General features: G+C 44.7%; 50 protein-coding genes and 1 tRNA gene. 27 read left to right on the forward strand and 24 right to left on the reverse strand.

All coding sequences use genetic code 11. The features are described 5' to 3' along the window. From BGK61_RS18370 to BGK61_RS18380, 3 genes are all read left to right on the forward strand, one after another. The coding region (locus tag BGK61_RS18370) for an IS3 family transposase (protein ID WP_157888785.1) at positions 1-216 on the forward strand (216 nt) is incomplete at its 5' end. Positions 217-432: 216 nt separating this feature from the next. Next, complete coding sequence (locus tag BGK61_RS18375) at positions 433-1,731, forward strand: amidohydrolase (protein ID WP_014997166.1); 1,299 nt, start codon at positions 433-435, stop codon at positions 1,729-1,731. 22 nt (positions 1,732-1,753) lie between these two features. Next, positions 1,754-4,570, forward strand: coding sequence for an ATP-binding protein (locus BGK61_RS18380; protein ID WP_076012873.1), 2,817 nt, complete (start codon positions 1,754-1,756; stop codon positions 4,568-4,570). Here BGK61_RS18380 and nhaA read toward each other — a convergent pair. Continuing rightward, the gene (gene nhaA / locus BGK61_RS18385; RefSeq protein WP_076012874.1) at positions 4,532-5,806 is read right to left on the reverse strand and encodes a Na+/H+ antiporter NhaA; all 1,275 of its coding nucleotides are present in this window, start codon (positions 5,804-5,806) and stop codon (positions 4,532-4,534) included. The genes BGK61_RS18380 and nhaA overlap by 39 nt on opposite strands. A gap of 278 nt (positions 5,807-6,084) precedes the next feature. Between nhaA and purE the strand changes: the two genes are divergently transcribed. From purE to BGK61_RS18415, 6 genes are all read left to right on the forward strand, one after another. Further along, on the forward strand, positions 6,085-6,579 hold the full coding sequence (gene purE / locus BGK61_RS18390; RefSeq protein WP_014997169.1) for a 5-(carboxyamino)imidazole ribonucleotide mutase: 495 nt from the start codon (positions 6,085-6,087) through the stop codon (positions 6,577-6,579). Next, complete coding sequence (locus BGK61_RS18395) at positions 6,576-7,712, forward strand: 5-(carboxyamino)imidazole ribonucleotide synthase (RefSeq protein WP_076011590.1); 1,137 nt, start codon at positions 6,576-6,578, stop codon at positions 7,710-7,712. The genes purE and BGK61_RS18395 overlap by 4 nt, the downstream gene beginning before the upstream one ends. 60 nt (positions 7,713-7,772) lie before the next feature. Then, positions 7,773-7,848, forward strand: a tRNA-Thr gene (locus BGK61_RS18400). Positions 7,849-7,913: 65 nt separating this feature from the next. Then, the gene (locus BGK61_RS18405; protein WP_076011591.1) at positions 7,914-8,447 is read left to right on the forward strand and encodes a copper chaperone PCu(A)C; all 534 of its coding nucleotides are present in this window, start codon (positions 7,914-7,916) and stop codon (positions 8,445-8,447) included. A 188-nt stretch (positions 8,448-8,635) separates the two neighbouring features. Beyond that, a complete protein-coding gene (locus tag BGK61_RS18410) occupies positions 8,636-9,109 on the forward strand; it encodes a Dps family protein (RefSeq protein ID WP_014997172.1) in 474 nt (157 codons plus the stop codon). A 194-nt stretch (positions 9,110-9,303) separates the two neighbouring features. Continuing rightward, on the forward strand, positions 9,304-10,485 hold the full coding sequence (locus BGK61_RS18415; protein ID WP_076011592.1) for a PQQ-dependent sugar dehydrogenase: 1,182 nt from the start codon (positions 9,304-9,306) through the stop codon (positions 10,483-10,485). A gap of 89 nt (positions 10,486-10,574) precedes the next feature. Here the strand turns inward: BGK61_RS18415 and BGK61_RS18420 are convergent, their stop codons facing one another. After that, complete coding sequence (locus BGK61_RS18420; RefSeq protein ID WP_076011593.1) at positions 10,575-12,683, reverse strand: S9 family peptidase; 2,109 nt, start codon at positions 12,681-12,683, stop codon at positions 10,575-10,577. Between the two features lie 257 nt (positions 12,684-12,940). Further along, positions 12,941-13,273, reverse strand: coding sequence for an Mpo1-like protein (locus tag BGK61_RS18425; RefSeq protein WP_014997175.1), 333 nt, complete (start codon positions 13,271-13,273; stop codon positions 12,941-12,943). A 290-nt stretch (positions 13,274-13,563) separates the two neighbouring features. Between BGK61_RS18425 and trxA the strand changes: the two genes are divergently transcribed. Continuing rightward, positions 13,564-14,433, forward strand: coding sequence for a thioredoxin (gene trxA / locus BGK61_RS18430; protein WP_076011594.1), 870 nt, complete (start codon positions 13,564-13,566; stop codon positions 14,431-14,433). A gap of 109 nt (positions 14,434-14,542) precedes the next feature. Here trxA and BGK61_RS18435 read toward each other — a convergent pair whose 3' ends face one another. Then, complete coding sequence (locus BGK61_RS18435) at positions 14,543-14,968, reverse strand: hypothetical protein (RefSeq protein WP_014997177.1); 426 nt, start codon at positions 14,966-14,968, stop codon at positions 14,543-14,545. A 264-nt stretch (positions 14,969-15,232) separates the two neighbouring features. On the opposite strand from BGK61_RS18435, the gene BGK61_RS18440 reads away from it, so the two are divergent. The 5 genes from BGK61_RS18440 (at position 15,233) to BGK61_RS18460 (ending at position 20,546) form a co-directional block, all read left to right on the forward strand. Then, a complete protein-coding gene (locus BGK61_RS18440) occupies positions 15,233-16,411 on the forward strand; it encodes an aminotransferase class V-fold PLP-dependent enzyme (RefSeq protein WP_076011595.1) in 1,179 nt (392 codons plus the stop codon). A 69-nt stretch (positions 16,412-16,480) separates the two neighbouring features. Beyond that, positions 16,481-16,663, forward strand: coding sequence for a DUF2065 domain-containing protein (locus tag BGK61_RS18445; protein ID WP_014948108.1), 183 nt, complete (start codon positions 16,481-16,483; stop codon positions 16,661-16,663). Positions 16,664-17,099: 436 nt separating this feature from the next. Then, positions 17,100-18,398 (forward strand): adenylosuccinate synthase, encoded by a 1,299-nt coding sequence (locus BGK61_RS18450; protein WP_014997180.1) that lies wholly within the window; start codon positions 17,100-17,102, stop codon positions 18,396-18,398. 310 nt (positions 18,399-18,708) lie between these two features. After that, complete coding sequence (locus BGK61_RS18455; RefSeq protein WP_076011596.1) at positions 18,709-20,115, forward strand: aldehyde dehydrogenase family protein; 1,407 nt, start codon at positions 18,709-18,711, stop codon at positions 20,113-20,115. An 11-nt stretch (positions 20,116-20,126) separates the two neighbouring features. Next, entirely contained in the window at positions 20,127-20,546 is a 420-nt protein-coding gene (locus BGK61_RS18460) for a VOC family protein (protein ID WP_076011597.1), read from the forward strand. A 90-nt stretch (positions 20,547-20,636) separates the two neighbouring features. Here BGK61_RS18460 and BGK61_RS18465 read toward each other — a convergent pair whose 3' ends face one another. Continuing rightward, positions 20,637-21,359, reverse strand: coding sequence for a PepSY domain-containing protein (locus BGK61_RS18465; RefSeq protein WP_076011598.1), 723 nt, complete (start codon positions 21,357-21,359; stop codon positions 20,637-20,639). 77 nt (positions 21,360-21,436) lie between these two features. Between BGK61_RS18465 and BGK61_RS18470 the strand changes: the two genes are divergently transcribed. Next, positions 21,437-21,907, forward strand: a complete 471-nt coding sequence (locus BGK61_RS18470) for a LabA-like NYN domain-containing protein (RefSeq protein WP_014997184.1) — start codon at positions 21,437-21,439, stop codon at positions 21,905-21,907. 35 nt (positions 21,908-21,942) lie between these two features. Here the strand turns inward: BGK61_RS18470 and BGK61_RS19845 are convergent, their stop codons facing one another. The 3 genes from BGK61_RS19845 to BGK61_RS18480 form a co-directional block, all read right to left on the reverse strand. Beyond that, positions 21,943-22,074, reverse strand: coding sequence for a hypothetical protein (locus tag BGK61_RS19845; protein ID WP_267889365.1), 132 nt, complete (start codon positions 22,072-22,074; stop codon positions 21,943-21,945). Positions 22,075-22,141: 67 nt separating this feature from the next. Then, complete coding sequence (gene ggt, locus BGK61_RS18475) at positions 22,142-23,860, reverse strand: gamma-glutamyltransferase (RefSeq protein WP_076011599.1); 1,719 nt, start codon at positions 23,858-23,860, stop codon at positions 22,142-22,144. A 77-nt stretch (positions 23,861-23,937) separates the two neighbouring features. Then, the gene (locus tag BGK61_RS18480; protein ID WP_014997186.1) at positions 23,938-25,314 is read right to left on the reverse strand and encodes a Na+/H+ antiporter NhaC family protein; all 1,377 of its coding nucleotides are present in this window, start codon (positions 25,312-25,314) and stop codon (positions 23,938-23,940) included. A 265-nt stretch (positions 25,315-25,579) separates the two neighbouring features. Here BGK61_RS18480 and BGK61_RS18485 point away from each other — a divergent pair, with 265 nt between their 5' ends. Together BGK61_RS18485 and BGK61_RS18490 are read left to right on the forward strand one after the other, a co-directional pair. Then, the gene (locus BGK61_RS18485; RefSeq protein ID WP_234349467.1) at positions 25,580-27,553 is read left to right on the forward strand and encodes a glycoside hydrolase family 3 N-terminal domain-containing protein; all 1,974 of its coding nucleotides are present in this window, start codon (positions 25,580-25,582) and stop codon (positions 27,551-27,553) included. A 22-nt stretch (positions 27,554-27,575) separates the two neighbouring features. Beyond that, on the forward strand, positions 27,576-28,646 hold the full coding sequence (locus BGK61_RS18490) for a mechanosensitive ion channel family protein (RefSeq protein ID WP_076011601.1): 1,071 nt from the start codon (positions 27,576-27,578) through the stop codon (positions 28,644-28,646). A gap of 169 nt (positions 28,647-28,815) precedes the next feature. Here the strand turns inward: BGK61_RS18490 and BGK61_RS18495 are convergent, their stop codons facing one another. Next, positions 28,816-30,153: an exo-beta-N-acetylmuramidase NamZ family protein gene (locus BGK61_RS18495; protein ID WP_459166495.1), complete on the reverse strand. Its 1,338-nt coding sequence runs from the start codon at positions 30,151-30,153 to the stop codon at positions 28,816-28,818. A 276-nt stretch (positions 30,154-30,429) separates the two neighbouring features. Beyond that, positions 30,430-31,425, reverse strand: coding sequence for an N-acetylmuramic acid 6-phosphate etherase (murQ, locus tag BGK61_RS18500; RefSeq protein WP_076011603.1), 996 nt, complete (start codon positions 31,423-31,425; stop codon positions 30,430-30,432). Positions 31,426-31,614: 189 nt separating this feature from the next. Here murQ and alr point away from each other — a divergent pair, with 189 nt between their 5' ends. Next, on the forward strand, positions 31,615-32,691 hold the full coding sequence (gene alr / locus BGK61_RS18505) for an alanine racemase (RefSeq protein ID WP_076011604.1): 1,077 nt from the start codon (positions 31,615-31,617) through the stop codon (positions 32,689-32,691). Between the two features lie 359 nt (positions 32,692-33,050). Here alr and BGK61_RS18510 read toward each other — a convergent pair whose 3' ends face one another. From BGK61_RS18510 to BGK61_RS18520, 3 genes are all read right to left on the reverse strand, one after another. Continuing rightward, a complete protein-coding gene (locus tag BGK61_RS18510) occupies positions 33,051-33,767 on the reverse strand; it encodes a YitT family protein (RefSeq protein ID WP_076011605.1) in 717 nt (238 codons plus the stop codon). 219 nt (positions 33,768-33,986) lie between these two features. Beyond that, a complete protein-coding gene (locus BGK61_RS18515; protein WP_014997193.1) occupies positions 33,987-34,298 on the reverse strand; it encodes a hypothetical protein in 312 nt (103 codons plus the stop codon). A 91-nt stretch (positions 34,299-34,389) separates the two neighbouring features. Further along, positions 34,390-34,776 (reverse strand): VOC family protein, encoded by a 387-nt coding sequence (locus BGK61_RS18520; protein ID WP_014997194.1) that lies wholly within the window; start codon positions 34,774-34,776, stop codon positions 34,390-34,392. Positions 34,777-35,122: 346 nt separating this feature from the next. Between BGK61_RS18520 and BGK61_RS18525 the strand changes: the two genes are divergently transcribed. The 4 genes from BGK61_RS18525 (at position 35,123) to BGK61_RS18540 (ending at position 39,162) form a co-directional block, all read left to right on the forward strand. After that, on the forward strand, positions 35,123-36,241 hold the full coding sequence (locus tag BGK61_RS18525; protein ID WP_014997195.1) for a TonB-dependent receptor: 1,119 nt from the start codon (positions 35,123-35,125) through the stop codon (positions 36,239-36,241). A gap of 19 nt (positions 36,242-36,260) precedes the next feature. Beyond that, complete coding sequence (locus BGK61_RS18530; RefSeq protein WP_014997196.1) at positions 36,261-37,058, forward strand: substrate-binding periplasmic protein; 798 nt, start codon at positions 36,261-36,263, stop codon at positions 37,056-37,058. A gap of 220 nt (positions 37,059-37,278) precedes the next feature. Next, positions 37,279-38,550 carry an NRAMP family divalent metal transporter gene (locus BGK61_RS18535; protein WP_076011606.1) on the forward strand — a complete coding sequence of 424 codons (1,272 nt, stop codon included), beginning with the start codon at positions 37,279-37,281 and terminating at the stop codon, positions 38,548-38,550. A 210-nt stretch (positions 38,551-38,760) separates the two neighbouring features. Then, positions 38,761-39,162, forward strand: coding sequence for a hypothetical protein (locus BGK61_RS18540; RefSeq protein WP_411454485.1), 402 nt, complete (start codon positions 38,761-38,763; stop codon positions 39,160-39,162). 8 nt (positions 39,163-39,170) lie between these two features. Here the strand turns inward: BGK61_RS18540 and glyA are convergent, their stop codons facing one another. Then, positions 39,171-40,427, reverse strand: a complete 1,257-nt coding sequence (gene glyA / locus BGK61_RS18545) for a serine hydroxymethyltransferase (protein WP_076011608.1) — start codon at positions 40,425-40,427, stop codon at positions 39,171-39,173. A 217-nt stretch (positions 40,428-40,644) separates the two neighbouring features. Between glyA and BGK61_RS18550 the strand changes: the two genes are divergently transcribed. After that, positions 40,645-41,565, forward strand: coding sequence for a LysR family transcriptional regulator (locus BGK61_RS18550; protein WP_014997200.1), 921 nt, complete (start codon positions 40,645-40,647; stop codon positions 41,563-41,565). Between the two features lie 90 nt (positions 41,566-41,655). Here BGK61_RS18550 and BGK61_RS18555 read toward each other — a convergent pair whose 3' ends face one another. From BGK61_RS18555 to BGK61_RS18595, 7 genes are all read right to left on the reverse strand, one after another. Next, positions 41,656-41,985 (reverse strand): zinc ribbon domain-containing protein YjdM, encoded by a 330-nt coding sequence (locus tag BGK61_RS18555; RefSeq protein WP_014948132.1) that lies wholly within the window; start codon positions 41,983-41,985, stop codon positions 41,656-41,658. Between the two features lie 24 nt (positions 41,986-42,009). After that, positions 42,010-42,465, reverse strand: a complete 456-nt coding sequence (locus tag BGK61_RS18560) for a GNAT family N-acetyltransferase (protein WP_076011609.1) — start codon at positions 42,463-42,465, stop codon at positions 42,010-42,012. Positions 42,466-42,518: 53 nt separating this feature from the next. Next, the gene (locus BGK61_RS18565; RefSeq protein ID WP_076011610.1) at positions 42,519-42,947 is read right to left on the reverse strand and encodes a GNAT family N-acetyltransferase; all 429 of its coding nucleotides are present in this window, start codon (positions 42,945-42,947) and stop codon (positions 42,519-42,521) included. Then, on the reverse strand, positions 42,940-43,374 hold the full coding sequence (locus tag BGK61_RS18570) for an energy transducer TonB (RefSeq protein WP_076011611.1): 435 nt from the start codon (positions 43,372-43,374) through the stop codon (positions 42,940-42,942). The genes BGK61_RS18565 and BGK61_RS18570 overlap by 8 nt, the downstream gene beginning before the upstream one ends. 152 nt (positions 43,375-43,526) lie before the next feature. Beyond that, positions 43,527-43,739 (reverse strand): hypothetical protein, encoded by a 213-nt coding sequence (locus BGK61_RS18575; RefSeq protein WP_076011612.1) that lies wholly within the window; start codon positions 43,737-43,739, stop codon positions 43,527-43,529. Between the two features lie 55 nt (positions 43,740-43,794). Beyond that, positions 43,795-44,034 carry a hypothetical protein gene (locus tag BGK61_RS18580; RefSeq protein ID WP_076011613.1) on the reverse strand — a complete coding sequence of 80 codons (240 nt, stop codon included), beginning with the start codon at positions 44,032-44,034 and terminating at the stop codon, positions 43,795-43,797. Between the two features lie 576 nt (positions 44,035-44,610). Continuing rightward, on the reverse strand, positions 44,611-45,030 hold the full coding sequence (locus BGK61_RS18595; protein ID WP_076011616.1) for a GFA family protein: 420 nt from the start codon (positions 45,028-45,030) through the stop codon (positions 44,611-44,613). A gap of 153 nt (positions 45,031-45,183) precedes the next feature. On the opposite strand from BGK61_RS18595, the gene BGK61_RS18600 reads away from it, so the two are divergent. From BGK61_RS18600 to BGK61_RS18610, 3 genes are all read left to right on the forward strand, one after another. Next, positions 45,184-46,338 carry an IS110 family RNA-guided transposase gene (locus BGK61_RS18600; RefSeq protein ID WP_076011617.1) on the forward strand — a complete coding sequence of 385 codons (1,155 nt, stop codon included), beginning with the start codon at positions 45,184-45,186 and terminating at the stop codon, positions 46,336-46,338. 479 nt (positions 46,339-46,817) lie between these two features. Then, positions 46,818-47,066: a type II toxin-antitoxin system Phd/YefM family antitoxin gene (locus BGK61_RS18605; protein WP_039219417.1), complete on the forward strand. Its 249-nt coding sequence runs from the start codon at positions 46,818-46,820 to the stop codon at positions 47,064-47,066. Next, entirely contained in the window at positions 47,056-47,349 is a 294-nt protein-coding gene (locus tag BGK61_RS18610) for a type II toxin-antitoxin system RelE family toxin (protein WP_076011618.1), read from the forward strand. The genes BGK61_RS18605 and BGK61_RS18610 overlap by 11 nt, the downstream gene beginning before the upstream one ends. Positions 47,350-47,471: 122 nt before the next feature. Here BGK61_RS18610 and BGK61_RS18615 read toward each other — a convergent pair whose 3' ends face one another. The 3 genes from BGK61_RS18615 to BGK61_RS19650 all read right to left on the reverse strand — a co-directional run bounded on the left by BGK61_RS18615 (position 47,472) and on the right by BGK61_RS19650 (position 49,016). Next, positions 47,472-47,813: a hypothetical protein gene (locus tag BGK61_RS18615; RefSeq protein WP_076011619.1), complete on the reverse strand. Its 342-nt coding sequence runs from the start codon at positions 47,811-47,813 to the stop codon at positions 47,472-47,474. A gap of 111 nt (positions 47,814-47,924) precedes the next feature. After that, positions 47,925-48,518 (reverse strand): hypothetical protein, encoded by a 594-nt coding sequence (locus tag BGK61_RS18620; RefSeq protein WP_039219410.1) that lies wholly within the window; start codon positions 48,516-48,518, stop codon positions 47,925-47,927. A gap of 162 nt (positions 48,519-48,680) precedes the next feature. Next, positions 48,681-49,016 (reverse strand): hypothetical protein, encoded by a 336-nt coding sequence (locus BGK61_RS19650; RefSeq protein ID WP_076011620.1) that lies wholly within the window; start codon positions 49,014-49,016, stop codon positions 48,681-48,683. Positions 49,017-49,286: the final 270 nt, after the last annotated feature.

Raw genomic sequence — 49,286 nt, forward strand, 5'->3', positions numbered from 1 at the left:
TCTAGGAAAGGAAACTGTTTAGACAATGCCGTTGCAGAGAACTTCTTCGGCATATTAAAAACTGAGATGTATCACAATGAAACGTTCAAAGATGCGAATGAGCTCATTGAAAACATCAAAGAATATATTGATTACTACAACAACGAACGCATTAAGCTAAAACTAAAAGGCCTGAGTCCGATACAATATCGAAATCAGGCCTTGGTTGCCGCTTAGAAATGAGTCCAACTTAATGGGGTCACTTCAAATGGCGCCTTTTTTGTTGTCAGCGCTAATAATCCTCCTTTCTTATACTTCCGTCTAATATCCACTAGCTTGTGAATGGGGTATTTTCGTTTGCTTATTGATTTTTATCAGCAATCGTTAGTTCAGTGGTGTGTTCTCCCTTGAGATGATTTACTCTGTCTAAAAACACCAAAGGAAATAATTGTTATGTACCAGAAATTGCTGTCACTTGCATTTGCAGGGCTGGCCTCTGTGTCTGCTGCTAATGCTGCTCAAATCAATGTTGATGAATTAGCCAACAAAGTAGAACCTGATGTAATTAAATGGCGTCATCATTTTCATGAATTTCCTGAACTATCAAATCGCGAGTTCAAAACCGCTGAATATGTTGCTGACTACCTTAGAAATCTAGGGCTAGAGGTGCAAACCGGTGTTGCAAAAACCGGTGTGGTTGCAATTTTAGACTCAGGTAAGCCGGGTCCTGTGGTTGCGCTGCGTGCAGACATGGACGGCCTTCCTGTCAAAGAGCAAAATGACTTGGCATACCGCTCAACGCAAATAGGCGAATACAACGGAAAAGAAGTGCCGGTTATGCATGCTTGTGGTCATGATACTCACATGGCAATGCTTATGGGCGCTGCAAAAATTCTTACCGAAATAAAAGGTGAGTTGAAAGGTAAAGTGAAGTTTATCTTCCAGCCTGCAGAAGAGGGCGCGCCAGCGGGAGAGAAAGGCGGTGCAGAAGTCATGGTAGCTGAAGGCGTTCTAAAGAACCCTGATGTTGATGCCATTTTTGGCTTACATATCAATGCCAATACAGATGTAGGTAAAGTACGTTATAACGCTGGTGGCACCATGGCCGCAGTAGATCCGTTTAAAATTGTTATTCATGGCAAACAAGCGCACGGTGCTTACCCATGGAAAAGTGTCGACCCGGTTGTGACCGCAGCACAAATGATCATGTCGATTCAGACCATCGTTAGTCGCGAATTAAAGTTGATTGATGACGCGGCAGTGGTGTCTATTGGCTCTATTCACGGCGGCAACCGTTCTAACATCATTCCAAATGAAGTGGAAATGGTTGGTACAATTCGCACGCTAAATAAAGCCGCTCGTGATCACATTTACGAGTCACTGCCGCGTAAAGTGAAGGCCATTGCAGAAAGCATGGGCGCCGAGGCAGAGCTTACTTTACCGCTAGATTACTATTACCCCATTACGTACAACGATCCAGAGTTAACGAAAGCCATGCTGCCCACTATGCAGCGTACAGCAGGCGTTGAAAATACACTGCTTTCTAAACCTGTGACAGGCGCGGAAGACTTTTCATTTTTCCAAGAGCAAATTCCAGGTTTGTATGTTTGGGTAGGCGGCAAGCCATTGGACGTGTCTGAAGAAGATAGCCCAGCGCATCATACGCCTGAATTTTATGTTGATGATGAAGGCATGAAGTTAGGTGTGAAGCTTCTTACAAACTTTACCCTAGATTACATGGCTCAACACTAAAAGTGATGGCCGGAGACATGCGTTGAAAATAGGCAGTATTTCATTTTCTTTTTCATGGTCTCTGGCCCTTCAAGCACTGCTTGTATGTGTGTTAGGTGCGGGTCTTAATGCTCTCAACCCACCCTTTGATAGCACAGGGATAGCTACATTTGGTATAGGTGCGGCAGTCTACGCTTCACTTCGGTTTTCTCCTTTTATTTCCATTCCTATTGCGCTAATTGTTAGCCTTCCCTTGTGGCTAAACGACGGAAGTATTGTTGGAAAGGAAAGCCTTACTCTGCTGCCTGTCGTACTTAGCTTTTTTGGCTATAACAAGTCGCTTAAACAGGTGATAAAAGTAGGCGCAGGTTTTTGGTCTATTGTCTTTCTGCCCATTCTCGTTTTAGAGCATTCTCTTTATGATGGCGATAACGTCAACATGCTTTTTTCCGGCGTGTTGGTGACGTGGGTTAGCGGCGTATTCGGGCTGATAATAGGGCATTTTGCCTATTTGGCAATACACGGGCTAAAACGCCAAACGTCTCATAAGTCTGAGCGAGTTACGCTACACTTCCTATTTGGTTACTTTTTCTCTGGCTGTTTCTTTGTTGCCTCCATGGCGGTGATTTACTTATCGGTGAGCCTGTTTCAACAACAGCAAGAAAGACAAATTTACAGTTACATGGCGCAACGCGTGAATGTGCTGGAGTTCCAGCTTTCAAATTTTATTCAGCAACATCAAAGTGCCATTATCAGTGCAGCGCAAGTGTTATCTAGCGAGGTATCAAACAGCGATTTCGATAATGCAGCGATGACAAATTTGCGGGTGTTGGCATCACATAATCCAGAATTTCTGACCTTCCTTATTGCCGATGATAACGGCGATATAACCCATGCTTATCCACCTAGTTTGCTAGACAAAGCAAGACAAAACGGTCTACCGAATGTGGCTTATAGACCTTATTTCTTTGAAGTAATGCAGTCAGGCAAACCTTTTCTCTCAAACGTATTTCAAGGCCGCGGTTTTGGTAACGATCCCATTGTAGCCTTGTCTGCTCCTATTACAGATGGCGACGGCACGCCAAAAGGTATCGTTGAAGGTTCTCTATCATTAAAGAGTTTTTCCGCTATTGATAAGCTTAGCTTGGGCGGCTTTTTGATGCTTATTGAGGATCAAAAAGGAGAAGTTATATACGCCTCGAAAGCCTTAGAAATGAAGCCACTAACGAAAGCACCGTTTTATATTTGTGAACCTGATTGTGCTGTTGAGGTGGAGAACGGGCCAGAGGGGAAAACATGGTTGAGGTTAGCGAAAGATATGCCTTTTGCTAGCTGGAAAGTCAGCTATTACTTCGACAAACGACTGTTAATGGCATCAATGAGTAATTACTTGCTAAAAGACTTACTGCTGCTATTGGCATTATCTGCTTTTGGAACATTCACCGGGTACGTAGTTGCAAAAATGGTCGGCGCGCCTATTCGTCGCCTTGTTCACTATATTTCCGAATTCGACCCCACACAAAAAGAAGGTGTTAAAGCTCCACAAAGGGCACTGCACATTCAAGAGCTCTCGTCGCTAAGCGATGAGTTCGTGAGTTTAGAAGCCCGATTGCTCGATGCATTTGAAGAGCTAAAGGTAGCAAGAGAAGTAGAGCAAAGCCTGAATGTCGAACTAGGGGAATTGAATCAGTCTTTGGAAAAGCGCATAGAAGAGAAAACCGAGCACCTTGCGTTAGCGCTTAAAGAAGCGGAAGCCGCGAATGTGGCGAAAACGCAGTTTCTCGCTAACATGAGTCACGAGATTAGAACGCCAATGAACGGCATTATTGGCTCATGTGAATTGATGCTCGAGAATGAGTTGCCGGAAAATGTTTCGGCTAGAGCCAAAACAATTTCACGCTCTGCTAGCAATTTACTTATCATCCTGGACAGTATCTTAGATTGGTCGAAGATTGAATCGGGTAAAATGCTTACCGATATTCAAAGCTGTGCCATTCGTGAGTTGCTAGATGCCTCTTGTGAACTCTATCGGCACGCAGCTCAAATAAAAGGGTTCGACATTACGCTTCATGTTGAACAAGGTGTACCTAAAGCCCTCAATGTCGATGCAGGCAAAATTAGTCAGGTGATCAATAACCTTCTTAGCAATGCGATAAAATTCACAAGCGAAGGAAGTGTGTCGGTTAACGTCAGTTATGCCCATCAGGCACTAAAAGTGTCGGTTACCGATACAGGAATTGGCATAGCGCCTGACAAAGTACACCTTATTTTTGAAAAGTTTGAGCAAGCGGATTCTTCCACCACGCGCAATTTCGGAGGCACTGGGCTAGGATTGGCTATCTCTAAAGGCTTAGTTGAGCTATTAGGTGGCGAGCTATATGTAGAAAGTGAACTGGGCAAAGGGACAAGCTTCACCTTTCACATCCCAGCCACAGTCAGTGAAAGTACAGAACGTGCAACAGATGAAATTATTCCTGCGTTACCTAAAGGGTTGCGGGTGTTGCTTGCCGAAGATAATGACATTAATGCAGAAATTGTCATGGATATGCTTAAATCAGCAAACGTCAAATGCATTCGAACGAAAAACGGTCAGGACGCCGTTAATGCTGAGAAGAAACACGATTTCGATGTGATTTTAATGGATTGTCAAATGCCCGTGATGGACGGACATACCGCTTCTTCTATTATTCGTAAGGAAGGCAGGAACAAGAGCACTATTCGAATAATTGCCTTAACCGCCAATGCTTTCATTGAAGACAAAAATGCCTGCTTAGCTGCAGGCATGAATGCTCACTTGAGTAAGCCTATTCGCAAACAAGTGCTATTTGACTGTATTGCCCGTGAACTTGCTAGCGTTTGAGGCTACATCGGTATTGTCGCTGGGCGTAACACTGACTAGTCGCAGTACTGCATAGCCCAAACACGCTGATACAAGGGAGCCGGCTAAAATACCTACGCGTTCGTCAAAAATTTGGTTGATCCCTGTTTGTTCAAATGCCAATCCTCCAATGAATAAGCTCATTGTAAAACCAACCCCGCACAGTAGTGCACAACCGTAAATATGCTTGAAGTTTAAATCGTCAGGCAGTTTAGCCAGTTTCAGCTTCACCATTAGATAGCAGAAACCAAACACGCCAATTTGTTTACCTACAACAAGGCCAAGAAAAATACCAAAAGTAACCGGGTGGAAAATACCCTCAGGGCTAATATTGCCAAAACTAATCCCTGCATTCGCGAAGGCAAATAGGGGCAGAATGGCGAAACTCACAGAACCGTTAAGGCCGTGTTCTAGTCGAGTGACGGGCGAGTAAGATTCATCTTTTTCATCCCGCATAGGGATAAAACCAGCAAGTACAACACCCGCTAACGTTGCATGTACACCAGATTTCAACATGGCCACCCATAAAATGATGCCTACAAAAATATAGGGGGGAATGTCTACCACATTGCGTTTATTCATCTGCCACAACAATAGCAAGCAACCCGCTGCGATGTATAACGCGCCTGCCGTGATGTGCTCAGTGTAAAACAGAGCAATAATGACGATAGCACCAATGTCGTCAATAATAGCGAGTGTGACTAAGAAAACTTTGAGGCTGGTAGGAACGCGGCTGCCGAGTAGAGCAAGGATTCCCAAAGCAAAAGCAATGTCAGTAGCAGCGGGGATCGCCCAGCCTGCGATCGCCACAGGGTTGTCCCAGTTAATGCCTACATAAATTAAAGCAGGTAATGCCATACCACCTACGGCACCCGCGGCCGGTAACACAATGTCTTTCGGGTTAGCTAGCTCACCTTCACAGATTTCCCGTTTCAGCTCTAGGCCTACGTGGAAGAAGAACACCGCCATTAACCCATCGTTAATCCACAATAACAACGGTTTATCAATAGCCCACGACCCCGCAGAAATTTGCACGGGCATACTTATTAGGTGGTCATACAGCGTATCTAAGGGAGAGTTAGCGATGATGAGCGCAAGTACGGTTGCGCACATTAATAGAATGCCAGGAGCAGCTTCGCGATTTAAGAAGTCAGATACCACGTCTTGTACTTCTTCTATCACCTCATCGAGTACGTCGGGTTCATGCTTATCTGTCATCAATAACCTCTTGAGCCCACTGACTGTCGACGTAGCGAAATATAGGCATTTTCGCCGGCGTCAAACTGGGTTAACGGGCAAGTTTTCTGCGTAAATTAATTATCGTTAATACGGCTAATCTCAAAGAGATAGATCACCCTAAGGCAAGAGGCCAAGAATAAAGCCCTTAGCCATTGGCGCCATATTAGAGGCCATTTACGGTGGGATTTTGAACGGTTTTACGCTACAATCGCGGCCTTTCCAAGGTTGTCCACTTTACCTACCCCGAGGATCTCTAGATGGCAAAAGTCGCGATTGTAATGGGTTCAACTTCAGACTGGCCTACCATGCAGCAGGCCGCAAAAATGCTGAAGTCGTTTGGTGTTGAATTTGAAGCGAAGGTGGTGTCGGCGCACCGTACACCTAACTTGCTAGTAGAGTTTGCAGAAAGCGCTGCCGATGAAGGTTTTAGCGCGATAATTGCTGGCGCAGGTGGCGCAGCACACTTACCTGGAATGATTGCCGCACACACACACCTTCCCGTGTTTGGCTGCCCGGTAAAATCAAAAGCCCTTAACGGATTAGATTCACTGCTTTCTATCGTTCAAATGCCTAAAGGCGTTGCGGTAGGCACACTTGCCATTGGCGAGGCTGGTGCAGCAAATGCGGGTCTTCTCGCGGCACAGGTTGTTGCTTTGCAAGAGGAAAGCGTACGTGATGCCGTTATCGCTTTCAGAAAATCTCAAACCGATACAGTGCTTGCTTCAAGCAACTCCTTGGAGCTAGATGAATGAGAGTAGTTGTTTACGGCGCAGGCCAACTTGCTCAAATGATGTACTTAGCGGGAAGTCCGTTAGGTATTGACGTTCAGGCTGTGGACGTAAACAACGATACCGTTGTACATCCAGTTAGCAAAACCCCCCTAGAAATTTCACTTGCTCAAGCACTGGAAGGCGCTGACGCCCTTACCGTTGAATTTGAGCACGTGCCTGAGAGACTTCTTGAAGAAGCGGCAAAAACAAATAAGCTAATGCCGAATATCGACAGTATTTTGGTAGGCGCCGATCGGGTACGCGAAAAGAAATTGCTTGAAAGCATGAAGGTTGCAAATTGCGAGCATATGATAGTTACCGACCTTGCCCAGTTAGACGATTGCCTAAAACAGCTCGGTAGCAAGTTAATTTTGAAAGCGAGTCGTGATGGCTATGACGGTTATGGGCAATGGCGTTTAAGCGATGAAGCTGAACTACCAGAGCTTAAAAACGCGCTTCATGGCTTAGATTTAGAAAACGTGCCTCTTGTTGTTGAGAAGATGGTCGCTTTCGACAGAGAGCTTTCTTTAATTGGTGTACGTAACGCAAAAGGTGACGTAAGAACTTACCCGCTTGCCGAAAACCTCCATCACCAAGGTCAGCTTCACGTATCGGTTGCACCAGCGACTAATGTTGACGACGCACTTCAAGCTCAGGCTCACGATATCTTCGTGAAACTGGCTGAAGGCATGAACTACGTAGGAGTGCTGGCTGTTGAGCTGTTCCAAGTAGGCGACAAGCTGCTTGTTAATGAACTGGCTCCTCGCGTGCACAACTCTGGTCACTGGAGTCAATCAGGCGCTGTAACCAGTCAGTTTGAAAATCACTTACGCGCAGTATGTGGATTGCCCCTTGGCGATACCTCCGCTATTGGCCCAAGTGCAATGGTCAACATCATTGGTTGCAGTAGCTTCTCAAGAGATTTGCTAAGCATTGATGGTAGCCATCTTCACTGGTACGGAAAATCTGTGCGTGAAAAGCGCAAGATGGGACACATTAACGTCACCACTAATTCTTATGAAAACTTAGGTGAAAAGCTCATGGCTTTGAGCAAATATTTACCACTTGAGTACTTCCCGAAATTAGTTGGTGAAGCAACGCGATTAAAAGGTTGACACCCTCGCGTTTATCGCTAGAATACGCATCCGCTGTCTAGGCAGCGGTTTTTAAAGTGTGCCGACTTAGCTCAGTTGGTAGAGCAACTGACTTGTAATCAGTAGGTCGCCAGTTCGATTCCGGCAGTCGGCACCATTTCTCTTTTTTCCTATGCCAATCTTACGTACACTAGTTCCGATTACTCACTCGGAGCAGGCTGTATGTCATTTTTTTCCAAATCGCTAAAACCATTAGTTATTGCTACTGGCTTATTTTCTTTAGGTTTATCTGCGTCTATCAGTGCTCACGAACACGAGCATAAACACGAAAATCACCAATCGCACGCCAATGAAACCAACGATGTTATGGTTATGAATGGTTATGCTAGAGCAACGTTTGCTTTGGCGAAAACTGGCGCAGTGTACTTTACTTTGCATAATCAAGGTGACAGCGATAAAACACTGACGTCTGTTTCAGTATCAGGCGATGTAGCAAATGAAGCGCAAATCCACACGACGGTGATGGAGGAAGACGTGATGAAAATGCGTGAGCTAACCGACGGAGTTAAAATAAAGGCGGGTGAAATGGTGTCGTTCGAGTCAGGAGGCCGCCACGTTATGTTGATGGGGCTTACCAAAGGTTTAGAAGAGGGCACTGAAATCGCGCTTACCCTAACATTTGCTGATAAAAGTGAACTTCAGGTCACGGTACCTGTGAAAAAAGAGGCAGACAAAGGTCACCATCATCACAACTAATTAAGCGCTAAAAGCAGCACCAATCGAGCCATCGATTAATGCGATGAATGCAATCAACTAAACCGTTAATCTAAATCAAAATTTCTGTAGTACTATTAACTTATATTATTCAAACCAAGATTTTTTAAACGCCGATGAATTGGCCGTATGGAAATCTAACAAGGGTTTTTAACGTTAAGGAGTGTGACATGAGCAAGATTGATATTGGTATTTCTGAGAGCGACCGTAACGCAGTAGCAGAAGGCCTTAAGAAGCTATTGGCCGACTCTTATACTTTGTACCTTCAAACGCACAATTTTCATTGGAACGTAGAAGGGCCACAGTTCCGTGAACTGCACTTGATGTTTGAAGAGCATTACACCGAGCTTGCTGAAGCAGTTGATGAAATTGCAGAACGTATTCGTACACTTGGCGTGGCTGCGCCAGGCACGTACAAGTCTTTTGCACAACTAAGCTCAATTGAAGAAGTGGAAGGTGTACCTGAAGCGACTGAAATGGTTCGACTGTTAACTCACGGTCATGAGCAAGTAGTGAAAACATGCCGTGAATCGTTAAAGTTAGCGCAAGACGCTGATGACGAGTCATCTGCAGCGTTAATTGGTGACCGCATGCGCGTTCACGAGAAAACGGCGTGGATGCTTCGTGCGACCTTACCAAAGTAAAGTAGTTACGTTGAAGCACGCAAAAGCGTAAGGCTAAGTAATTTAGCCGTGTTTATCGCAGAAGTGCGTGAAACTATCACAAAGGGTACAGCAGCGCTGTGCCCTTTTTTGTATACTGCCCTCAAGTATAAATAAAATAAGATTAGAAGCCTTTGTCATAGAACATAGGCCTTCTTCAAATGAGGCTCTTAGCGATGAAACCATCAACTATCTTAGCTACACCATTTAAACCCGTAAGTGTGCTTGCGCAATCATTGGCATGTGCATTAGCGCTTACGGTGAGCCAATCTGCTCTTGCTCACGGTGATCACAAGCATGGCGAAGCGCACGAACTGACCGACAGCGATATTACCGTAACAACACTTGCCGAAGGGTTGGTGCATCCGTGGGGTATGGCATTTTTACCCAATGGCGACCTACTGGTTACTGAACGCGCCGGTGGCATTCAGCGTTTGTCAAAAGACGGAAAGCTATCAGGGCGCTTAAACAATGTGCCTGAAGTGGTTGCACAAAACCAAGGCGGTATGTTGGACATCGCGATAGACCCAGATTTTGCCAGCAACAGCACCATTTACTTCTGTTACAGCAAAGCAAGTGAGGAAGAGGGTAAGCCGGGCAGCAGTAGTAGTGTCGCCAAAGCCACGCTTACCGACTCGGGCCTTGAAAATGTTAACGTTGTCTTTAGTGCCGATTCTATTGTAGACAATGGCTTTCACTTTGGCTGTCGCTTAGCTTTCGATGCTGAAAAGCATTTGTATATCACTATGGGCGACCGTTATAAGTACATGAAAGAAGCGCAGAATACCGACAACCACTTCGGTAAAATTGTGCGTATAAACCGTGACGGCAGCGCAGTTAAAGACAACCCGTTCATAGACGGCAATGCGCCTGAAGTATTCAGCTATGGTCACCGCAACGTGCAGGGCGTGACCGTTCACCCACAAACCGGTGCAGTTTGGGCAATGGAGCATGGCCCCAAAGGTGGTGATGAAATCAATATCCTTGAGCGTGGTGCTAACTACGGCTGGCCAGTGATTACCTATGGCGTTGACTATAGTGGCGACATCATCAGTGATAAGACACATATGGATGGTATGAAGCAGCCTTGGTTGTATTGGGATCCGTCTATTGCACCAAGTGGCCTTACCTTCTATCAAGGTGACATGTTCAAAGAATGGAACGGTGATGTACTGGTGGGTTCATTGAAGTTCACGCATCTTCGCCGAATTAAGGTAGAAGATGGAAAGCCCGGTGAGCAGTTCGAATATATTCGTGACAATCACGACCGTATTCGCGATGTTGAAGTTGGCCCAGAAGGTGCCATTTACTTACTGACTGATGCACCGAACGGTAAAGTGTTAAAGCTGACCAAATAGTGTAATAAGTAAAATGAGAAAAGGCGCCACTTCGTTTACCGCTGGGCGCCTTTTTAGTTTCTGTGATATTTGGCTCTAGCTAGATATAGCTATTCGCCATCCTTTTCCTTCTTGTAGCGCTCAAACCACGCCACAATATTTCCTACTTTTTGTATTAAGCGAGAAGGGCGACTTGCAATGCCGTGCGAGGCCCCTGGAATTCGAACCATCGCTGCATCGACACCTTGTAGTTTCAACGCTTGATAATACTGTTCTGTTTCACTTATTGGCGTACGGTGATCGGCTTCACCGGTTAGCAGCATAGTAGGCGTTACCACATTGCCCACTAAGCTCAGAGGGCTGCGTTGCCAGAGCTTATCGGCAATATTCCACGGCATGTCAGCCATCCAGTAATTGCTAAAGTAGGGGTATGCGTCGGCAGTCAACGAAAAGCTCATCCAGTTAATCACTGGCTTTGCCACCACTGCCGCGCTAAAGCGGTCGGTTTTACCAATCGACCACGCGGTGAGTGTACCGCCACCTGAACCCCCAGTAATGAACAGGTTTTCTGAATCTACATAACCCTGTTCTACTACAGCGTCTACCACGTCCATCAAATCGTTGAAGTCTTGTGACGGGTAGTTATGATGGATCAAGTTTCCAAAGTCTTCACCGTAAGAGCTGCTGCCCCTTGGATTAGACCACACCACCACATAACCTTGCGCTGCCATCAGTTGAATTTCCATAGCAAAATGAGGGCCATAAGCAGCATGCGGGCCGCCGTGAATTTCTAAAATCAGTGGATACTTTTTGCTTCTATCAAATCCAGGTGGCAATGCAACCCATGCGTCGATAGGTAGCTCGTCAACGCTCGATACTACAGAAAGATCTTGAACCTCTGCCAACGTCTTATGGCCTAGTGCGTCGCTGTTTAAATCGGTAAGCTGTGTATCGTCTTTGCCTTTTCGGTAAAGCGCTAGATCGCCCGGTACAGTGCGACTTGCAATGGTGTAAACAATGTCACCTTTATCACTAATGGCAAAGTCACCAGACGTGTAAGGGCGCCCGAAAGCTTGACCGCCTATGCTCACGTCGATAGGTTTTACATCACCTTTCAAGTTTACCGTAGCAAGCTTCGTTTCACCGTGGTCAAGATACGAGAAAACTAACCCTCGGCTATCTTTGCGCCACTCAAACTTGCCTAAGCTTCTATCTAGTGACGTTGTTAAACGGGTGATGTCACCACTTTCAAGCTCAAGTACAACAAGGTCGCCATTCTGATAAGAGAGTTTTCTGTCGTTAAGTTGAGTAAACGCCAAGTATTTACCGTCAGGGCTTAACGTTGGAGAGCTTTCAGGCCCGTCGATATCAGTGACTTGTTCAACGGCCGCTGTTTTCACATTTACTTTATAAATATCGCTAAACAACGGGTGCAATGCGTAGTCTTCTCGCTGTGGCGTAGCGAAATAAATCCAATCATTGTCTTTAGAAAATGAAAGGGTGCCGCCACTAGGGTATTTTCCTGTGGTTAGCTGACGAGGAGTGCCGCCCTCAACAGGCAAAACAAAGATTTGATCAAAGCCTTCGCGTAAATAGCCTCTTCCGTCACCTCGATACTGCACCGCATCAATATATGTGCCCTGGTCAGCCCACTCTGCTCCTTTAGGCTTGCTTGGCATACCGGTAAATAATGGCTTCTGCTTTTCTTCAGTAAACTGCGTAAATGCTAAGGTTTTGCTGTCGTGAGACCACGTTAACTGGCGAGGGGCTTCGCTAGTGTTGGTTAAGCGCACAGACTGCATGGTATCTAAATAATAGAGATGGATTTGTGCGCGACCATTGACCGATTTTGTGTATGCCACCATTTTGCCGTTGGGCGAAAGGGTCGCTTGAGACAAGTTTTCATCTAAGCCAATAAAGGGGCGGTGTTCACCAGACTTTATGTTTACCTGCCACAGTCGACTTTGCCTACCGTCAGTCATGATATCCATGCTTTGACGCGCGTAGATGACGGTATCTTTGTCGATAAACTGTGGGTTGGCCACAAACTCTAAATTAAAGGTGTCATCGTACGTGAGCGCATTGGTGCTAACCGAAGCTGAATCAGATTCTTGCAATGCATTGGCTTGAGTTATACCTAAAACCAAAAGCGATAATGCAGTCGAAGTAACATATAAGCCTTTGCGTATAGGGCTTGAGGCGAAACGAGACGCAAACATGGCGGTTCCTTTTTTATTGTTCTTGCGCAGTGCGCGTTTTATTGTTGGTGCGCTAGGCGCGATAGGTTAAGTATTCGCTGCCGTGAGCGAGCGTCAACTCAGCAGGCCGCTAACTTTGAATATAACCATATCGCTTTCGTTTATTTTATGTAAACCGTGTGCGATAAAGGGGCAGGATTGTTCGTTAAACGCACATGTTGAAGGTGCGTGTTAAGAAAAGGCTAAAGCCGGTTTATTGGAAAAGTATTCGCTTATCCTTATTCACCTTTCAGGCTGATTTTGCCCACTAGAATATCTTTGAACATGACCCAATCGCCCATTAAGCTGTAAAGCGGGTGCTTGAACGTAGCAGGGCGGTTTTTCTCAAAAAAGAAATGACCAACCCAAGCGAAGCCGTACCCCACAAGAGGAATAAGCCACAATAATGACCAACTAGCGGTATATATTGCTAGCGCTATTACGCCAAGTACCAGCCAAGAGCCAATAAAATGAAGCGTGCGGCATGTGCTATCCCTGTGTTCATTTAAATAGAAAGGGTAGAACTCTTTAAATGAAGCAAAATGAGTGTCAGCGCTTGTCTGTGTAGTCATAAAACCCTCTCGGCCAAAATCTTGTATCTTGTAGAAATAGCGTAGTTCAATAGCGTTAGTTTACACCAAATTAACATTTGACGTGGGAATTAATTGTCGTTAACGCGACAAATGACAATATTTGCTATCGATTTCTACACGCTTACCGAATTGGAATGTAAAAGTGGGTCTTGATGAAGAAAGGCTTTAGCTACAAGTGCAGGGAAGCCAAAGATAACCGCCTTTGACCTTGTATTTTTATATCGACTGCCCCATATTCCTCACAATATAAGCAATTAAAGGCCTGCGTTATGGAAAATCTCGTTGCGAATAGCCAAGCAACCATCGTTGATATTACGGTAGAAAACTTTCAGCAAATCATTATTGAAGCATCGCAAGAAAAGCTGGTGCTTATTGATTTCTGGGCTGATTGGTGCGAACCATGTAAAGACCTGATGCCTATCTTAGAAAAGCTGGCGGGTGAATATAGCCAGCATTTGATCCTGGCAAAAGTAGATTGCGAGGCACAGCAAGAAGTAGCTGCACAGTTTGGTATTAGAAGTCTGCCAACCGTAATGGTGGTGCAAAATGGTCAGCCTGTTGATGGCTTTGCTGGTGTACAACCAGAGCAGCAAATTCGCGAAATGCTGGCTAAATACTTACCTAACCCAGAAGATGATTTACTTGCCACTGCTGGTAAAGCGATTCAGCAAGGTGAGTATGCAGAGGCACTGCCGGCGGCAAAAGAAGCATTAGCGCTCAACCCAGATAATGTAAACGCTAAATATATGCTTATTGATTGCTACGTTGAGACTGGTTCTATCGATATGGCAAAAGCGTTGTTGGAAGAAATTAAGCTGGTGGATCAAGACTCGCGTTACAAGAGTTTGGTTGGCAAAGTTGAACTGGCAGAACAAGCAGCCGATACCCCTGAAATTCGCCAGCTCCAGGCGGCGGTTGAAGCGAATCCAGATGACTTGCAGCTTAAAGTGGACCTAGCCGTACAGTTACAGCAAGCGAATAAAGCGCAAGACGCACTAGAACTACTTTATAGTGTGTTAAAGAAAGAGCTTGGGTTTGGTGATGCTAGAAAGATCATGCAGGATATGATGAACGCGCTTCCCGACGGTGACCCGCTTAAGTCAGAATATCGCCGTAAAGTTTATAGTCTATTGTACTAAATACCTCAGCGCTTTGGGGCTGCAGAAGCCCTAAACCTGCGATATCAGGCTTAGGCAAATTGGCTGCGCGAGGTTCTTGTTGGTATCGTCAGGTGAAATCGAGTGTGCACTATGGCGTTACAATAGGTGAAAACCCTTCCTTATGTAGCCAGTTAAGGGCTTCAAAGTACTTATGAAAATAGTCTCGCTCGTAGTTAGATGACTCAAAGTCGCGGTGCTTGGAAGGATGGGTTCGCTCTAGCTGAGCCCGTCTTACCATTCCACTGTCTAGCACATAAGCTGAACGCGTCAGCCCCCGCGAAATATTTACCTTAATGGCTTCGGCCAACCGCGTTTGGCATTCAGGTGTGGACAGCACCCAGCGGCGTCCGTCCATTAGAGCAGCCCACGGTTTGTTGTCGAACTTAGCGATAAGTTCATGCATTTCTTCTATGAAAAACTCGGTAGTTTTTAGGTTCCACGCCCCAGTAGCAAACACTTCAAGTACATTACCTGAGACATCCAATGAATAATTTCCGTATTTTGGAAAACGCATAAAATACCTTTAATGTTTGTCTGCGTGGAACAGACGGAACTCGCTGACTCGGCAAATATAAATAACCCACCTCTATAGTGTATAGCAGAGTTCTTAAATTTTGCCGTTGGTGTAACGCTAATAGAAATATCACTAAGCACGGTGTTTTGGGCAAAACTATTTACACTTAATTTGTAAATAAATGTTTTATGAAAGGTGCTGGATCATGCGAAAAATGCAGAATTTTGATAGGGTTTAGGCGGTTTTTATATTAGGCATCAAAGCATGGCATATCAGCACTTTTATACAGGTTTTCTCAATGCGAATAAGGGCAAACAGCACTACGCATGTCACAGTCATTATTTTTGGCCAGACTGCACGCGCGACGCAATGCTTAACTACTGGGATGACAGTGCTAAGTATGTAGACGAAAAATGGGGTTACTTTTTTCAAACATTGGTGCCAGAGCTACAGCAACGTATAAGCAATATATTGAATACCGGAGCACCACAGCAAATTGTATTTGCGCCAAATACCCACGAATTGCTTTATCGCATTATGAGCTGTATCGATAGCGAAGCACCCTACAAAGTGGTGTCGACTGACAGCGAGTTCCACAGCTTCCAGCGCCAAGCTAGTAGGTTACAAGAGCAAGGCTCAATAGAGCTTATTACCGTACCTACTAAACCTTATGATACGTTTGCGTCTCGTTTTAAATCAGCCATAGCTGAACACAACCCAGAGCTGGTTTTCTTTAGCCAAGTATTCTTTAATTCCGGATACGTAGTGAACGATGTTGCAGATATCGTAAACAGCGTGACTAACGACAACACGCTAATCGTGGTTGATGGTTATCATGGATTTATGGCAAAGCCTACTGATTTGGCGGATATTGCCCACCGCGCTTTTTATCTTGCCGGTAGTTATAAATATGCCCAAGCAGGCGAGGGCGCGTGTTTTGCCCACGTTCCACTAGGCTGTGAGCTAAGACCTGCTTATACAGGCTGGTTTGCAGAGTTTGGCGAACTAGACAAACCCCGTAAGGTTGGCGGAAAAGACAGCGTTCAATATAGTTTAGACGGCATGCGCTTCGCTGGTGCGACAATGGACTTCACCGCACTTTACAGGCTAAGAGCCGTTCTTCGCATGTTTGGAGAAAATGGCATTGATGTAGCTACAGTTAATGAATACGTCATGAGCATGCAGCGCACATTTCTAGAAAAGCTTGCAGCCTGCAATCACCCATTGCTAAACGAGAAACACTTAGCAGTGAGCAATGAAGAGAACAGAGGGCATTTCCTTACCTTTGAACTAGACAATGCGGACGTGACAAAAGCCCTTGCCTCAGAGCTGAAAGAACACCATATTCTTACTGATTTTAGAGGTAACCGTTTAAGGTTTGGTTTTGGCTTGTATCATACGCCTGAATATATTGATTTAAGTGCATTAACACAAAACGCGTAAGTCAGAGCCCGAATCACGGCACAAGTTGCTGCGTATATATTAACGTCACACTTATTTAAGGATAGTTTTATGGAGTGGCTATTACCCGCTTTAGCTCTGGTACTTATTATAGAGGGAATTGGGCCGCTTCTTTTTCCGAATAAATGGCGCAATTATTTACTTCAGATAAGCCAGCAGCCCAGCAATCAATTGCGCCAAATTGGTGGAACGCTTGTGATAATAGGCGCACTACTGCTGTTTTATTTCAGTTGAGTTAGAGAGCGTTGGCTTTTAGTGTTCAGCAAAGTGCGAGTTTACCGCTGAATAAAAAGTGTGCTTGTTATGGTACAAGAAAGAATTAGCGGTGCGTTCTTTCTTGCTTGAATTGCTTCTTGGATGCAAAGTGTTCAAACAAGGGCAAGCAATACCAAAAAAATATATATCCGCACGCGGCAATAAACGGCGGTAGACCGACTGTTCAGCTTTTGCGCGAAGTAATGTTTAGAAAGCTTTAAAAATTAGCGCCTTAGAAAGTGAGCGGTGAAAAGCAAGACACAAAGCCTTATTTCAAATAGGCTTGAGCGGTCGCGGGGCATCTTTGTGATTTCAAAAATAAAAATGAAATAGTCGCATTTTTGTTCGAAAAAGAGATGATCCTTGCCCTAGAATTTTGTAGAATCCCCGCCTAATTTTCTTACACATATGATTCATGGCAAAGAACGTTGTGGTACTCGGCACTCAATGGGGTGACGAGGGTAAAGGCAAGGTCGTAGACCTACTCACTGATCGCGCAAAATATGTTGTTCGCTACCAAGGCGGGCACAATGCAGGTCACACTCTAGTAATCGACGGTGAAAAAACCGTACTTCACTTAATCCCATCAGGCATCCTACGCGAAAATGTTACCTGTATTATTGGTAACGGTGTTGTGCTTAGCCCAGACGCACTAATGAAAGAAATGACTATGCTTGAAGAGCGTGGCGTTCCTGTGCGCGAGCGATTAAAGATTAGTGAAGCTTGTCCGCTTATTCTTCCTTATCACATTGCATTGGACGTAGCGCGCGAAAAAGCCCGTGGCGCTAAGGCAATTGGTACAACTGGTCGTGGTATCGGTCCAGCGTATGAAGATAAGGTAGCCCGTCGCGGATTGCGTGTAGGCGACTTATTTAACGCTGAAGACTTCGCCGCTAAGCTTAAAGAAGTGCTAGATGTGCATAACTTTACGCTTACGCAATACTATGGCGCAGAAGCAGTAGACTTCGATGAAACCTTAAAAGGTGCAATGGAAGTTGCTGATATTCTTAAAGCAATGGTTGTTGATGTAACCGACGAGCTAGATAAAGCAGATAAAGCTGGCTTACCTATCATGTTTGAAGGTGCTCAAGGCACACTTCTAGACATCGACCACGGTACTTATCCTTATGTTACGTCGTCTAACACTACCGTTGGTGGTGTAGCAACAGGTGCTGGCTTCGGCCCGCTTAAGCTAGATTACGTACTGGGTATCGTAAAAGCGTACACCACGCGTGTGGGCTCTGGCCCTTTCCCTACAGAACTAGAATGTGAAGTAGGTCAACACTTAGGTGTTAAAGGTCACGAGTTTGGCGCAACCACTGGACGTAAGCGCCGTACTGGTTGGTTCGACGCAGTTGCGATGAAACGTGCAGTTCAAATCAACTCTATTACAGGGTTCTGCTTAACTAAGCTTGACGTACTAGACGGTCTTGAAAGCCTACAAATTTGCGTTGGCTACAAAGATGCAGACGGCAACGTGAAAGACGTACCACCAATGGCGGCTGACGGTTACGAGAAAGTAACGCCAGTATATGAAGAAATGCCAGGTTGGACAGACAACACCTTTGGTGTAACTGAGTTTGAAGCGCTTCCTCAAGCAGCGAAAAACTACATTAAGCGTCTTGAAGAGCTAACAGGTGTGCCAGTTGATATCGTTTCAACAGGCCCAGACAGAAACGAAACTATCGTTTTGCGCAGCCCTTACGACGCCTAATAGCGCCATATTACTTGTATTTGAAAGCCCAGTGTTAACTGGGCTTTTTTGTTTTTCTCTCTTTCCCTTTCTTTTCTATCTTGTCTTATCTCTTGTAAGTTTAGCGTCTTTGCTTAGCACAAAAAATTTTTTGAAAGCATGTATCGAACAACCGTATTAAACATTAATTAACAATTTAGTTGCGTTGTCTTCGAACATCCCTATTAATATAAGATAGTATCTGTAAATTATTACGCTGCTTTGCCCACCAACAATATTGTCGTGATCCTGAGAATTGTTGTGGTGGGCGTTATGCTATCGGAGCCTTCTTATGCCAAATAGACCTTCTCTTCACGCAGTGGAAACGGGCGTGTGTTTCGTTGATGTTGTTCACAAACTCAATGACAGTTTCGATACAGGGAAGACTCAGTCCCTGGAGTGGCGTAAAAGTCAGTTAAAGGCGTTAGAAACCTTACTGAAAGACAATCAGCACGACATCTTGCAGGCGCTTAAAAATGACTTGGGTAAATGTAAGACAGAGGCCATGGTGGCCGAACAAGGCTTTCTGCTTTCCGATATAAAGCACACGCTTAAGCATTTGGATAAGTGGGCAAAACCACGCAAAGTATCTACACCTATGGTGGCGTGGCCAGGAAAGAGTTTTCAGCAGCCTGAACCTCTCGGCACTGTACTTATCATTGGCGCGTGGAACTATCCGCTTCAATTACTGCTTGCGCCATATATTGCCGCCATCGCAGCGGGTAACTGCGCGGTATTAAAACCGTCAGAATTGGCAGAAGAAACCTCCTCACTGATGGCTAAACTTATCCCTCAATATATGGATAACTCATGTGTGGCTGTTGTAGAAGGCGGTAAAGACGAAGCGACGGCGCTACTTGCCTGCAAATGGGATCATATTTTCTACACCGGTGGTGACGTGGTGGGGAAAATTGTCATGAGTGCAGCAGCCAAACACTTAACGCCAGTAACCCTTGAGCTTGGCGGGAAGAGTCCGTGCTTTGTTGATAAACACACAAATCTTTCTGTAACCGCACGCCGATTGGTGTGGGGAAAATGGATGAACGCAGGGCAAACCTGTATTGCACCTGACTACGTGATTGTAGAAAAGGGATTTGAGCAAAAGTTTATAGATGCAGTTAAAAAAGAACTGAAAAAACAATACAGTAAAGACCCATTGTCATCACGAGATTACGGCAATATCGTTAATCAGCGTCACCTGTCACGTCTTCAAAGCTATCTTGAGAACGTAAATGTAGTGTATGGCGGTGAGGTAGACGAATCTCGCCCCGCTATGGCACCTACTCTTGTGCTAGAGCCGTCATTAGATAGCCCGTTAATGAAAGAAGAAATATTTGGCCCCATACTGCCCATCATTACGGTTGATAATATGGAGGCGGGTATTAAGTTTGTTAACAGCAGACCTAAGCCTTTAGCACTCTATGCGTTTAGCGATAAGAACGAAGTTCTGGACAATATTATCAAAAAGACCAGTTCAGGAAGTGTGTGTACCAACGACACTATGTTGTTTATGACTAATCCTGAACTGCCGTTTGGCGGCGTAGGAAATAGCGGTATGGGAAGCTACCATGGTCAAGCTGGCTTTGATACATTTAGCCATATTAAAACAGTGATGAAGCGTTCGTTTGCACTAGACGTATTCTTTCGCTATGCACCGTTTTCTAAGTTTAAGCTATCGTTACTTAAGAAGTTTTTATAACAGGAGTTTTCATGGTTCAGCCCTTTCATCTTGCTATTCCGGTCACAAATTTAACTGACGCAGAGGCGTTTTACGGCGAGTTGTTAGGGTGTGAAAAAGGCCGCAGTGATGTTCAGTGGATAGACTGGAACTTCTTCGGGCACCAGTTAGTGACGCACTGCGTAGAAGCTATGCCGTCGCCGCCTGCCTATAACGGGGTAGACGATCATGCTGTGCCGGTGCCGCACTTTGGCGTTGTGCTAACCATGGACGATTGGCAAGCACTGGCAAGTAAATTAGAGGCTGCCGATACCGAGTTTGTTATCGCACCTTACATTCGTTTTAAAGGAAAGCCAGGCGAACAAGCCACCATGTTCTTCAAAGACCCTTTCGGCAACGCCTTAGAGTTCAAAGCGTTTGCTGATATCTCTCAACTTTTTGCTACGCAATAATTAGGGCCTTTTATTCTTTGTCCCAGTCCTTAAGCTTAGCTCGCTAGGCTTAAGGAGTTTGTCGCACATCAAAAACTAACACGCCCTAGGTTAGCGCTTTTTCCTTTTTTTAGGCTTAAAGCGCTTATATAGCAGTACAACGCCAGTTAAAGTAAATAAAAAGGCACTGCCGGATAATGCTATTAACCAGGGCGTATTAAAGTTGCTTCTATCCTTGTAGTCCATGATGTGAAGCATCCACATGAAATCAAATAGTCGCCAAGTATCCGTTCGAACCCGCAGAACACTGCCGGTGTCTGGGTCGATATAAAATCGTGTATTGAGCTCATCATTAAAGCTTACCTGCCACAAAGGTGCTGGCAGATTTTTCACTTCCTGAGGTGATACATCCAATAATTTTGCATTAGCGATACCACCACTACCTGCATATTGCTGTGTTGCCGCATCACGAATAGTGCTCTCTTGTAGTGCTAATAAAGGCTCACCTGTTAGTGCGCTATAGCGATAGGTAGCGTTGTCATCCACCACGCGATAAACAGGAATTGTATTGAGCGAGCCCGGCGCTGCAAGGCCTACTTCATTTATGCGATGGGAGAGTGATAGCACCGCAGTGCTGCTGTGGCGGCGCAAAATGTCGGAAGGGGTAACTGTAACTTTGTGCCACGACGTATTGATGGCGTGTTTTAAGTGGTTCCCTCTTACTTCATCTATGGGTAACCAAGCCATAACCAAGCCGCTTAAAAACCATAGGCCAATTTGAATAAATAGAATTAAGCCCAAATAGTTGTGCGCCTTGCGCATAAATTTAATCATCACACATTTTGTTCTTATTATTAAAAGGCTATAACATCAGAAAACAACAATTGAGTAAACTGAAGAAGAGTGTGGTTTTGAAGAAAGCATTAGTGCTTGTAGATGTACAAAACGTTTATTACACCTGCCGTCAGGCTTATAAGCGCAACTTTAATTACAATCAGTTTTGGCGTGAACTTAGCTACAACTTAGACATAACACATGCCTTCGCGTACGCCATTGACAGAGGTGACAGCAAGCAGCGCGAGTTTCAAAACATACTTCGTGCTATTGGGTTTGAAGTGAAATTAAAGCCTTTTATTCAACGTGCAGATGGTTCAGCGAAAGGCGACTGGGATGTGGGCATTACGGTAGATGCGCTAGAGCATGCCGATGGTGTTGACGAAGTCATTCTGGTATCGGGCGACGGCGATTTCGATATTCTTGTAAACGCGCTTAAGGGGAAAGGAAAAACGGTAACCGTATACGGTGTACCGGCGTTGACTGCTGAAAGCGTTCAAAAAGTGGCGTCTAAGTATGTTCCAATCGACGCTGCATTGTTGCTGTAAACACACTAGCAGTTTCGCCAGAGTTGATGCGATATTTAAATAGGCCAGCTGTGGAATACTCCACAGCTATCCCCTCTGAAAAAGGGCTGTATGAATACTGAAACCACTTGAAGTTCCACGTTTTCCATCAGCCCTTTAGCTAGTAGCCATAAGTTCTCAGTCATCATTGCTTCGCCTTAAAAGGGCTGAGCAAATACGGCTTACCCTAATATGGCTTACATTAATACTGCTGTGCTAATAAGGCTGGACAAGACTCTTACCTCGTCCGCTTTTTTCAGATGCGGCTTCTACACCCTCTTTAGTGCGCTTGATTAAATGCACATCACCAAAGCGACGGTTATCAATGGTGTAGCCCATTGCTTTAAGCTCATTCACTGTTGCTTCTGCGAAGCCGTCGTGCATACGAATGGTGTCTTTTGGCAATAGCTGGTGATGAAAGCGTGGTGAGTTTACCGCTTCTTCAGCGCTCATGTCGTAAAGCAGCGCGTTCAGTAGCGACTGGGTTACCGAAGAAATAATGGTGGTGCCGCCCGGAGAACCGGTTACCAGAACAACCTGGTCGTTTTTGGTAACAAGCGTTGGGGTCATAGAAGACAGCATACGCTTGTAAGGCTCAATAGCATTCGCCTCGCCACCCACTGCGCCAAAGAAGTTTGGTACACCAGGCTTGGCACTAAAGTCGTCCATTTCATCATTCAACAAAAAGCCAGCGCCAGTTACCACAACGCCACTACCAAAAGTGAGGTTGATAGTGGTTGTATTGGCAACGGCGTTACCCCACCTGTCCATAATAGAGAAGTGGGTTGTATCTTCGCTTTCTTTTAAGCCAGGCTTAACACTTGGTGTATCAGAAATGCTGGTGGGTTGAATATCTGCCGCGCGTTTAGTGATGTAACCAGCATCAGTGAGCGCTTTTACCGGAACGCTGACAAAGTCAGGATCGCCCATGTATTCAGCGCGATCGGCAAACACACGCTTACCAATTTCCGACATCACGTGAATATATTCAGTGCTGTTTTGTGCCGGCAAATCGTGCGTTGAATCATAGGCTTCTAGCATGCCAATCCACTGGGCAACGGCAACACCACCTGAACTTGGTGGAGGCGCGGTCACCAGTTCAAAGCCTTGCCAGTTTAAGTGCAGTGGTTTGCGCCACACGGCTTTGTAAGCCAGCAAATCTTCATAGGTAATAAGACCACCATTTTGCTGCATAAAATCAACAATATGTTTCGCTACCTCGCCTTTATAGAAGCCGTCTTTGCCCTGTTGCTGAATAGCTCTAAGGGTCTTTGCCAGTTCTGGCTGTTTGAACGTAGTGCCTGCTTTCGCGTGTGCAAAATACTCGCTAAAGTTGTTGTTAATACCCGCTTCTTTTGCGCGTTCAATGTAATGAGCAATGTTGTTTGCCAGTTTTTCGTGAACCACAAAACCCTGTTCAGCTAAATCTACCGCAGGCGCGAGCAAACGATCCCACTCTAAAGTGCCGTATTTCTTATGCGCGGCCCACATGCCTGCTACTGTGCCGGGAATGCCTGACGCCTTTGCGCCAAACAAAGACTCATGAGGCTTCACGTTGCCTTGCTCATCAAGGTACATGTCGCGGTGGGCATTTTCTGGTGCCATTTCGCGGTAATCAAGAAAGTCGGTACTGTCTTCAAACTTTATTGTCATAAAGCCACCACCACCGACATTGCCTGCTTCAGGTAGCGTTACAGCCAGAACAAACTGTGCCGTAATAGCAGCATCAATCGCGTTGCCTCCCTCTTGAAGAACCTGCATAGCAGCATCGGCACTGTAGCTATCAGGCATAGCAACCGCCTGCTGACTAAGCCCAACTGTGTGGTTGCTCGCACTATCAACAGTATTATTAGGGGCATGGGTACACGCCGCCACAACCCATGTAAATGCTACTATCACCGAGATGAACCCGGCGTTCGCTATCCGTCTTTTCATTACAAAACTCCTTGCTATAGATGCTGCTAATACCTTGTTATGAATAACTGGCTTCTATCACGCTTAATTCAGCAGAGTTACCCAATCATAACCAAACTTGCTACAAAATAGGCAATAAGCGTAAGTGCGCCTGCAAATAAGGCATAAGGAAACTGTGTCTTAACGTGGGTTAGTACGTCAGTACCCGCGGCCAATGAAGACACGGCAGTGGTGTCGGATATAGGCGAGCAGTGATCGCCAAATATACCACCACCTAATATTGCGCCAATCACTAGTGCTGGGGGTAACCCCAAGCTTTGAATAAGCGGTACACCAATAGGGATAAGTATGGCGAAGGTGCCCCATGAGGTGCCAGTGGTAAACGACATGATCGCGCCGGCGATAAATAACATAGGCACAATTAGCACTAATGGAAGATATTCACCTACTATACCCGCAACAAATACACCTGTTCCAAGTACCTTAAGGCTATTGCCTAAGGTTAACGACAGTAACACTATGGTAACCAGTGGAAGTAGTTCACCCATCCCTTTAAAACCAATTTCTACCGCTTCTTTGTGGGTAAAACGTTTGTGGATTAAAAGCAAACCGTAAGCAATAGCGGTGGCAAGGGCGGTGGCATAAAGAACAGATTTACTTCCGCTACCCTCAGATAATACGCCGTTGCCTGTCCAGAACATAAAACCAACCATGCTTAATACCATCACTATAAGTGGTACCAACATGAACCGGGCTTTAGTAGCTGGCTGTGTGGTTTGGTCTACCTCTACGTGAGTTAGGGCTTTTTCTTCTTCAGCCATTGGGCCGTGCACTTTGTCAGCTGAAATAGTGTAGGCCACAATAAGTAAGGTGAAGATAGCATAGAAGTTAAAGAACACACTGCCCCAGAGAATTGAAGCCGATGAAGCGGGAAGCTCATACGCGTCTAGAAGACTGAGTATAAAAGCACCCCAGCCGTTTAAAAGAATTAGTATACAAACCGGCGCGCTAGTGGAGTCGATAATATAGGCTAAGCGCGCGCGGCTCATGCCAAAACGATCAAATAGCCCTCGAGCAAAAATACCAGCAGTGAGTACGCTTAAGTTCGACTCAATAAATACCGCTATACCAGTGAACATGGTTAAACCGCCCACTTGTTTGCGGCTTTTAGCCACGCCCTTGTTCACAAGAAAGTTAACCGTTGCCGTTACGCCGCCGGAATCACGGATAAATGCGAGTAGCGCGCCTACCAGCACAGAGAAAATAAGCACCCTTGTGTTACCTGGACTCGCTGCAGTGTCGACCACACGCTCGATAGCATTAATCGGCGCCATATAGCTGGTTGCGATATCGGCATTCACCAGAATCAATGTTTCTGCGCATAGTACGGCCAAGGCCAGCGCTAATATGACTTCTTTCTTCCAAAAAACGACGGCAATAGCCACAAGAGGGGGGATGACTGACATCCAATCCATACTTCTATCCAAACTTAAATTTATATGTGTCTAGGACGCGTGTTCTTCGCCATGAAGCGAAGGTGGGCATGCCCTAAAGATGTGTCGTTGCGTAAGAAAACGCGCAAGAGAATGTGTAATTGCAGTTCAAAGTTGGCGAACATAATTCTCTCATTTATGCTAGCGTACCGTATTGTGCTTCGTGTTACCAAGGATTAGATAAACATTGTTATTCCAGCAAGTTATTTATAAAAAGCGTGCCTCCAAATTAGGTCTGGGTTCTATCTTGTCAGGCCTATTCATATTGTTCAGTGCTTGTTTGTTTACTGGTAATGCTTTCGCAACTGCACAGTCTTCGAAGACGAGCACGACAAAAGCGGCTGAGACAAAGGTTGATGCCGAAACTGTTAGCGCATTAAAAAGCATGCTGGGCCAAAAAATCATTTTGGATTTTCGCTATTTCTGTGAAGACAACACGCCGTCATCCCGCTGCCGCACGCCCATGACTGTTATTCCGCCGTCACTTTTAAATGTGCTAAGTACGAACAATATTGGTGGCGTTATTTTGTTTTCCGAGAATATTTTAAACACAGAGCAATTAATTACACTAAATTACACCATGCAGCAGCATATGGTAAAAGCGGGTCGGCAACCGCTGTTTATCGCTGTCGACCAAGAAGGGGGGCGAGTTGCAAGGTTACCTTCGGATATGCTCTCGCCGTTTGCGGGAAACATGGCAATTGGCGCCACCTTTTATCAGCGGGGCAGTGCATTTGCCCAAAGCGTTGCGTCACACATCGGTCAAACACTGCTACCGTTAGGAATTAACACTAATTTCGCGCCCTCAGTTGATGTAAATAGCGAGCCAAAGAACCCAGTTATAAACGTTCGCAGCTTTTCAGAAACTCCTGAGCAGGTGGCCGCACTTGGACAAGCATTTGTGGGGGCCATGCAAAGTGAGGGCGTTATAGGGGCGATTAAACACTTCCCAGGCCATGGTGACACACATGTAGACAGCCATAGTGGCTTGCCGCAGGTAACACATACTAAAACGCAGGCTATGGCCGGTGACATTCTTCCTTTTGCTAATATTATTAATAGCGAAACGCCGCCAGCAATGGTAATGAGTGCACACATTCAATACCCGTCACTAGATGACACTACGATAATAGACAAACACGGAAAGCCGCAAATTGTTCCTGCTACGTTGTCGAAGAAAATATTAACTAATTTGCTTCGCAACCAATTGGGCTATCAAGGCCTCATCGTTACTGACGCATTAGACATGGCGGGTATTTCGCAATTTTTCTCAAACGAAGAAGCTTTGGTTCGAGCTTTCAGCGCGGGAGCAGATGTTGCGCTTATGCCTTTTACCATAAGAAATTACGCCGATATAAAAGCGTTTGCAGACTTCCTCGATAATGCTGCTACGCGAATGGCTAAAGGCGCATCAGAAAAGCCAATAAATAGTTCCAACAATGCGATTTTGGAAAGCGCTTTCTTGAAATCATCTTATAACCGTATTATCAAGGCAAAACAAAGATTTGCGTTGCAAAACTTTACTTCTAAACCGATAACGTGGTGGCTTAAAGAAACAAAAGAAAACGCGTCAGTAGTCAATGCTAACAGCCTGAAAAACAGAGGAATTCAAATAGAGAAAGCGCTTTCTAGAGCATCGGTTTCGCTACTTTTTGGCAAGGAAAAGTTACCGATAACGTCAACGCGTTGGTTGGCACTAATGCCGGATGCGGCAAGGTGTTTGGCATTTGAGAGTGCACTTACTCGTTCTAAACGTAAAGCTGCGGATAAGCCTTTAGAGTTTGCGTGTTTGCCGTTAACCGCGTTGCCGAAAACCCAATTAGCGATGAACTTATTAAAACAAGCTGATGTGCTTGTGGTTGGCAATATTAGCCCGCTCCATGCAAATTACGAACTAGGTGGGTTTGATTTACCAGAGCATGTAAAGCGCCGCGCCAGTGAGTCTGAGGTAATGGTCTTTAGCAAAAAGGTTATGGTGGCGGCGAAGGCACAAAATAAAACCGTGGTTTTTGCACCATTGCGTATGCCCTATGACGCAAATAAGGTGGAAGCGTTTGCAGACATTGCTATTGCTACGTTCAATTACGCAGTTAGCGTAAATGCTCAAGGCAATGAAGAAAATCAGCAAGTTACAAGTTATAGTTTAAACGCATTGGCTGACATACTAACCGGTAGCGCACTTGCAGAAGGGCGCTCACCCGTGTCATTAAAGCAAAAATGATAATAAATAAAAAGGAAGCAAGGTGGACACAGAAAACTCATTAGGCTCAGCGCAAGTACCATTTATAGATACTGTTCTAAATGCGCTTCTACCTTTTGCACCACTCCTTATTGCCGTGGTGTTAGTGATCGGTACCCTTACCGCGCTGCACTACCTGTTGTTGGCCAAGCAAAGCCATCTTACCAGTGAACAGAAATTACCTCGTCAAGTAGGCATGTTGGTGCTTACTATCATAGGCGCGGTAGTAATTGCGATGGCTTTACCGGTGAGTGAAAGCACACGCAATCAGGTTATTGCGCTTATTGGGGTATTAATTTCAGGTGTAATTGCGTTTTCTTCCACCACAATGGTAGGCAATTTAATGGCGGGTATCGTGCTTCGTGTAAATCGCCCATTTAAAGTGGGTGACTTCATTAAGGTAGAAGGTTACAGCGGACGTGTTACCGAAATGGGCCTACTTGATGTTGAATTGCAAACCGAGAGCAGAGAACTCATAGCGTTTGCCAATACCTTGATGGTGAACTCGCCCGTTACAGTTACCCGCGCTTCTGGTGCAATTGTGAGTGTGGACATTAGTTTAGGCTATGATCTTCACCACAGTGTCATTGAAAAGCATCTGCTTATTGCGGCAGAGAATGCAGAGCTGACAGAACCCTTTGTACAGGTTATTGGGTTAGGTGACTTTTCAGTAAGCTACCGCATTTCAGGTTTACTTACTGAAGTGAAAAGCTTATTAAGTGCTCGTTCACGGCTTCACAAAGCTGTGTTGGACGCATTGCACAATGCCGATATTGAAATTGTTTCGCCAAGCTTCATGAATCAACGTCCTCAGCCGGATGGTTTGAAAATGATTGCTAAATCACCAGGCAAAACCTCTCAAGAGGAGTCAACACCAGAGGACGTTATTTTTGACAAGGCAGAAGAAGCTGAACAGAAAGAGAAAAGCAAGGAAACACTAATGCAGACTATTGCAGATATCGATGCAAAAATCGCAGACAGTGATGGTGATGTTAAAGAGAAGCTTAAGCATCAAAAAGCTACTGCCGAATCTCAGCTTGCCACGCTAGTACAAACTAAAACAGAAGAAGGTTAGTAGTTGCTAACTTCTAAATTTCTTTTTAAATAGAGTTTTATGTTGTATGTGAGTGGTTACTAACGGGTTGGGTTTGTGACTCCAACTTCCAAAAAATTTTTCCACTCTCCGGTGTGAGGCTTCTCCAAATATCTACGCAAATGAGTCAGGGCTAGCCTCAATAAATGTCCTAGTATAGAAGATAGGTTTTTCTTTTCTTCTTGAAGATATCTAAATCCTGTTGCCAGCTTTGTTTAATTTCTGCAGGTGTTTTATCCGCCTGAATTTGAGCTCTTAACTCATCAGTTCCGGCCAATTTGTCGAAGAACTCAGGCCGGGTAAAGAAGATTTCTTCAGCCATGTCATTAATGCGTGCGCGGTCATTGTATTGTGAAAAACGAGAATACGCGTCTAACAATGTTGCGACATCTAAACCGCGAATGGATGAGAATCCTTTTTCTGCTACCTTTGCGTTAGAGGTATCTGGTTTGCTAACTTCAGCGCCTGTAAGCTCCGGAGTTGTAAAATCGGCTTGAGCAAGTACGCTTGCCTGCAGTATCGAATTTTCATGTTTAGGGTGAGGGGCTGCACTATTCGCTTTTACCTGAATTGGGGTATTGCCAAACTTTACCTCAGGGTGACCAATCAGCTGAAAAGGAAAGTCCGTGCCGCGACCTATACTCACATCAGTGCCTTCAAAAAAACACAGGGTAGGGTAAAGACGTATCGACAAGTCATTGGGTAAATTGGGGCTTGGCGCTACTGGCAGCGAATACGGTGTGTCGCGTTTATAATTCTTCATGGGCACTACAGTCAGCTTGGCATTGTCATAACTGTTTGCATCAATATCCAGCCACTGCTCTCCCACCATCATTTGCGCAAGTTCGCCCAAGGTCATACCGTGTAATACAGGAATAGGGTGCTTTCCTATAAAAGACGAAAATTCTAACTTTAGCACTGGGCCGTCAACATAGCTGCCGTTAGGGTTTGGCCGATCGAGCACAATAACGTGAATGCCTTTCGCAAACGCTGCTTCCATCACATAGTGTAAGGTACTTAAATACGTGTAAAAACGTACGCCCACATCCTGAATGTCGAAGATTATGACATCCACACCTTGCAGCATGTCAGGCGTTGGCTTTTTAGTGGCGCCGTAAAGAGAATGAATCGGCAAGCCCGTCTGCGCGTCAACATCGCTATTTATTTTTTCGCCTGCGCCTCTATCCCCCCTAAATCCGTGCTCAGGTGACATCACACTCACCACATTCACATTGCGGTGTAATAAGGCATCAAGCAGGTGGCGGTAGCGTTTATCTGCATCGTTTTCATTCAAATGCGTTGTCGAGCCCTTACTAGCGCCTCCCTCCTTAAGTGCAGGCGTTGGAGAGGGGGCGGGAGTCATAATGTTATCGAAGGCAACCAACGCGCTCTGATTAACCACTAAACTAACCCGCTTTCCTTCTAACAAAGGTAGGTAGTTTGCATAGCGCTGAGCGCCTACAATCATCCGCTCAGCGCCTAAAATCATCCGCTCTGCGCCCAAAATTATCCGCTCAGCGCCTACAGCGACCTGTTCAGAACTTGGGTAAGACTGCTCTGTATCGACAGTAGGGGGGCGAGCGCTGGCGTCATTATTTGGGCTTGTATATACATGAGTAGACAAGTTCGTTGTTGAACAGCTTGCGAGGGTCAGACAAACTATTAGGGAAGAAAGCACGATAAAACACGCCCTCGGTATAGCGCGTCTAAAAGTCTTATCTGTTTTTACTGGGCTGACAACTTTCAAAATAGTAATACACCGTAATTATTTGCTTTCGTTTACCGCAGTGCGTAAATACCCACCGTTAGCGTCTAGCTGAGCGGCGGCCTGCTCGGCAGTTTGCCCTGTTAATACCATCAAAATAGCCACTTTCGCTTTGTTGTTGCACGCCCTAAGCGCGGCTAAAGCAACGTCTTCACTACATTCGGTAGCCTGCATAACAATGCGAAGAGCACGGGCTTTTAGTTTTTCATTGGTGGCGTTCACGTCTACCATTAAGTTTTGATAGGTTTTCCCCAATCTAATCATGGTGCTGGTGCTAATCATATTCAAAACTAGCTTTTGTGCAGTGCCCGACTTCATGCGCGTACTGCCGGTCAGCGCTTCTGGACCAACAATAGGGCATATGGCTACATCAGCATTTGTGAAAATAGCGGCGTTAGGGCTGCACGCTATTGCCCCCGTAAAGCAGCCCAGCGAATGGGCATATTCCAGTGCCCCACTTACATAGGGCGTACGACCACTTGCTGAAATGCCAACTACCGTATCGTTTTTGTGAAGGGCAAGGTTTTCAAGATCAGTGCGCCCCGCGTCAAAGTCATCTTCAGCGCCTTCTACGGCGTGCTGAATGGCTTTTTCTCCGCCTGCTATCACGCCAACGACAAGTTCATCAGGTACGCTAAATGTAGGTCTGCATTCAACCGCATCTAAAATACCCAGCCTGCCGCTAGTTCCCGCGCCTACATAAATAAGTCTACCACCGCTTTTTATGCTATTCGTTGCTGCATCCACCGCCTTTGCTATTTGTGGTATTTGCTGGGCAACTGCGTTTGCAACTTTTGCATCTTCGTTGTTAATACGTGTAAGAATGCCTTCGGTAGTAAGCGTGTCTATATCCAAGGTATCTGGGTTTCTGCCCTCTGACACAATTTTATTTAGTGACTGGGCTAACTCATTAACGGTGGGCTTTTTACCCGCGGCTTTTGTGTCAGTATGAATATCTGATGGCGACTTTGAAGTAGATGAATTGTGCGAAGACATGAAAAACCTTGAGGCAACGAAATTGTGATAACCAGGATGCGCAAAGCATAACGGTATTTTATGGTATAAGAAACCACGCGCTAGACGGTAGCTTTTTCAATATTAATCCCGCGCCCCAAATGCACTTATCGTGGTACACTTTGTCTTTCTATGTTCATACCATTAAACATTTAAGGAACGTGTTTTTCTGTGAGCCGACAAACGCAAGCTATCATTCATGCTGACGCCCTTCTACATAACTTCAAAGCCCTTGCTGCTTTAGCGCCATCAAGCCAGTCAATGGCGGTGGTAAAAGCTGATGCCTATGGTCATGGAGCAGTAAACGTTGCGCGTATTCTTCAGCATGTATCTTCGCGTTTTGCTGTGGCGATTATCGAAGAGGCCATTGCGCTTCGCGACGCAGGAATTAGCGCGCCTATAGTTGTGTTGGAAGGCGCGCATCAGGCAAAAGAATGCCAAATGGCTTTTCAGCACAATTGCATATTGGTAATGCATTGCGAAGAACAGCTTGCTTGGTTAGAGCAGTGTCCTGAACAAAAACGCCCGCACATTTGGCTTAAAGTAGACAGCGGTATGCACCGTTTGGGTTTTGCTCTTTCTGATATTGAAAGTATTACTAGTAGATATCGCCACTTATTGAGCGAACAAACGGTAATTGCTACCCATTTTGCTTGTGCGGACGATGTTGATAATAGCTTTACCAAATCGCAATTGGCGGCATTTACGCAAGTTGTTGATAAGTTAGGATTGCCGACCAGCGTAGCTAACTCGCCCGCTACAGTTAATTGGCCTGCTAGTCGAAATGCCTGGAACCGTTTAGGCGTAGGTGTGTATGGCGGCGCCGTATCTACAACGCAAAATGTTGATGTTGAAATCTACCCAGCCATGACACTTCGCTCTAGTGTACTCGCTGTTAGAACAGTAGCGGCTGGCGAAGGCATTGGGTACGGTCAAACTTGGGTAGCAAGCCAGCCAAGCAAAATTGCTACCGTAGGCATTGGCTACGCCGATGGTTATCCAAGACACTGTAAAAACGGTACGCCCGTAATGATTCGAGGTAAGCGTGCCTACTTGGCTGGCCGGGTCTCTATGGACATGATCACCATAGATGTTACCCATATCGACAACGTAGCTGTGGGCGATGAAGTTGAGCTCTGGGGGCAGAACATCTCAATTCAGGAAGTGGCAGATAATGCAGACACCATCGACTACGAATTAATGACCCGCGTATCTCAACGGGTACCTCGCATTGTAAAATATCTTTAGTTTTCAATGGCTGCCAACACTATATAACTTTTAATGAAGCACTATTCATCAAAAGAATGAGACTTTTACCCCTAATTTAAGCCTATACTGTGTTGGCTTGGTTGCGGGATTGCGGTGAATGTTTCGCCTCCAACTGTACTGAGCAACAACTCATAAGTGAGGTTTGTATGCGTACTTCGTTTTCTCGTCCAAGAGTGAATCGTGGAGTAGTAAGTCGACCGTCAAGGCCTGTTCAGAAGAAGCAATAGGTTTGTTGTAGGCGTCTAGGGATACAAATAAGAGATACAAGAAAGCCCGGTTAGGTTGTGCCTAACCGGGCTTTTCATTTGTTGCATCGCAAAAAGTAGGAAACGTTTAAGTTAGCCGTTTTGTGCGCGAAGCTCGCTGTCTAAGGCGCTATTTAAGTTGTTGTCTAGCGCGCTGTCAGGTTGGTTTTCTGCTCGTTTCACTTCATCTTTTTTTGATGCAGCTTCGCCCTCTCCTGGAAAATATCGTTCTGGTCTATGGTTCAAAGAAATAACCATATTCAAACAGAACGCCGCTAAAATAGAGATAAGTACCAAGGGCCACTCAATGAAAAGTAAAGCGCTAAGTAAAATGCAGCTATCTACTGTTAACTGGAAAGTGCCTGCTCTGATATTGAAGCGCTGCTGTAAGTAGAATGCCATGATGCCCACGCCGCCAAGGCTAGAACTATGGCGAAACATCATTAGCATTCCCACCCCAATCAAAATACCGCCAAAAACTGCAGCGAAGATAGGGTTCACGTGGCTAATATCTACAAACGCAGGAATTTGCTCAGTTAGTACAGAGACCGTTGTCACAGAAATAAAAGTGTTGATCGTGAAACGCTTGCTAATTTGCGTCCACGCCAGCGTGTAGAACGGTAAGTTAATCAAGAAGAATAACACGCCGAAATCCATATCCACGGCATAAGTTCCCAGCAGCGCTAAACCTGCCGCGCCGCCTACCATTAAATCTTGAGACTGAAATAAATATACGCCAAAAGCAACAAACAAGCCGGCGCTTATCAGGGCAAAAACATCCTCGATGACACTGTGTTTTGTTTTTTGCATAGGAAAAAGTTTGCGTTAAGAAGACACAGCGTAATTATACGTTTACAACACAGTCGGTTACAGCGAGATGAAAAGTTAACTGACCGCGATAATTGGCAGAAGGTAAGTTTGCCTTTACGACTTTTAGCGCACCAGTGAATAGGGTGTTGCGTCAATGTAAACGTTGCACCAAGGTGGTTCACTTAACCGGTAAATGAAAAACCTTTTGCTAGGAAGATGCTACTCAACAACGGAGAAAACAACGATGTCTTGCTTATTAAATTCTACGCTGCATTTCATAATACCTAAATGCAGAGGGCTATATGCTTCAATCTTGCTGCCATTTGCGACAAACTCAGTATCCCAAAGCAATAAGTTGGCAGTATCCAACTGACGCTCTACGCTTTTTTTAGACACCCCAGGCGTGAAGTTATCGCAAAGAATGATGACCTCTCGTCTCGCTTCAATCCAGTAAAACGTTATCGTGATCAATAGTGCTATCGCCGCTATTGCAACGACATCTGCAATAATGGATCGTTTCATGGCTTGCACGTTTCACTTCTCCTCTACATCTTTAACTCGTGCGATTGAACCCTGTAACCTGATTAATTGCGGTGGCAGGGCGCACTTATATAAAGCGGATTTAGGCTGTTTGGATCAAATCCCACTTATTGCCGAACGAATCTTTAAATATGGCTACCGTACCATACACTTCTTCTCTAGGGTCTTCTAAAAATGTCACCCCTTTGCTTTTCATAGTGTCAAAGTCGCGCCAGAAGTTATCGGTATTTAATATTAAAAAGACTTTGTCTGCTGCTTGGTTACCTATAAGCGCCTTTTCGGTGGCGTTTTTCGCCTGTGCTAATAGCAAGCTAGCAGAGCTGTTGGGTGGCGTTACTAATACAAAGCGCGACTCTTCACCCGTCACTTTGTCTTCGGTTAATGTGAAATTTAATACTGTGGTGAAGTATTCAATGGCACGGTCGTAATCGTCGACAAAAAATGTAATGGCGGAAAGGTGTTGGGTCATAAAATCCAGTTCAATTAAAAAAGTACGTCAGAAAGCGGTGAATACTACCTAAAAGCTGCCAGTGCTGAAATACGAATTGTCAGCTGATGTTAATCGTTGAGCCGTTAAGTGGTTTCATTACACGCCGTGTTTTACAGAGTGCTATTGGCGCGTATTTGAACGCATTCTGCTGAAGCATATAAGTTTGTACTTAACAAATGATCTTTTTGTAAGGTTTGCCCAGTATTGTTAGTACTGAAGGATTTATTTTGGTGCGCGATTCACCGAAGCGATATAACGCCCTTTGCTTTATTAGAGGCGAAATTTCGCAAAGGGTTCCCACCAAAAATTGAATACAGGAACAGTAATGAACAAGCTACTATCCGCATTTTCTTTGGTTTCAATAGCTACGTGTACCATGAGCACGGCAAATGCTGATGAACTCCCTTTCAATTTAAGCGGTCACGTAAGGGTTAATTATGGACACCAAGACTGGCAAATTCCCGAGTTCAGGGATGGCTTCGAGTTTGAATCATTCAAACTAGGCGTATCCGGTGAGTCAGACCAATTTAGCTATAAAGCAGAATATCGTTGGTATGAAAACACCGACTTTGACACAGTCCGATTCGCTGAACTTACTTACCATTACGACGAGCTTACCCAGATAACTGCAGGCATAACTCAAACGCCATTTGGTTTACAGCCCTTTGCAAGTAACAGCTTTTGGTTTTCAGTGAATTATTACCTTGGTTTCGAGGACGACTATGATGCCGGGGTGAAGATAAATCACGACTGGGGAAATTGGGATTTCCAAGCTGCCTACTTCATGAATGATGAGTACAACGATGCAGCTGAGTTCGGGCGTTATTCATTTGATGTAGCAGACGACGGTGAGTACCGAAATAAAGAAGACGGTCAATATAATTTACGCGCAAACTACACGGCTAACTTCATTCGCGGTGGCACCACTGACATTGGTGTGTCTTATCAATACGGAAACATCTTAAACTTAGATACCTTAGATGATGGCGATATGAGCGCGTATGCGGTTCACATGCGTCATACCCAGGGTGACGTTAAGTTTGAATTACAATACATCGATTACGAATACGACTTAGCTGCACCAGAGGGGCAGGCAGACGATCGCATAGCGCTATCCTCTTTCACCTTTCCATTCCTAGCCGCCGCAGATGGCAAAACCTACTCAGCTAACCTAGTGTATTCCGTGCCTTACAAATTTACCCACATCGAATCACTAACTTGCTATTCAGAGTACAGCGTTGCTAAAGGTGAGGGGAGTGAAGGAAAAAATTCATCGCAGTGGGTAAATGGCTGTAGTTTTGGCTGGGATAAATTGTTTGTATATGTAGATAGTATTCAAGGCAAGAATATGTGGTTCTCAGGTGGGCCTGGCGTTGGGCTGGATTTAGGTGGAAGACAAGAGACCACCCACCGCCTGAACATTAACCTTGGCATTTACTTCTAATTACTAACAGGACTTTGACATGCGATTACTACTGATAGCGACATTCATTCTAGCGCTAATACCAATGCAAAGTTTTGCCCATGCGTGGATGAAACTGCGAATAGCCACCACAGAGTACGCCCCTTACACCTCTACTGATATGCAGCACGACGGCTACATTAACCATATTATTGCCGATGCCTTTTTAGAGACAGGCGTTATTGTTGAGTTTGTATCCTTACCTTGGGAAGAGGCGCTAGAAGCCACCCTTAAAGGCGAGTATGACGCCATCTCATACGGCAACTTTGTGCGGGCCCGAGAAAGTGAGTTTTTCCACAGTAACCCTATTAGTGCGGAAAGCTTGGTGTTTTACGTTAATGCTGAAAAAGGGCCCGATACATGGGCTGAACTAAGCGACCTAAAAGACTTAAAAATGGGCGTGACAGAGGGCTATTTATACAATGACGAGCTTGCCGCTTACATTAAAAATGGCAATAACGTTGTGGAAAGTGCCACCGACAAAGAAAATCTACAGGCGCTGATTGACGGAAAAATCGATGTTTTCCCCATTGATGAACTTACCGGTTGGTATTTGCTGCAGCGTGACTTCAATAGCGGCGACCGCAGAGATGTAATGCCTATTAAGCCGTTCATCTCTACTGTGACCACCCATCTGCTAGTTCCCAAAGGACAAAGCGATAGTCAGCTTATTTTGTCATTGTTCAACAAGGGGCTTGAGGAGCTAACGCTAGATGGAAAGCTAACCCGCTTTAAACGTCTGCTTAAGGAAGGTTATTACCAGCATCCGCAGAAAAAAGTGAATTTCGATAGACGTTAATTGTGTTTTCGGGTTTAGGTACGGGAATTATCTCAACCCGAATCTCTTTCTATTTTCCGGTCTTGTTATCTTCTTAAAAATGCAGAATAAATTGCATAAGTAAACCTAGGTTTGGTCGCTTACATGGCTAGCCTTGCAGATGAGCGCGTACTCTCTTTTCTGTTCATAATATACCTGATATGGTTGACGGCTATTTTGAAATGCCCATCTAGAGGTTGCCTTGTCGTATTCAGCTGAAACATCGTTCTTTGCCCGTTGTATTGCACTATTAAAGTTACTCGGTCCTGGCGTACTAATGGCAACAGCGGCGGTGGGCGGCAGTCACCTCGTGGCATCAACCCAAGCTGGGGCTAAATTTGGTTGGCAGTTAGCGCTGCTGATCCTTGTCGTTAATCTCCTCAAATACCCATTTTTTAGGGCAGGTGTTAGTTACACCATTAGTACCAAACAAACGTTGCAGCAAGGCTACCTAGAAATGGGTAAACGGTATTTGGCTATTGCCTTAGGCTTAAACACTATTGCTTCAGTGGTGAACGCAGCTGCACTGTTGCTGTTTGCTGCAAGCTTATTGTCTTACTTTATTCCTTTTGATATTGCTATAACGCTGTCGGCGTCAGTGGTGTTGGTGCTCATTTTAATCATTCTACTAGCTGGGCATTTTGAAGGGTTAGACAATATCGCCAAAGGCATAATGGGCGTACTTGTGGTGGCGACGGTTGCCGTATTCGTGGTGGCGCTGAGCAATTATTCTGCTTCCCCAGCACTTGCCGTGGCACCGCCTTCGCCTTGGACGCTTGCAACATTAGGCTTCTTAGTAGTTACAATGGGGTGGATGCCTGCGCCTATCGAAATCTCGTCCATTACTTCGCTTTGGCTAAAGCGCCAATGCAAAAGCCAAGCGGTAACGCCGAAGTCAGCACTTTTTGATTTCAATTTAGGTTATGCCGTCACAGTGTTACTCGCATTGCTGTTTCTGGGCTTAGGAGCACTAATTTTATATGGCAGTGGTACAGAATTAAGTGCCAGCGGTATCGGCTTTTCTCATCAGCTTATTAGTATGTACTCATCAACCATAGGGCAGTGGGCGCATTGGCTTATCGCGTTGGTGGCATTTTTGTGTATTTTTGGTTCGGCGTTAACTGTATACGACGGCTACGCGAGAGTCGTTGCTGAAGCGATAGCGCTACTTTTTAATAAGGATAAAAACGCACGAAATACGCTGGTTACGCCAGTACTGCTATTTATGGCAGTGGCAAGCTTTATCATAGTGCTGTTCTTCAAATCAGCGTTACTGGCAATGCTAGGTTTTGCAATGACATTGGCCTTTGTTACTACCCCCATGTTTGCATGGCTTAATCATAAGCTGGTTGCACAGACAAAACTTCATGAAGATGCTGCACCCAATGTTGTAGTGAAAATGCTTAGCTATTTAGGGTTGGCTTATCTGTTTGGCTTTCTACTCGTGTTTATTTGGTGGAAGTGGTTTAGCTAACCGCTTCCTTGCGTTAGCTCGGCTCCTCGAATTACGCGTTAAGGTCCACCATAGTAAATTAGTTTAATTACGCGCACTTATGTGAGCCTTAGCGCAATACTCTTCTATACTGAAGATGACATCGTTTGAGGAGTTCGCGGCTTGGAGCGTGTGGCAATTACATCCTTTTCATCTCTACCATATATAGGCAAGAATTTCTTGCTGCTCGGCATGCTATGTGTGGCTATTTTGGGGTGCTCAGAAGAGGTGCCTCAAACTATCCCGTGGCATAACGCTTATGACATTGAGCGAGAGCTTCATCTTCTAGGTCAGCAAGACGACCCTCGTGAAATTTATAAAAGGCTGCAAGGTATAAAGCAGCAAGCATCGCTACAGCTTTCTCAAATGCGTGAATCAGGTCATCACGACCCGCTATTTAGAGAATGGTTGGAATCGCTACGCATTAGCTTATCGTTAGCCCCCTTGTACGGCGACAAAATAGAAACATGCAACGTGTGGCAACATGCAATGGAAGAAGCGTGGGGCGTGGAAACCGTACAGTTCAATGAGCGAGCTAAACTCGTGTGGCGAGTAATGGTAGCAACCTGCAACGCACGAGTTCGCTCTGTATAGTGCTAGTGTTATTTAGTATAAACGGGGCGTGCCGCAGTTAGCGCTGCCACACTGTCTTTAACCTGTTGTATCACTGCTCTGTCTTCAGGTGCGCTTAACACGTCGCAAATCCAGTGGGCCAGTTGTGCGCAATCGTCTTCACTAAAGTTACGCGAGGTTACCGCAGGGGTACCAATTCGAATCCCACTTGTTACAAACGGCGATTGCGGGTCGTTAGGTACGGTGTTCTTGTTCACCGTAATATTCACCCCATTTAAGATAGCGTCAGCTTCTTTCCCCGTCATGCCTTTGCTCACGAGACTTAGCAGAAACATATGGTTGTCGGTACCGTTAGATACCACATCAAAACCACGCTTCATAAATACATCAGCCATAGCGCGTGCATTGGTGATCACTTGCTTTTGATAAGTCTTGAATTCCGCTGTCATGGCTTCTTTGAACGCAACAGCTTTAGCTGCGATAACGTGCATAAGTGGGCCGCCCTGAATACCAGGAAAAATCAGTGAGTTGAATTTCTTTTCAAGCTCTGGATTAGACTTACACATAATCACCCCGCCACGAGGACCACGTAACGTTTTGTGGGTAGTGGTAGTAACCACATGCGCCGCGTTAATTGGAGAGGGGTAGACACCCGCTGCCACAAGACCTGCAACATGTGCCATATCTACGAGTAAATACGCGCCTACGCTATCGGCGATGTCTCTGAACCTCTGCCAGTCGACCACGCGAGAATAAGCAGAGAAGCCTGCTACAATCATTTTAGGCCTGTGCTCGTTAGCCAAAGCTTCTACTTGTGCATAGTCAATTTCACCGGTTTCAGTGTTTAGCCCATACTGTATGGCGTTATAGAGCTTGCCTGAAAAATTTGGCTTAGCTCCGTGAGTCAGGTGCCCACCGTGATCAAGACTCAATCCAAGAATGGTATCGCCAGGGTTTAACAACGCCATATAGACTGCGGTATTCGCTTGAGAGCCAGAGTGAGGCTGCACATTCACATAATCTGCCTCAAACAGCGCTTTAGCTCTGTCAATGGCAAGCTGTTCTACTTTGTCTACCGCCTCGCAGCCACCGTAATAGCGCTTGCCCGGATAGCCTTCGGCATACTTATTAGTTAGCTGGCTACCTTGCGCCTGCATAACGGCTTTACTGGTGTAGTTTTCCGATGCAATCAGTTCAATGTGATGCTCTTGGCGATCATTCTCTTGCGCAATAAACTGTGCGATATCTGGGTCTTGTTGTTGAAGATGATGGTTTAGAGGGTTCATGCAGGCTCCTAAATGTCGTTATTTTTTATTTGATACTAGGAGCACAAAAAGAATAAATAAAATTAATAAAAAATATGGCATCATAACTTTATTAAATGGCTATGTTTGCGAGTTTGCCGTTAGTAAAGCGTCGAAAACGGAACAGGGTTTGAGGTTTTCTCATCGTAAGTGGGTTTAACGCTAGGCAAGTCAATGCTCTTTATAGAGCTAAGCGCGCATGGCGACACGAAAACCTCACACGCAGCAACGCAACGTTAAAATAAAGGTGTTAAGCAAGGTAATGAAAAACTTGTCTATAGATTTTCTGCGCTCGTTTGTACTTATTGCACAGACGGGTAGCTATACCCAATGTGCTGAACAGCTGCAACGAACCCAACCTGCCATCAGCTTACAGATTAAAAAGTTAGAAGAAATGATTGGGGAAAAGCTATTTTCCCGCGACAAAAATCGTTTAGCGCTAACTGGCGCTGGTAGTCGCTTACTGTCATATGGTGAAAAGATAGTCGCACTTAACGATCAGGCAATGGCCGAATTCGGTAAGCCGCAGGTTACGGGGAATATTCGGTTAGGCATTCCCAGCGAATTTAGTACAACACTTATGCCTAAAATAATTCGACGGTTCACGCAAACCTACCCGGAAATATCGCTAGAGGTGCATTGTGCGCTAAGTAAAGACTTACTTAGTGAGCCGCTTAAAAGCCAGTTCGATTTAATTCTTTCGTTACAAGAAACACCAGATCCTCAACAAGACGGCTACATCATTTCAGATCAACTGGTATGGGTAGGCAGCCAGCGTTTTGTAAACAGTGTGCCTGCTAAACTTCCAATTATTGCGGCGCCGTCGCCGTGTATTTACCGCAAACGAGCAACCAGTCTTCTATCGGCTATCAAAAAACCGTGGCAGGTGGTGTATACCATCGCTGACTTAAACGGCATTCAAACAGCCATTAATGAAGGGTTGGGTATAACCGTTCTAGCAAAAAGTTCGGTGCCGTCTGGGCTGCATGTATTGTCAAATTCAGAAAGTTTGCCCGAGCTAGGGCATGTGGGCGTTTGTTTGGTTAACCCTCAGAAGGTGTCATCTAAAGCGATTAGCTTACTTACTGAAACTATTACTAACGAAGTCGCAAATTTTTAAGAGGAAATAGCAGGGGATAACTAGCGCGCCCAGTAGTCAATCAATTGATGAGCGCGCTGAAAGGAGAAAGGCATTAAAGTAAAGTGCCGTCTATGCCTTTTTAACAAACTGCGCAGTTAGCATCATTTCACCAGCGCCATCTACTTTGCAATCTAGCTGGTGGTCTTTGGCATCTTTCACGTGACGGATAACGGCTTTCGTTCCAATTTTAAGTACCAGCGAACTGCCTTTTACCTTCAAATCTTTTGCTAGCGTAATCTTGTCACCGGCTACTAACGGTGTACCGTTGAAGTCTTTTGCTGATACTTCCTCTTCTACTTCGTTAGGGTTCCACTCGTGTCCACATTCAGGGCAAATAAGTAGAGGCTGATCTTCGTATACATATTCTGATTGGCAATGCGGGCAAGGAGGTAACGACATGTGGAATTCTCTTAAAGTACTAAATTAAAGCGCTCGGGTCATAAAGTGGCTATTGGGATCGATGGAGTAATTGCCAAATGGACCGCAATCAACAAAACCAAACTTTTTATATAGCGTTCTAGCCGCCAAGAAGTAGTCTTGCGTTCCCGTTTCTAAACTTACCGAACTAAACCCTTCCATTTTCGCATGTTCTAAGGCAAAAAGTAATAACTGAGACGCCACACCGCATCCTCTAAAAGGTTTCGCAGTACGCATAGATTTTAGCTCGGCGCTATGTGTATCAAGGGTTTTAATAGCCACACAACCAGCAAGCTGTTGCTGCTTCCAGCCACTAAAAAAAGTAATGTTTGGGGCTTTTAGGGCGTTAACATCCAGTGCGTGTACGCTTTCTGGTGGTGATGTGGCGTACATATCAGACAAATGCTCTTCTAAAAGTGCTAGCACTTCTCCTCCGGTGAGATCATCAATAATAATCTTCATGTGCTTTGGCCTTTAGATGTATTAAGACATAGGCGACTTCGCTAGCCTGAGTATTAAATATTTAAGGGTTTAATCATGTTAAAAAAGCGGTCGTCTTCGCTTTGAACGATAAAGCCTGCTCGTTTATAAAGTGAAACTGCAGGACTAATTTTAAAAACCCGTAAGGTAAGCGAGTTAGAATTAGCTTCTAACGCAAGCCTTTCCGCTTCTTTAATGGCAGCGCTGCCTAAGCCTTTATTCTGTGCACTGGGTATAACTTGAAGGTCGCGTAATATACAAGTGTTACCTTCGTATTCAAGGCGCATGACACCCACAGTATCGCCATCAATTTGAATGTCGTAGTTGATCAGGTTTGCCGTAACGCTAAGCACTTTTGACTCGTCCCAATCAGGGGCGAACTGCGCGTAATAATCGCGCATGTTAGCGAAGGTAAACTCCGCCGCCCTTTGTAAATTTGTGGTTGGAACAAATCTACTATTCACACGCCATGCTAGCCTGTTGTTTACACTGTTGATTAGCTTCTTCTTCAGAGCTTGCGCCCAAACAGAAATCCAGTCGAATCAGCTTTTCTTCATTCGCAGCCGACTTTCCTTCTGCCAGTGTCCACTCCCATTCCTTTATGACTCTAGCCGCAGGTTTTTCGATAACCCTTTTAGGTACCGAGTTAACTAATGTAATGCTCTTAGTGGTACCTTCAGCATCAACGTTAACTTTAAAAATACCGCATCCGGCAATACCTTTTTGTGCAAGCTTCATTGGATAGCGAGGCACAACCTGATTTTCTCTTAGCCATGTACTTTCTGCTTGAGTGGGGGATAAGTGCGTAAGCTCTACCGTGCCATGAATGGTAGTGGCAAAGGAGCCTACAGACAGTAAGCAGAGTGACAATAGTGACGCTTTATACAACATGTAACTTTCCTTGTGTTGTTTGACATATTTCCTGAATGCTACGCTAACACGATTTGTGCGTTGAGCAGAGATAATTAATCGAACATTTTACGTTATAGGAAACATTTGCTTTTTAAAAAGAGGCGGAGCGATCAAATTGCTGTGAACGTTAGTTAGTTTTCATATGTTTGTTGAACATCGCTTTTTAGTACAAGAACGATGAGGAAAATGAGAGCCAAAGGGGGAACTAAGGCACTAACAAAGCCTAATGCAGATACAAGGAATGGTGTTTGAGTTTTGCGTTTGCCAAGGTAAAAGCCAACAACCGCCATAACTATGGCGAGAACGAAAATTAGTTGTCCCACAAGCGTGGCATCAATATTCATAGTTTAAATTCCTTATCAAAAATATTGTTAGAAGCGTTTGTTAGGTACGTGCATATTACTTCATCGCCTTTTCTCGCGCTTTGATTCTTTGAGCCAAATGCGGTGGCAAAGAAGAGGTTACTTCTTTTTTATCACTGCTATTTTTAATACATAAAACAATGCCGGCAATGGGAGGTAAAAAGAATCCAAAGAAGAACCAAAGCCAAGGATTCCTATCGGTCTCTTGAGCCCAGTATGCGCAAAAAATACCAAATAAGAAACTGACCATGCCCTGAGTTGCAAAATTATGTTCCATTTAAATAGGCTTCCTTTCTTAAATAATGAAAATGACTATTTGGGTTAACCAAGAAGTACCTAGCGTCCCAGCGAGCAGCGCGAGTGCCTTTAGTGTTTTGTTAGTTGTCTAGCCGAAAATATTAGCATATGTCACATATAGCCCAAATGCGATATAGCCTAAAGATATAATGGCGTTGAGAAACCAAATAAAGCGCCAAAACAAACCTGTAAAGTTGAAAGTCTTTCGTATTTTAGGACTTAGTAGCGCAACTGTCGAAGTGATAGAGCCCAAAGCTGAGCAACAAAATAGTGGAAGCACTATAAACATTAATGAGAGGCCAGCAGCACCCGCAGATGCCCCGCTTGAGTCAGGTTCTATTGGAGCTAAGATCCAATAAGATAAGCAGACCGATATAAATAAAGATAATAAACTAAGTAATTGAAGGCTTCTCATATGGCCCTTGGCAACTAACGCCGCGTTAAGGGGGGAATGTCGCATAAACCAACCTTCCGCAGATCACTTTCACCACCAAAACTCACCGCAAACCAAAAATGCCACGCGGCATGAGTTCCGCTTGAACGCTTTGTTATGTGTTTAGCTCTTAGCTTGTTCTGGAAGCCTTTCGTAACTAAGTACATCACACAATTTCATAGACCATTTAGCACTACTACCAACAAAGATTTTAGCAGTAGGCGGAATTGGAACTGGACTATCGAGGCTACCAGCCGGAACCATTACGCTGTTAATACTTTCTGCAAACGTTGGGATTGCAGACCCGCATTTTGAACAAAAACTTTTTGTATGAAATGAATTTGGATGCTTATACGTTCTGACATCACTTTCACCGTTTAACCAAGTTAAGGTGCCAGCTTTAGCAAACAAATTTGCACCATGAGCCGAGCCTGTACCCTTTTGGCAACGAGTGCAATGGCATAAAAAGAAAGACTGGAACTCACCTAAAAGCTCATACTTCACACTACCACAAAGGCATGAACCTCGATGTTTATTCGCCATTAAAGCCTCCTTTCTTTCGATTACACATAGACACAATGACTCCCTGTGAAAGTGCTAGCCCCCGCATTTTCGTGGGTTAACTTTTCAGCCACCGGAGCGCCGGCCGGAGTCCATCATTAGTTTGTTCAATACTAAATCAATTTGGAGGCTAGCATGAACAAACATAGCATGATTTTTATCGGCTTGGATACGCACAAAGAATTCCATGAAGTAGCTTATTGTGAGAAGCAACGTGGTGCCAGCCCTGTTCACTACGGACGGATACCTTCATCAAAAGTTAGTGTAAAAAAGCTGCTTCGTCAGTTTGAATCTAAATATCCCGGCGCAACACTTCACGTCGTATATGAAGCTGGGCCTTGTGGCTACTGGAGTTATCGGCTGATAACAAGTTTAGGGCATTGTTGCTATGTCGTGGCCCCGTCTCTTATTCCCAAAAAGCCTGGAGAGCGAATTAAGACCGACCGCCGAGATGCGCTGAAACTGGTGAAGTTGCTAAAGTCGGAAGACCTTACCCCCATCTATGTACCTGAGCCGGAAGATGAAGCCGTGCGTGACTTATCCCGTGCTCGAGAAGCGGCAATGAAAGATTTAAAGGAAGCCAAGCACCAGCTTAAAGCCCTACTGCTGCGCAACAACATTCGTTATGAGGGTACAGCCAACTGGTCGAAGAAACACCTTCGCTGGCTCACTGAATTAATATTGCCTCATCCGGCCCAGCAGATTGTCTTACAAGAACAATTGCAAACCATAGAAGAGCGCATCCGGCGACTAGAAAGGCTCGACAATGAGTTAACCCATCATATGCACCAATGGCGTTATTATCCGGTAGTGAAAGCCGTTCAGGCGATGCGCGGTGTTCGATTGCTCGTTGCTGTTGGCGTGGTAGCAGAGCTTGGCGATTTACATCGCTTCGACCATCCCAGAAAACTCATGGCATATTTAGGTTTAGTCCCCAGCGAACAGTCATCAGGCGGAAAGCGGCACTTAGGTGCTATTACTAAAGCGGGAAATGGCCGAGCACGGCGTTTGCTGATTGAAGGCGCGCACAGCTATCGGTATCCAGCGAATGTCTCTACCGAATTACAGTTAAGGCAAGAAGGCTTACCCAAAGACATCGTCGATATTGCTTGGAAAGCACAGCTGCGTCTGTGCAAACGCTATCAGCGCATGAGTAAAAAGGGTAAACACTACAATTTAATCATCACCGCGATAGCCAGAGAAATGGCCGCATATATCTGGGCTATCGCAAAAGAAGTGGTACTTACACCGGTTAATCCCAAGCTGAGACTAAGCCGAGTACCTGCATGATAAACGAGTTTGAGCTAACGCATTCGGGTCAGGCCGCGGAATGTGGCACAACCTACAAGGGTGTTATGATGGCAATCACTTAATCGTGATTGACCCACGAGCATAGACTGACGAGAAGGTGCTACGGCGGAACATGTAAGTCAGCTCTGCTTATTCAATGAGTAAGTAATCTACGAATACCAGCATACCAACCGACGACATTACTGCCTCATCCGGTGCGTTAGCTCATTTAGTATGACTGAGGAAAACAGCTAATTATGGGCTGAAAGAGTATCAGGGAAGCGCTCGTTCAGGGTTGACAAAGGGAGTCATACCAACACCCGCATAACGGGCAAAAATACGTAGGCTACAATACCAAGCGAAGCGCAGGGAGCCTACGTATTTTTGTCCCAGCGAACGTAGTGAGCGAGTTTATGCGCTTGTTAAACCAACAATGATAGCCTAAAATGACCTAATTAAAGACCTTTTAGGAGACCGTTATGGCGGCGAGAGTTTTGGCAGATGTTGCTGCAAGTATTACTGAACTAAAAGCTAACCCTATGAAAGTTGCGAGCAGTGCATATGGCGACCCTGTCGCTATATTGAATAGGAATGAACCCGCATTCTACTGTGTCCCGGCTGAGATTTACGAAAAAATGATGGATCGTTTGGAGGATCTGGAACTACTACAGCTTGTTAGTGAAAGGCAAGGTGAAGAAAGCGTTTCGGTGAATTTGGATGACCTATAAATTAGAGTTTAAGAGAAGCGCCTTAAAAGAATGGAATAAACTAGGTAGCACTTTGCAGCAACAACTGAAAGAGAAGTTAGCAGAGAGATTAAAAACACCGCACGTAGCCCCAGATAGAGTGTTAGGTGCCGATAATGTTTATAAAATAAAATTACGTCAATCAGGATATAGGTTGGTTTATCAGGTACTTGATGACGTAGTTGTAGTTACAGTGCTTGCAGTGGGAAAACGCGAGAGAAATGAGGCTTACAAAAAAGCATTAAAGAGACTTGATGCTGAATAAGGGTTTAACGGCCCGCATAACGGGCAAAATGCGTAGGCTATAATACCGAGCGAAGCGAAGGGAGCCTACGTGTTTTTGTCCCTAGCGAGCGCCAGCGAGTGACTATAGTGGTTTGTTATAAGTCACTTCACCCTCTTTAAATCGCCGTCGTCAAATCCTACAGTAATATTTGGTACACAATTGAGTATTGTTTGCTGGCCTGAATTAAGAATTTCTAGTACTGCATCAATGACATGTTGTTGAACAGTTTGCCATTCCATTGCTTCTAAATTTAACATTAAATATTTGTTCGATGGGACGAAGTCTTCATTACAAGCCCAATCATCATTGTCTGGGTCGTATTTATTGGAGCCAACCAGGTATGCCGTATAATTACCTTGTGACTGAAATAAGCCAATATTAATTGCTTTGAGAGAGGGTCTATCTTTTATGCTTTCAATCCATGCTTGAAACTCAACTTCCATTAAGTAGCTTCCTTGACTTATAACGCCTTACTAAGGGGCGCATAAATGCTTGGCTAAAATTAGCGACGAAGGAGCACAAGCCAAGCGTTTTGCGTCCTTTTAAGTAACTTGTTATATGCCTGTAGTCGTTAAAATTTTCTCGATTGCACTTAACTGTAAGTCCAATTGAGCTTCATTAATATGACCTTTTTGATATGCCATTTCAAATTCCAAGAGTTTTAGTGTTTGTTCTAAAACCTTGAGATATAAAGGAGCATTATATGTACGACTTCTTTTAAGGTTGATTAAATATTCGTTCAGATCACTTAACGTTGTCCCTGATAAATTTTTGCTGACTATATTTTGCATTAAGAAAGTGTCTAAATATTCTGGGTATGGTGGTGGGTTTTTTAAAAAGAACTCAGCCTTCAATTCATCTTCTTTTGGCAATTTATTAAAATATTCTATCAATTCTTCACTATATTCATAACAAGTCTCTACTGAAGAAATCGATGACTGTAAAAGTTTAATTACATCTTGTTTTTCTTTTTGTTTCGCTTCGTAATTTGTAATAGATATAGCTAATAGAACACCAACTAATGTCGCAACAAGAGTAAGAAAGAAATTAATTCCGACACTATAACGCTCAATAACACTTTTAAATTTAGGTATAAACGTAAAGACACCAAGAAAACAAAGAAGAATAGTGAGTATTATGTAAAGCATTTTAATCCTTTTAAATGATGAAAAATATAAGTCGAAGCGCTAGGCATATAACTTTCCAATAACGGGCGCAGACATGTGGGGCATAATGGCGAAGCCGCCCCACTTGTATGCGTCCCAGCGAACGTAGTGAGTGTGTTGATTGGGTTGTTATATGCGCTGTATTTAAGAGCCATTATTACGATCTATCTTTGTTGCTATTGGCCAACCATACGCTACAAAAAATAAAAACCAACCAGATACAAGCCATGCATGTGCTTGTGGAAATACATTTGAAATGATCCCAGCAACAAGACCAGAGGACAAAATAACAATTATGTATCTATTAGCTAAAGTCTGTTGAGACCGTAATTCCTTAAAATAGGGGTCGAGAAAAACTAATAAAATTGCTACTAAATATAGCGGAACGGCCCACTCTATAAGTGATTTAAAAAGAGCTGCTGTCGGTATAATAAGGACAGCACCACAATACATCCATTTTCTGCTATTAAATACTTCCATTTTTCAAGCTACCACAAGCAYATAACACTTAGCTAAGGGGCCAAAATATGGCGCTATAATGCCGAAGGCGCGCCATGTTTTGGTCCCTCTTGAGCGCCTTGTTAGTTGCCACCCTAGAACAATGGCATGTTACGACCGAAATTATTTTTGATATAAACAGCGCTTTCAAAAGCAAGTACTTTAACTTTGCAAATAACCGCAAATATTAACAAAGAATAGCTTGATACAACCAAATACATTGGCAAGTTTTGATAAGTACCTTCGTTCCAC

It is taken from the genome of Alteromonas abrolhosensis (genome assembly GCF_001953635.1).
Taxonomy (GTDB): domain Bacteria; phylum Pseudomonadota; class Gammaproteobacteria; order Enterobacterales; family Alteromonadaceae; genus Alteromonas; species Alteromonas abrolhosensis.

Excerpts from the sequence above, each read along its gene's own strand:
- BGK61_RS18375 (WP_014997166.1), top strand. The coding sequence starts at position 433 with ATGTACCAGAAATTGCTGTCACTTGCATTTGCAGGGCTGGCCTCTGTG.
- nhaA (WP_076012874.1), bottom strand. The coding sequence starts at position 5,806 with ATGACAGATAAGCATGAACCCGACGTACTCGATGAGGTGATAGAAGAA.
- purE (WP_014997169.1), top strand. The coding sequence starts at position 6,085 with ATGGCAAAAGTCGCGATTGTAATGGGTTCAACTTCAGACTGGCCTACC.
- BGK61_RS18395 (WP_076011590.1), top strand. The coding sequence starts at position 6,576 with ATGAGAGTAGTTGTTTACGGCGCAGGCCAACTTGCTCAAATGATGTAC.
- BGK61_RS18405 (WP_076011591.1), top strand. The coding sequence starts at position 7,914 with ATGTCATTTTTTTCCAAATCGCTAAAACCATTAGTTATTGCTACTGGC.
- BGK61_RS18410 (WP_014997172.1), top strand. The coding sequence starts at position 8,636 with ATGAGCAAGATTGATATTGGTATTTCTGAGAGCGACCGTAACGCAGTA.
- BGK61_RS18415 (WP_076011592.1), top strand. The coding sequence starts at position 9,304 with ATGAAACCATCAACTATCTTAGCTACACCATTTAAACCCGTAAGTGTG.
- BGK61_RS18420 (WP_076011593.1), bottom strand. The coding sequence starts at position 12,683 with ATGTTTGCGTCTCGTTTCGCCTCAAGCCCTATACGCAAAGGCTTATAT.
- BGK61_RS18425 (WP_014997175.1), bottom strand. The coding sequence starts at position 13,273 with ATGACTACACAGACAAGCGCTGACACTCATTTTGCTTCATTTAAAGAG.
- trxA (WP_076011594.1), top strand. The coding sequence starts at position 13,564 with ATGGAAAATCTCGTTGCGAATAGCCAAGCAACCATCGTTGATATTACG.
- BGK61_RS18435 (WP_014997177.1), bottom strand. The coding sequence starts at position 14,968 with ATGCGTTTTCCAAAATACGGAAATTATTCATTGGATGTCTCAGGTAAT.
- BGK61_RS18440 (WP_076011595.1), top strand. The coding sequence starts at position 15,233 with ATGGCATATCAGCACTTTTATACAGGTTTTCTCAATGCGAATAAGGGC.
- BGK61_RS18445 (WP_014948108.1), top strand. The coding sequence starts at position 16,481 with ATGGAGTGGCTATTACCCGCTTTAGCTCTGGTACTTATTATAGAGGGA.
- BGK61_RS18450 (WP_014997180.1), top strand. The coding sequence starts at position 17,100 with ATGGCAAAGAACGTTGTGGTACTCGGCACTCAATGGGGTGACGAGGGT.
- BGK61_RS18455 (WP_076011596.1), top strand. The coding sequence starts at position 18,709 with ATGCCAAATAGACCTTCTCTTCACGCAGTGGAAACGGGCGTGTGTTTC.
- BGK61_RS18460 (WP_076011597.1), top strand. The coding sequence starts at position 20,127 with ATGGTTCAGCCCTTTCATCTTGCTATTCCGGTCACAAATTTAACTGAC.
- BGK61_RS18465 (WP_076011598.1), bottom strand. The coding sequence starts at position 21,359 with ATGATTAAATTTATGCGCAAGGCGCACAACTATTTGGGCTTAATTCTA.
- BGK61_RS19845 (WP_267889365.1), bottom strand. The coding sequence starts at position 22,074 with ATGATGACTGAGAACTTATGGCTACTAGCTAAAGGGCTGATGGAAAAC.
- ggt (WP_076011599.1), bottom strand. The coding sequence starts at position 23,860 with ATGAAAAGACGGATAGCGAACGCCGGGTTCATCTCGGTGATAGTAGCA.
- BGK61_RS18480 (WP_014997186.1), bottom strand. The coding sequence starts at position 25,314 with ATGGATTGGATGTCAGTCATCCCCCCTCTTGTGGCTATTGCCGTCGTT.
- BGK61_RS18495 (WP_459166495.1), bottom strand. The coding sequence starts at position 30,153 with ATGATTTTAGGCGCTGAGCGGATGATTGTAGGCGCTCAGCGCTATGCA.
- murQ (WP_076011603.1), bottom strand. The coding sequence starts at position 31,425 with ATGTCTTCGCACAATTCATCTACTTCAAAGTCGCCATCAGATATTCAT.
- BGK61_RS18510 (WP_076011605.1), bottom strand. The coding sequence starts at position 33,767 with ATGCAAAAAACAAAACACAGTGTCATCGAGGATGTTTTTGCCCTGATA.
- BGK61_RS18520 (WP_014997194.1), bottom strand. The coding sequence starts at position 34,776 with ATGACCCAACACCTTTCCGCCATTACATTTTTTGTCGACGATTACGAC.
- BGK61_RS18525 (WP_014997195.1), top strand. The coding sequence starts at position 35,123 with ATGAACAAGCTACTATCCGCATTTTCTTTGGTTTCAATAGCTACGTGT.
- BGK61_RS18530 (WP_014997196.1), top strand. The coding sequence starts at position 36,261 with ATGCGATTACTACTGATAGCGACATTCATTCTAGCGCTAATACCAATG.
- BGK61_RS18540 (WP_411454485.1), top strand. The coding sequence starts at position 38,761 with ATGCTATGTGTGGCTATTTTGGGGTGCTCAGAAGAGGTGCCTCAAACT.
- glyA (WP_076011608.1), bottom strand. The coding sequence starts at position 40,427 with ATGAACCCTCTAAACCATCATCTTCAACAACAAGACCCAGATATCGCA.
- BGK61_RS18550 (WP_014997200.1), top strand. The coding sequence starts at position 40,645 with ATGGCGACACGAAAACCTCACACGCAGCAACGCAACGTTAAAATAAAG.
- BGK61_RS18555 (WP_014948132.1), bottom strand. The coding sequence starts at position 41,985 with ATGTCGTTACCTCCTTGCCCGCATTGCCAATCAGAATATGTATACGAA.
- BGK61_RS18560 (WP_076011609.1), bottom strand. The coding sequence starts at position 42,465 with ATGAAGATTATTATTGATGATCTCACCGGAGGAGAAGTGCTAGCACTT.
- BGK61_RS18570 (WP_076011611.1), bottom strand. The coding sequence starts at position 43,374 with ATGTTGTATAAAGCGTCACTATTGTCACTCTGCTTACTGTCTGTAGGC.
- BGK61_RS18575 (WP_076011612.1), bottom strand. The coding sequence starts at position 43,739 with ATGAATATTGATGCCACGCTTGTGGGACAACTAATTTTCGTTCTCGCC.
- BGK61_RS18580 (WP_076011613.1), bottom strand. The coding sequence starts at position 44,034 with ATGGAACATAATTTTGCAACTCAGGGCATGGTCAGTTTCTTATTTGGT.
- BGK61_RS18595 (WP_076011616.1), bottom strand. The coding sequence starts at position 45,030 with ATGGCGAATAAACATCGAGGTTCATGCCTTTGTGGTAGTGTGAAGTAT.
- BGK61_RS18600 (WP_076011617.1), top strand. The coding sequence starts at position 45,184 with ATGAACAAACATAGCATGATTTTTATCGGCTTGGATACGCACAAAGAA.
- BGK61_RS18605 (WP_039219417.1), top strand. The coding sequence starts at position 46,818 with ATGGCGGCGAGAGTTTTGGCAGATGTTGCTGCAAGTATTACTGAACTA.
- BGK61_RS18610 (WP_076011618.1), top strand. The coding sequence starts at position 47,056 with ATGACCTATAAATTAGAGTTTAAGAGAAGCGCCTTAAAAGAATGGAAT.
- BGK61_RS18615 (WP_076011619.1), bottom strand. The coding sequence starts at position 47,813 with ATGGAAGTTGAGTTTCAAGCATGGATTGAAAGCATAAAAGATAGACCC.
- BGK61_RS18620 (WP_039219410.1), bottom strand. The coding sequence starts at position 48,518 with ATGCTTTACATAATACTCACTATTCTTCTTTGTTTTCTTGGTGTCTTT.
- BGK61_RS19650 (WP_076011620.1), bottom strand. The coding sequence starts at position 49,016 with ATGGAAGTATTTAATAGCAGAAAATGGATGTATTGTGGTGCTGTCCTT.